44 protein-coding genes and 2 pseudogenes (1 of these 46 running past the window's edge) are annotated in these 57671 nt (G+C 38.5%); 27 read left to right on the top strand and 19 right to left on the bottom strand.

The window, feature by feature from the left end; all coding sequences use genetic code 11:
• The 5 genes from argH to ACFIQE_RS00210 all read left to right on the top strand — a co-directional run.
• Window positions 1-1233: the 3' portion of an argininosuccinate lyase gene (gene argH, locus ACFIQE_RS00230; RefSeq protein ID WP_375645309.1), read on the top strand. Its footprint begins 168 nt before the window's first position; 1233 of the gene's 1401 nt are visible here — the last part of the coding sequence; its start codon lies off the left edge, out of view; it ends in the stop codon at window positions 1231-1233.
• A 51-nt stretch (window positions 1234-1284) separates the two neighbouring features.
• Window positions 1285-1464 carry an LPS translocon maturation chaperone LptM gene (locus tag ACFIQE_RS00225; RefSeq protein WP_375645305.1) on the top strand — a complete coding sequence of 60 codons (180 nt, stop codon included), beginning with the start codon at window positions 1285-1287 and terminating at the stop codon, window positions 1462-1464.
• Window positions 1465-1472: 8 nt separating this feature from the next.
• Window positions 1473-2753, top strand: coding sequence for a diaminopimelate decarboxylase (lysA, locus tag ACFIQE_RS00220; RefSeq protein WP_375673658.1), 1281 nt, complete (start codon window positions 1473-1475; stop codon window positions 2751-2753).
• 126 nt (window positions 2754-2879) lie between these two features.
• The gene (locus tag ACFIQE_RS00215) at window positions 2880-5309 is read left to right on the top strand and encodes a TIGR02302 family protein (protein ID WP_375629068.1); all 2430 of its coding nucleotides are present in this window, start codon (window positions 2880-2882) and stop codon (window positions 5307-5309) included.
• A gap of 222 nt (window positions 5310-5531) precedes the next feature.
• A complete protein-coding gene (locus ACFIQE_RS00210) occupies window positions 5532-6302 on the top strand; it encodes a class I SAM-dependent methyltransferase (RefSeq protein ID WP_375620934.1) in 771 nt (256 codons plus the stop codon).
• Window positions 6303-7203: 901 nt separating this feature from the next.
• Here ACFIQE_RS00210 and ACFIQE_RS00205 read toward each other — a convergent pair.
• The 3 genes from ACFIQE_RS00205 to tsaD all read right to left on the bottom strand — a co-directional run bounded on the left by ACFIQE_RS00205 (window position 7204) and on the right by tsaD (window position 11018).
• On the bottom strand, window positions 7204-7884 hold the full coding sequence (locus ACFIQE_RS00205) for a response regulator transcription factor (RefSeq protein ID WP_375620935.1): 681 nt from the start codon (window positions 7882-7884) through the stop codon (window positions 7204-7206).
• 907 nt (window positions 7885-8791) lie between these two features.
• Entirely contained in the window at window positions 8792-9226 is a 435-nt protein-coding gene (locus ACFIQE_RS00200; RefSeq protein WP_375620936.1) for an EVE domain-containing protein, read from the bottom strand.
• 697 nt (window positions 9227-9923) lie between these two features.
• On the bottom strand, window positions 9924-11018 hold the full coding sequence (tsaD, locus tag ACFIQE_RS00195) for a tRNA (adenosine(37)-N6)-threonylcarbamoyltransferase complex transferase subunit TsaD (RefSeq protein WP_375620937.1): 1095 nt from the start codon (window positions 11016-11018) through the stop codon (window positions 9924-9926).
• Between the two features lie 308 nt (window positions 11019-11326).
• Between tsaD and ACFIQE_RS00190 the strand changes: the two genes are divergently transcribed.
• The 4 genes from ACFIQE_RS00190 to ACFIQE_RS00175 all read left to right on the top strand — a co-directional run bounded on the left by ACFIQE_RS00190 (window position 11327) and on the right by ACFIQE_RS00175 (window position 16759).
• On the top strand, window positions 11327-12511 hold the full coding sequence (locus tag ACFIQE_RS00190; RefSeq protein ID WP_375620938.1) for a hypothetical protein: 1185 nt from the start codon (window positions 11327-11329) through the stop codon (window positions 12509-12511).
• An 11-nt stretch (window positions 12512-12522) separates the two neighbouring features.
• Window positions 12523-14082, top strand: a complete 1560-nt coding sequence (locus tag ACFIQE_RS00185) for a heme biosynthesis protein HemY (protein WP_375629062.1) — start codon at window positions 12523-12525, stop codon at window positions 14080-14082.
• Between the two features lie 146 nt (window positions 14083-14228).
• Window positions 14229-14975 (top strand): glutamine amidotransferase, encoded by a 747-nt coding sequence (locus ACFIQE_RS00180; RefSeq protein WP_375606037.1) that lies wholly within the window; start codon window positions 14229-14231, stop codon window positions 14973-14975.
• A gap of 728 nt (window positions 14976-15703) precedes the next feature.
• Complete coding sequence (locus ACFIQE_RS00175; RefSeq protein ID WP_375620960.1) at window positions 15704-16759, top strand: DUF2125 domain-containing protein; 1056 nt, start codon at window positions 15704-15706, stop codon at window positions 16757-16759.
• A 1313-nt stretch (window positions 16760-18072) separates the two neighbouring features.
• Here the strand turns inward: ACFIQE_RS00175 and ACFIQE_RS00170 are convergent.
• A complete protein-coding gene (locus ACFIQE_RS00170) occupies window positions 18073-22782 on the bottom strand; it encodes an NAD-glutamate dehydrogenase (RefSeq protein ID WP_375707173.1) in 4710 nt (1569 codons plus the stop codon).
• A 266-nt stretch (window positions 22783-23048) separates the two neighbouring features.
• Here ACFIQE_RS00170 and ACFIQE_RS00165 point away from each other — a divergent pair, with 266 nt between their 5' ends.
• From ACFIQE_RS00165 to rpsP, 4 genes and pseudogenes are all read left to right on the top strand, one after another.
• Window positions 23049-23705, top strand: a complete 657-nt coding sequence (locus ACFIQE_RS00165; protein ID WP_375612226.1) for a carbonic anhydrase — start codon at window positions 23049-23051, stop codon at window positions 23703-23705.
• Window positions 23706-23935: 230 nt separating this feature from the next.
• A complete protein-coding gene (ffh, locus tag ACFIQE_RS00160) occupies window positions 23936-25504 on the top strand; it encodes a signal recognition particle protein (RefSeq protein WP_375640027.1) in 1569 nt (522 codons plus the stop codon).
• Window positions 25505-25528: 24 nt separating this feature from the next.
• Window positions 25529-25857: pseudogene (locus ACFIQE_RS00155) on the top strand (chorismate mutase).
• 16 nt (window positions 25858-25873) lie between these two features.
• Complete coding sequence (rpsP, locus tag ACFIQE_RS00150) at window positions 25874-26248, top strand: 30S ribosomal protein S16 (RefSeq protein ID WP_375612227.1); 375 nt, start codon at window positions 25874-25876, stop codon at window positions 26246-26248.
• A gap of 136 nt (window positions 26249-26384) precedes the next feature.
• Here rpsP and ACFIQE_RS00145 read toward each other — a convergent pair whose 3' ends face one another.
• A complete protein-coding gene (locus ACFIQE_RS00145) occupies window positions 26385-26600 on the bottom strand; it encodes a DUF1674 domain-containing protein (RefSeq protein ID WP_375606032.1) in 216 nt (71 codons plus the stop codon).
• An 83-nt stretch (window positions 26601-26683) separates the two neighbouring features.
• Between ACFIQE_RS00145 and htpX the strand changes: the two genes are divergently transcribed.
• From htpX to ACFIQE_RS00130, 3 genes are all read left to right on the top strand, one after another.
• Window positions 26684-27730, top strand: coding sequence for a zinc metalloprotease HtpX (gene htpX / locus ACFIQE_RS00140; protein WP_375639955.1), 1047 nt, complete (start codon window positions 26684-26686; stop codon window positions 27728-27730).
• Window positions 27731-27777: 47 nt separating this feature from the next.
• A complete protein-coding gene (locus ACFIQE_RS00135; RefSeq protein ID WP_375639960.1) occupies window positions 27778-29142 on the top strand; it encodes an RsmB/NOP family class I SAM-dependent RNA methyltransferase in 1365 nt (454 codons plus the stop codon).
• A 64-nt stretch (window positions 29143-29206) separates the two neighbouring features.
• Window positions 29207-30952: a heparinase II/III family protein gene (locus ACFIQE_RS00130; RefSeq protein ID WP_375707172.1), complete on the top strand. Its 1746-nt coding sequence runs from the start codon at window positions 29207-29209 to the stop codon at window positions 30950-30952.
• 919 nt (window positions 30953-31871) lie between these two features.
• Here ACFIQE_RS00130 and ACFIQE_RS00125 read toward each other — a convergent pair.
• The 3 genes from ACFIQE_RS00125 to ACFIQE_RS00115 form a co-directional block, all read right to left on the bottom strand.
• Window positions 31872-32024: a DUF1127 domain-containing protein gene (locus ACFIQE_RS00125; RefSeq protein WP_273790070.1), complete on the bottom strand. Its 153-nt coding sequence runs from the start codon at window positions 32022-32024 to the stop codon at window positions 31872-31874.
• 345 nt (window positions 32025-32369) lie between these two features.
• Window positions 32370-33989 (bottom strand): bifunctional phosphoribosylaminoimidazolecarboxamide formyltransferase/IMP cyclohydrolase, encoded by a 1620-nt coding sequence (gene purH, locus ACFIQE_RS00120; protein ID WP_375620946.1) that lies wholly within the window; start codon window positions 33987-33989, stop codon window positions 32370-32372.
• A 703-nt stretch (window positions 33990-34692) separates the two neighbouring features.
• Window positions 34693-35475 (bottom strand): SURF1 family protein, encoded by a 783-nt coding sequence (locus tag ACFIQE_RS00115; protein ID WP_375620947.1) that lies wholly within the window; start codon window positions 35473-35475, stop codon window positions 34693-34695.
• A gap of 296 nt (window positions 35476-35771) precedes the next feature.
• On the opposite strand from ACFIQE_RS00115, the gene rpmB reads away from it, so the two are divergent.
• From rpmB to ACFIQE_RS00100, 3 genes and pseudogenes are all read left to right on the top strand, one after another.
• On the top strand, window positions 35772-36089 hold the full coding sequence (rpmB, locus tag ACFIQE_RS00110; protein ID WP_375612235.1) for a 50S ribosomal protein L28: 318 nt from the start codon (window positions 35772-35774) through the stop codon (window positions 36087-36089).
• A gap of 120 nt (window positions 36090-36209) precedes the next feature.
• Entirely contained in the window at window positions 36210-36893 is a 684-nt protein-coding gene (locus ACFIQE_RS00105) for a VUT family protein (RefSeq protein ID WP_375707171.1), read from the top strand.
• A 1173-nt stretch (window positions 36894-38066) separates the two neighbouring features.
• Window positions 38067-38213: pseudogene (locus ACFIQE_RS00100) on the top strand (HaeIII family restriction endonuclease); the annotation flags it as partial.
• 48 nt (window positions 38214-38261) lie between these two features.
• Here ACFIQE_RS00100 and cobT read toward each other — a convergent pair.
• From cobT to ACFIQE_RS00085, 3 genes are all read right to left on the bottom strand, one after another.
• On the bottom strand, window positions 38262-40157 hold the full coding sequence (cobT, locus tag ACFIQE_RS00095; protein ID WP_375707170.1) for a cobaltochelatase subunit CobT: 1896 nt from the start codon (window positions 40155-40157) through the stop codon (window positions 38262-38264).
• A gap of 14 nt (window positions 40158-40171) precedes the next feature.
• Complete coding sequence (cobS, locus tag ACFIQE_RS00090; RefSeq protein WP_375612717.1) at window positions 40172-41152, bottom strand: cobaltochelatase subunit CobS; 981 nt, start codon at window positions 41150-41152, stop codon at window positions 40172-40174.
• A gap of 202 nt (window positions 41153-41354) precedes the next feature.
• Entirely contained in the window at window positions 41355-41975 is a 621-nt protein-coding gene (locus ACFIQE_RS00085) for a J domain-containing protein (RefSeq protein WP_375612239.1), read from the bottom strand.
• A gap of 123 nt (window positions 41976-42098) precedes the next feature.
• On the opposite strand from ACFIQE_RS00085, the gene ACFIQE_RS00080 reads away from it, so the two are divergent.
• Window positions 42099-42371, top strand: coding sequence for a BolA family protein (locus ACFIQE_RS00080; protein ID WP_375612716.1), 273 nt, complete (start codon window positions 42099-42101; stop codon window positions 42369-42371).
• Between the two features lie 18 nt (window positions 42372-42389).
• Here the strand turns inward: ACFIQE_RS00080 and ACFIQE_RS00075 are convergent, their stop codons facing one another.
• Window positions 42390-43358 carry a tyrosine recombinase XerC gene (locus ACFIQE_RS00075; RefSeq protein WP_375707169.1) on the bottom strand — a complete coding sequence of 323 codons (969 nt, stop codon included), beginning with the start codon at window positions 43356-43358 and terminating at the stop codon, window positions 42390-42392.
• Between the two features lie 3 nt (window positions 43359-43361).
• Window positions 43362-44183 carry a SapC family protein gene (locus ACFIQE_RS00070; RefSeq protein WP_375620953.1) on the bottom strand — a complete coding sequence of 274 codons (822 nt, stop codon included), beginning with the start codon at window positions 44181-44183 and terminating at the stop codon, window positions 43362-43364.
• A 131-nt stretch (window positions 44184-44314) separates the two neighbouring features.
• Between ACFIQE_RS00070 and rimM the strand changes: the two genes are divergently transcribed.
• The 7 genes from rimM to ACFIQE_RS00035 all read left to right on the top strand — a co-directional run bounded on the left by rimM (window position 44315) and on the right by ACFIQE_RS00035 (window position 50451).
• Window positions 44315-44872, top strand: a complete 558-nt coding sequence (gene rimM, locus ACFIQE_RS00065) for a ribosome maturation factor RimM (RefSeq protein ID WP_375706395.1) — start codon at window positions 44315-44317, stop codon at window positions 44870-44872.
• Window positions 44873-45156: 284 nt separating this feature from the next.
• On the top strand, window positions 45157-45855 hold the full coding sequence (gene trmD / locus ACFIQE_RS00060) for a tRNA (guanosine(37)-N1)-methyltransferase TrmD (RefSeq protein WP_375612244.1): 699 nt from the start codon (window positions 45157-45159) through the stop codon (window positions 45853-45855).
• A gap of 209 nt (window positions 45856-46064) precedes the next feature.
• Window positions 46065-46505 (top strand): 50S ribosomal protein L19, encoded by a 441-nt coding sequence (rplS, locus tag ACFIQE_RS00055; RefSeq protein ID WP_375612245.1) that lies wholly within the window; start codon window positions 46065-46067, stop codon window positions 46503-46505.
• Between the two features lie 494 nt (window positions 46506-46999).
• Window positions 47000-47401, top strand: a complete 402-nt coding sequence (sdhC, locus tag ACFIQE_RS00050) for a succinate dehydrogenase, cytochrome b556 subunit (RefSeq protein ID WP_375620954.1) — start codon at window positions 47000-47002, stop codon at window positions 47399-47401.
• A gap of 18 nt (window positions 47402-47419) precedes the next feature.
• Entirely contained in the window at window positions 47420-47806 is a 387-nt protein-coding gene (sdhD, locus tag ACFIQE_RS00045; RefSeq protein WP_375612246.1) for a succinate dehydrogenase, hydrophobic membrane anchor protein, read from the top strand.
• A gap of 6 nt (window positions 47807-47812) precedes the next feature.
• Window positions 47813-49657, top strand: a complete 1845-nt coding sequence (gene sdhA / locus ACFIQE_RS00040; protein WP_375620955.1) for a succinate dehydrogenase flavoprotein subunit — start codon at window positions 47813-47815, stop codon at window positions 49655-49657.
• Window positions 49658-49671: 14 nt separating this feature from the next.
• Window positions 49672-50451, top strand: coding sequence for a succinate dehydrogenase iron-sulfur subunit (locus ACFIQE_RS00035; RefSeq protein WP_005774220.1), 780 nt, complete (start codon window positions 49672-49674; stop codon window positions 50449-50451).
• Window positions 50452-52343: 1892 nt separating this feature from the next.
• On the opposite strand, the gene ACFIQE_RS00030 is transcribed toward ACFIQE_RS00035, so the two are convergent.
• The 6 genes from ACFIQE_RS00030 to ACFIQE_RS00005 all read right to left on the bottom strand — a co-directional run bounded on the left by ACFIQE_RS00030 (window position 52344) and on the right by ACFIQE_RS00005 (window position 57633).
• Window positions 52344-52619 carry a hypothetical protein gene (locus ACFIQE_RS00030; protein WP_375612248.1) on the bottom strand — a complete coding sequence of 92 codons (276 nt, stop codon included), beginning with the start codon at window positions 52617-52619 and terminating at the stop codon, window positions 52344-52346.
• A gap of 1159 nt (window positions 52620-53778) precedes the next feature.
• The gene (virB11, locus tag ACFIQE_RS00025; protein WP_375618302.1) at window positions 53779-54840 is read right to left on the bottom strand and encodes a P-type DNA transfer ATPase VirB11; all 1062 of its coding nucleotides are present in this window, start codon (window positions 54838-54840) and stop codon (window positions 53779-53781) included.
• A complete protein-coding gene (gene virB10, locus ACFIQE_RS00020) occupies window positions 54815-55972 on the bottom strand; it encodes a type IV secretion system protein VirB10 (RefSeq protein ID WP_375618344.1) in 1158 nt (385 codons plus the stop codon). Before virB10 ends, virB11 begins: the two co-directional genes overlap by 26 nt.
• Window positions 55972-56778: a P-type conjugative transfer protein VirB9 gene (gene virB9 / locus ACFIQE_RS00015; RefSeq protein WP_375606008.1), complete on the bottom strand. Its 807-nt coding sequence runs from the start codon at window positions 56776-56778 to the stop codon at window positions 55972-55974. Before virB9 ends, virB10 begins: the two co-directional genes overlap by 1 nt.
• A 13-nt stretch (window positions 56779-56791) precedes the next feature.
• On the bottom strand, window positions 56792-57493 hold the full coding sequence (locus tag ACFIQE_RS00010; protein ID WP_375606007.1) for a virB8 family protein: 702 nt from the start codon (window positions 57491-57493) through the stop codon (window positions 56792-56794).
• Window positions 57490-57633: a TrwH protein gene (locus ACFIQE_RS00005; RefSeq protein ID WP_273790050.1), complete on the bottom strand. Its 144-nt coding sequence runs from the start codon at window positions 57631-57633 to the stop codon at window positions 57490-57492. Before ACFIQE_RS00005 ends, ACFIQE_RS00010 begins: the two co-directional genes overlap by 4 nt.
• Window positions 57634-57671 lie beyond the last annotated feature (38 nt).

Raw genomic sequence — 57671 nt, 5'->3', positions numbered from 1 at the left:
ATTTCACAATCAGATTATGAAAAAATTGTTCATGGTTTGAAACTTATTCGCCAAGAAATTGAAGACGGTAAATTTGTTTTTTCACGAAAGCTTGAAGATATTCATATGAATATTGAAGCGCGGCTGAGCGAATTGATAGGTCCTGTAGCTGGGCGTTTGCATACGGCGCGTTCACGCAATGATCAAGTTGCTGTTGATTTTCGCTTGTGGGTACGTGAAGCAACGCAAAAGATAGCACAAGCTTTAAAAGGATTGATAGAGCAATTACTTATTCGCGCAGAACAACATGTTGATACCTTTATGCCAGGCTTTACGCATTTACAATTGGCTCAACCCGTAACATTGAGTCATTATATGATGGCTTATGTTGAAATGTTTGGTCGAGATTTATCGCGGATGCGTGATGCTCTTGAGCGAATGAATGAATCGCCTTTAGGGGCGGCTGCTTTAGCGGGGACAGGCTTTCCAATTGACCGTTTTATGACAGCAAAAGCGCTAGGCTTTCGCGAACCTACACGCAATTCAATTGATAGTGTTTCAGATCGTGACTTTGCATTGGAATTTTTAAGCGCTGGCGCTCTTTGTGCAACACATCTTTCACGTTTAGCAGAAGAAATAATTCTTTGGTCAAGTGAACAGTTTTGTTTTATTCATTTATCAGATGCTTTTTCAACGGGTTCATCTATTATGCCACAAAAGAGAAATCCTGATGCGGCAGAGTTAGTACGAGCGAAAGCAGGTCGATTGAATGGTGCACTTATGGGATTGTTAACGGTGATGAAAGGATTACCGCTTGCTTATTCAAAGGATATGCAAGAAGATAAGGAATATGTGTTTGATGGGGCTTTGAGTTTGGAATTATCACTAGCAGCAATGACAGGGATGATTGCTGATTTGAAAGTGAATAAAAAAGCCATGAAACAAGCAGCGGATTTAGGGTATGCAACAGCTACAGATTTTGCGGATTGGCTTGTACGCAATTTAGGGATTCCTTTTCGCAAAGCACATCACATCACAGGGTGTGCTGTGGCATTGGCAGAAAAAAAACAGTGTCGCCTTCATGATTTATCATTAGATGAACTTCAAGCAATTTGTCCTGATATCAATGCGACACTTTTTGATGTTTTGACCGTTGAAAAATCTGTTGAAAGTCGTAAAAGCTTTGGGGGAACAGCGCCTTCAGAGGTTCTTCGACAAATTGCGTATTGGAAAAAGCGTCTCGTGAGCGCTTGAGTGATTGTATTTTAAAGGTAAAAAAGAAATCGAGATGAGGAAAGAGGACAGATGAAAATTATAATAAAGGGGTTGATGATTGTCCTTTTTGGGGGCTTTGGTGTCGTTGGGTGTGGGCGTAAAGGGTCATTAGAGTTACCTCCTTCAACAGGAGTGAATTCTTCACAAGGAACTTTTGTTTCTCAAGGCAAAACAGATAAACCTTTTATTCTTGATCGGTTAATACAATAGGAATTTTTATGCGTTTTTTTTCTTATCATCAGGGTGTGCTTCACGCTGAAGGTCTTTCTCTTTTGGAACTTGCGCGGGAAGTTGGAACACCTTTTTATTGTTATTCAGCTAGCGCAATCGTTGCACATTTTAAAGATTATCAGAATGCATTTCATGATATGCCGAGTTTAATTGCTTATGCGGTTAAAGCGAATTCCAATCAAGCAGTTTTACAACTTTTAGCTAACAATGGAGCGGGAGCTGATGTGGTCTCAGAAGGGGAATTACGGCGTGCACTTGCTGTTGGTATTCCTGCGCAGAATATTGTTTATTCTGGTGTTGGTAAAACAGTGAGAGAAATAGATTTTGCTCTTGCACAAGATATTTATTGTTTTAACGTTGAATCAGAGCCAGAACTTGAACAATTATCGGCGCGGGCTGCTGCGCTTTCAAAAACAGCTCGTATTTCTTTACGCCTTAATCCTGATGTGGATGCTAAGACTCACAAGAAAATTACAACAGGTAAGTCTGAGAATAAATTTGGTATTCCACTGTCTTTGGCGGGTGATGCATATAAAAAAGCAGCTCAATTGCCCGGTCTTCATGTGTGTGGTGTTGATCTCCATATTGGCAGTCAAATTTGTGATTTAAAACCGTTTGAGGATGCATTTGTTATTGTTGCAGATTTTGTGCGTCAATTATGGAATAATGGTTATGCGATAACCCATATCGATATTGGGGGCGGGCTTGGTATTCCTTATGGTTATGAGAAGCATCCAGTACCTTCTCCTTTTGAGTATGCAGCACTGGTAAAGAAACATATTGCGCCTTTAGGGATCAATATTATCCTAGAACCTGGGCGTAGTATTGTTGGTGAAGCCGGTGTGTTGGTGACATCGGTTGTGTATTTAAAAAAGGCGGAAGGACGAAATTTTGTTATTGTTGATGCGGCGATGAATGATTTCATGCGTCCAACGCTTTATGATGCGTGGCAAAATGTAATGCCAGTGAAAAAAACACCAATAGATGCCCCTCTGATTAATGCTGATATTGTCGGTCCTATTTGTGAAACTGGTGATTATTTAGGTTTGGAACGTTCTTTACCAGTGTTGAAAGCGGGTGATGTTTTGATGTTAACAGGAGCAGGGGCTTATGGCGCAGTGATGGCAAGCACTTATAATAGTCGACTTTTGGTGCCGGAAGTTCTGGTTCAGGATACGCGTTATGCAGTCATTCGTCCACGCCTTGATTATGCACAATTGATAGGCTGTGATCATATTCCAGATTGGATTGAGCCCAAATTAGATTGAGCATTATTAAATATTTTGGGTCTTATTTTTACTAAACTTTGATGAAACAATTTATTTTCTAGAAATTGTTTTGTATGGGGTTTATGATCTTAATGCACCACGATAAAAGGGGATAAATGCTTGTTTATGAAAAATAAAAACATCAAAGGTTTTGCAATGAAGCTTTTGTGTGTGCGCATTTTGATGTGGGGGATCCTTTCATTTGAACGGATGTGGGTACGGTTGTTACCATTTTTCCTCGTTCTTAGTCTCTTTTGTTCGTTTAGCTGGTTGGGACTTTTTGGTATTTTGGGCTATTGGTCACATTTGCTCTTACTTGGGGTTATACTTATTTGTGCTGGGGCGAGTTTATTTTTTCTTATTCGTTTTCGGTTTCCCACAATGCGGGAAGTAAATTGCCGCCTTGAACGCGTCAATGATCTTAGACATCAGCCTTTGAATATTCAGACAGATCGTTTATGTTCTGAAAATGATGAAGATTTTAGTGCTGTTATTTGGCGTGAACATCAACGCCGAATGGCAAAGCAATTATACCATTTAAAAACTGGATTTATCTCTCTTAATAGTGCGGATTATGATCCTTTAGCTTTGAGGGCTTTGTGTGCTCTTCTTTTTGTGTGCGCTTTTAGTTTTTCTTTTGGTTCACAAGGGGGGCGTTTGGCTGATGCCTTTGATTTTCGTCCTATCGTTGATGAAAAACTCATGCGGATTGATGCTTGGGTAACACCACCTGCTTATACCGGTGTGGCACCGATTTATTTGACAAAAGATGAGAAAACACAACTAGAAATCCCTGAAGGGAGTAATGTTGTTGTGCGTGTTGTCAATGGGGCTGGCATTACAGTAAAAGCAAAGTCTGTAGAAGATGGGAGGGAAGTTTCGTTTTCAGAGAAAACGGAACAAACAGCTTTGAATGATCCAATTGTTCATTTTGAAACACATTTAAAGCATCCAATAAATTTATTTGTATCATCACGTCGTAAAAAACAGCAATGGCATTTGCAGATAATTAAGGACACGCTTCCAACAATTCATTGGTTGGAAAAACCAGGGAGGATTTTAACGGGATCATTGGAGTTACGATATGTGGTGGATGATGATTATGGTGTGACAAAGGCTTTTGTTGAAATAGAGCCTTTTCTTCCTCAGAATAAAAGTGCTTCTTCTCTTTATAATGCTCCGGAAATAGAGCTTCTTCTTCCGCGTGGTGGAAAGGGGAAAATGCGAATGGTGCAGGATATATCAGCGCATCCATGGGCGGGTTCGCAAGTCAAAATTACTTTGGTGGCAGAAGATGGTGCGGGGCAGAAAGGGCGTAGCAAAACTTTTGTTATGATATTACCACAGCGTGTTTTTTCGAATCCTGTTGCACGCGCAGTGGTTGAACTGCGTCGTTTATTAGCTCTTAATCCTTTAGCGCGAGAGCGGGTACTTGATATGCTTTCTGCTTTGCTTGTACGTCCAGAAAAGGGGTTGCAAAATGCATCGCATTTTATTGTTCTACAAAGTGCGTGGACAAGACTTTCTTTAGCACAAACAGACGAGGATTTGCGCGATGTGGTGGATTATTTATGGCAAATTGCTTTGGGTATTGAAGGCAATCAACTTGAATCCGTGCAAAAAAAGTTAAAACAAGCACAAGCTGCTTTACGTGATGCATTGCGTTACGGTGCTTCAGCGGCAGAAATTGAACGGCTTATGGCAGATTTACGTCAAGCTATGGATGAGTATATTCGTGCTTTGGCTGAAAAAGCACCGGATAGTCAAGTTTCTAAAAATTCTAAAAGCTCAAAAAGTCCTAATCTTTCTGAAGCTACATTACAAGAAAAGTTAAATTTAATTGAGGAAATGGCTAAAACAGGCTCTTCTTTAGCAGCTGAACAACTCTTGGCGGAAGTTGAACAGACGCTTGATCATTTGCATGTGCAAAAAGGTAATCAAAATGAGGGAGAAAAAAGCCAATCTGCACAAATGAAAGAAAAGATGGACCAGCTTGGAGATTTAATGCGTCGTCAGCAAGAAATTCTCAATGAAACACATCAGTTAGAGATGGAACAAAAACGCGGAGAAAATGTACCGGAAACACAAAAAAAATCTTTAAAAAAACGTCAAGCTGAATTGCAATCTGAATTATCAACATTAGAAAAAGAATTATCAGAACAAGGATTTGAAACAGGGGGCGCCTTGAAAAGGGCAGAAGAAAAAATGAATTCTGCGGAAAATGCTCTTGATAATGGAAATCATCAGGTATCTATACAAAATCAGTCTGATGCTTTGGAATCTTTGAGGCAAGGTGCACAAAATGTTTTGAAAAAAATGCGCGAAACACTTAAAGAAACGGGAAATGATCAAAATGCTGATTCTGGTCCTAAAGATCCGTTAGGACGTCCACTTTCTTCAAAAACAGATGAAGAACAAGAAGGCGAGGCACTACCACAAGAAAGTGATCAAATGCGTACGCGGCAGATTTTGGATGAAATTCGCAAACGTCTTGGTAAAGAGCATCTTTCAGAAGAAGAAAAAAACTATCTTGAAAGATTGCTTCATTTTAATTAACCAGTGTTGGCTTTTTTCTTAATTGATGTCAAAAACAGTATATGAAGAACCTCTATGGGGTTTATCTCCAAAAAAATGATTAAAGTGCTTGTAAGGCAATAATCATCCTATTGTACTGATTTTTTAATCATTTAAGTTTAAAATATGCAATATTGAAATGTTCGCTATTGCGGAAAAAAAGCAGAAGTCCATATAGGTTTGGTATATGAAAATCTGTAATGTTTGAAATTTGTTTCTACATGGTATGTTGAGTTGGATATCGTTACGCTGAAAGATTTTTATGCTTCTGCACTTGGACTGCGTGTGCAAAAAACGCTGTGTGACCAATTGAATTTATGGTGGCCTGATCTTACGGATAAACGGATTATGGGATTGGGTTATGCACTTCCTTATCTTTCTACATTGCGTGAACGTGCCCAACAATGTTTTGCTTTTATGCCAGCTTCTCAGGGTGTTTCGCCTTGGCCTTGTTCTGAGCAAGTTGCTACAGCGCTTGTTTTTGAAGAAGATTTGCCACTTCCTGATGCGTCAGTTGACTGTATTTTATTGGTACATGCATTAGAATATACAGAAAATTCATTTGAAACGTTGAATGAAATATGGCGTGTTTTAGCACCTAATGGCCACTTGATCGTTATTGTACCTAATCGCTCTGGTTTTTGGGCGCGCAATATTACTACGCCCTTTGGTTATGGCGAACCCTATAGTCGGCAACAAATTACTCGTTTGTTCGAAAAAACAAATTTTGTTTCTGGGCCAATACAAGAAATTGTACACTATATGCCCTCTACGGGTTATTTTTCGCGGTTGTTCTCATTTTTTTATGAGCCATTTGCTCGCTATCTTTTGCCTTATTTTGGTGGACTCTTAATGTGTCAGGCACAAAAACGTGTTTATCAGGGTTTGCTCGTACAGCGTCGTCAGTCGCGACGTATTTTTATTCCTACTTTATCACCACAGACAAGAAATATTTTAATTTATAAAGATAATTAATCATTTTGTCATTGTCATAAGAACCGCAAATATAGAGGCATTCTCTTATTTCAATTTTTTGCATTTACAATTAAAAAATATTCTTTTGTACATTAATATGTGGAATTGGTATGTGAATAAAAATCTCAAGTATCTATATACCGAACCATATTTCATGAATAGTGGAAACATTTTAAAAGAAAAAAATGCTGGTATCTTCGTAAACGTAAAAATAGCAGAGTCCAAGAGATCTTACATAATATGGTTTAGGGTGGTTAAAAACTGTACAAGGAAGGATTACAATGCTTCTTATAAACCATCTCAAGTATCAAGGGCTCCTCTGCAACATCGAGATCTAACATAAGTGTGTGATGGTGCTGGCTTGTTCTTTTATAAGCGTAAAGATGGTGGTGCTCAGTGGCTTTATCGTTAGGATAAACATTTAGCGTTATATCATGAATCATATAACCTCTTAAGAGGAGATAACGTCATAAAGAATAGAGGAAAACTATAAAGATAAAAAACATCTCTCAATTTAGGCTAGTGAATATGAGATAAAGCAGTGTGTGGAGCGGTTTTTTTGAAAAAAATAATCATAAATAGCACTCATCTAAAGATGATAGTTATGATCAAGAATGTTGCTAAAAGATATCACGATTATTTATATGCGAAACATATTAAAAACTTTAGAAAGAACAAAAGCATGTGAAACAGAAGTTACAAAGTATATCGTGAGGGTTGAAAGCATTTTTGTTTTTGGTTCTCATGTTAGAATATTTCGTTTTTTATTCATAATGTTATATATTTTGTCATAAGAGTAAGTTCTATGTAATAGCATTCGAATTATATGCGAAGGTTTTTTCATCTCGTTTCTGTTTTCATTTAGGATATTAAAATTATTTTTGAAACAGTAAATCTCGAATTAAAGATTTAAACGGTAACCATTTTGATCTGTCATGAGAATTTGTGCATTGGAGGGATCGTTTTCGATTTTTTGTCGCAAACGATAGATATGGGTTTCTAAAGTATGGGTGACAATATTTTCATTATATCCCCAAACTTGTTCTAACAATGTTTCACGGCTGACAATTTTATCATTGGCATGATAGAGACATTTAAGGATCGCTGCTTCTTTTTCTGTGAGACAGATTTTATTGTTGCATTGATCAAGAAGAAGTTTTTGTCTTAGTTTAAAAGTATAGGGACCAATATGAAAGGTTGCGTCTTCATTTTGTTCATATTGGCGCAACTGTGCTCGAATTCTCGCCAATAACACCGCAAAGCGAAAGGGTTTTGTTACATAATCATTGGCGCCTGTTTCAAGATCTAAAATATTATCACAGTCTGTATCATAATTTATTATCATGATAATGGGGGCACGAAATCCTTGGGTGCGTAATTGTTTAACGGCTTTGTAGCCATCAAGATCAGGAAGTTGAAATCCCAAAATAGTGAGATCAATATTTTCTTCTTGGATTATTCTCATTCCCGCTTCTGCTGTTTTTGCTTGGAAAATTTTAAACTCTTGATGCATTTGCAATTGTTCTACTAAAATGGGGCGTAGATCATCGTCTTCAACGATTAAAAGAGTATAGTGGTTCATGTTTTTCCTTATAGGCATGTTGATGCACTGATTGATATAGTTTCATGAAAAATGAGATTTCATGCAAGAAAAATTAAAAGAGGAAAATTAAAAAAGAGTGCTTCTAAAAAATAAACTTTTATAATTTCTAATGGTTGCTTGCTGAAAAGAAGGTATTCCGTCTGCAGGGTATTTTACGTATTGGTTGGAAGCGTTTTTTATGTTCTAGAAGGTGTTTTAGCTATTGAGTGTCATCATCTTTACGCTTATGGAGAAACAAGCTGCCACTATCATTCACTTTGCCAGCTCGTGGGTGTTGCGGACAGTCCTTGGCACTTGAGACGATTCATAGGAGGAATTTTTAGTCCTTTCTTTCACGTTTTTTATCTATATGGGACTTTCTCCGCTTAGAATGTGCAAGCAAATAGCTTTTGATTGATTCAATATAAAACAGGTTGGGAATGAGAGAATCCTGCGGTATGAGGCGCACTCGTCCAACATGCAAAACAATAAACACGCAATATGATGCGTTTTTTAAGTGTGAAGAGAATTGTGCAACACCTAGCACATATGCACTGTTTAGGAGAATTTCACGATCATTTTTATTGTTTTTTTATCCACGTTCAGTTTTGTTTTTTCGTTGCATTTGTGTGTGAAGGGGCTGAGTGTTATGTTCGTGGTGTTGCTTATTATAATTGTTGAGTAAGCCTTGCTTTTAACAATGCCGAAAAGATGCATCATAAAGAGGTTTTTTGTGTAATTTGGAAGGAGACTGTATTGAGAAAGAGTGCAGGATAAAAAATGACAAAGAAAAATATCATATTTATGCATTTAGCATGAGAATACCTCAACAGAAGGAGGTGTTGTGCTTATTCTTCTGCGTTATGAAGCATCTTTTTATATGAGTTAATGAATAAAAATTATTGTTTTAAGATAAAAGCATTTCCCTCTTAAGGTTGCCCATCAAACAGACTTCTTTCCATTCATCTTCTGTCACGGGTTGCACTGATAAGCGGCTGGCTTTGACCAGCGCCATATTTGCTAGTTTGGGATTGGCTTTAATTTGTTTTAATGAAACAGGTGTTGGCATGTCACAAAGTGCACGGATATCCACACATTCCCAGCGTGGATCAGAGCTTGTAGAATCAGGGTGTGCTTCAGCACATATTTCTACAATTCCTACAATTTCTAAACCTTTATTTGAATGATAAAAAAAACCTTTATCACCATATTTCATAGCGCGCATATTGTTACGGGCTTGATAATTGCGTACACCATCCCATTGTTCGCCATCAGCTCCTTTTTTCTTTTGCATCTCCCATGACCATTTATGGGGTTCAGATTTAAAAAGCCAATAAGCCATGTGTTCACCTTTTTCATAGATTGTTATGCATTCGTCGTGTCCAATTTTTTATAAGTATCTTTGTAATATCATCAAGGGTGATTTTTAAAATGGAGTAAAGAACGGGCATTATCTGTTTTTTCTTATTTCAAAATAACTTGTATATAGAAAAATGCGCTCCATTGATATTTCATGTTGTATAAAGGTATTTTGCTTATCTTGTAGCAGAAAAATATATCAGTGTATCGCGAAGTAATAGACTTAAAATTGCTCAGCCATGTGGAAGCTTAATCATCTTTTCAGCTGCTGTTTGAAATGTAGTTACTATAGGATCATTGGAGCATTGCGTTGGAGAGAATTTAGCAAGAAAATTGGTTCTAAAAAGCTTTAAAATTACAATGACAATGAAACGAATAAATGGTCAAAGATGATGAGGTCAACGAATGGCATTCATATCTATGCTTTGTGGGATAGAGTGCGTCTTATTATGCTGTAAAATACCGTCATTTGAAGTGTAATGATATAAGGCAGTTTTTTGAAACATGAAGTTTTTAAGAATGTGTGGTGAATATTTAGGTTTACGTGTCGATCTTTGGGTTAAGTGAATTGTGTGAGTGGGAAGCAGATGGAATCTGCTCGATAGAGAATTCGGACTATCTATAGACCGGATTGAGTAGAAATCTTCGTTCTTTAAGATGTGTGTAGGACGTCAATTTTATTATGCTTTTGTTCCACGGCGTCCCATCCCGATCAAGGGCGGGGCTTTTTCATCTAATGGCCAGCGTGAGCGGGGTGCAATGTCAAGAGAGCTTGTTTCTCCTCGTACGAGTTTTTGTGCACCGGCAAAAGCAATCATTGCAGCATTATCGGTACACAAGGAAAGAGGAGGGGCTATAAATTCAAAACCATGTTGATGGGCAAGTTCTTGCAACGTAGAGCGAATGGCTTGGTTTGCGGCAACACCGCCTGCGACAACCAAAGCAGGAGAACGCTTTTCTTGATTATCAGAGAGAGGATATTGGTGGGCAAAGTGTTGTAGGGCTAGGTGAATACGATCATGTATTGTATCGGTCACGGCGGCTTGAAAACTTGCGGCAATGTCAGCAATATCATTTTCTGTAAGGGGAGCTATGGCTGTTGCGGCTTGTCGAACAGCAGTTTTGAGTCCTGAAAAAGAAAAGTCTAACCGTTTTTCACCTTTTAAAGGTCGTGGAAGAGGGATGCGATTTTTATCACCAAATAAAGCTGCTTTTTCAAGTGCTGGTCCACCAGGATAAGGAAGACCTAAAAGTTTTGCTGTTTTATCAAAGGCTTCTCCTAATGCATCATCAATAGTGGTTCCTAAACGTTGATAGTTGCCTACTCCATGAACAATGATTGTTTGTGTATGACCTCCTGAAACTAAAAGTAATAAATAAGGAAAGCTGACGTTGTGCGTTAACACGGCTGTTAAAGCATGTCCCTCTAAGTGATTTACCGCAATAAATGGTTTGCCAGTGGCAAGAGAGAGTGCTTTTGCGCTCATAACGCCTACCAACAATCCTCCTATCAAACCAGGCCCACTGGTGGCTGCAATGCCATCAATATCTTTTAATTTTGTGTTTGCTTCTGTTAGTGCTTGCAGAATTAAATGATCAAGAACTTCAACATGGGCACGAGCAGCAATTTCAGGAACAACACCGCCGTAAGGTGCATGGTGATCAATTTGACTCCAAACAACATTGGAAAGAATTAGGCTGTTTGATTCGTTGTTATATTCAATGACAGCCGCTGCCGTTTCATCACAACTTGTTTCTATTCCCAGCAGACGCATTTTAAACAAAACCTTATATTGAAGCTTCTTTCCTGCGTGCGTACCATGAACAGAAAAAGATGCAAAGTATTTCTCTTAGAATTGTTTTTTCTATGAAAAATATGTGTTTTGGCATTTTCTTTGAATTTTATGATATCGTTGATTAAAAAATAAAGCTGTATTTTCGAGTATAAAATGCAAATGTTTTTTAAAAACTTGTCTATTAAAGGCGATACTTGTAAATATTATTGAGAAAAGCTGCGTTTTTAAAACTTTTTTCATTTTATTATTTTATCATTAAAAAAAAGTGTGCACGAAAAGTGACAGAGATGGTCGATTCTTCAAAACCAAAAGTTAAACCACATTATGCTGGTACGCGCCGTAAGAAACCAGTTATTGAACATGAAGCTGTTCCCCATGATTCAGAGGAAAAAATCCATAATTCTGTAGAATCTCAAGCGCGAGAAGAACAGAATATGCAAGGTCAGGATAAAAGTATCTCTAGTACAACTTGGCTTTTCTTATCCCTTTCTGGGATTTTGGGGGGATTCATTGCTTTGGGAATTTTTATGGGGCTTCAATGGGCTGGTTTTTTTCCTTCTCCTTTTGTGGAAAATTCTGCTAGAGGAGAAAAAGCTTTGCAGATTGCTGAAGCCGCAAAAAGTCAAGGTGAAGACACAAAGGAACAATTGAGGCGGGTCTTTCAAGAAATTGATACGTTAAAAACAGAGTTTTCTTCTTTTTCATCACAACAGTTTAAAACAACGAAAAATGATGAACTATCGAAAGAAGAAAGCAAAAAAGCTTTTGCGATTTTAGAGGAAAAAGTAAAAGCTCTTGAAGAAATTGTACAAACTTTTGTTAGAAAGTCGAAAGAGATAGAGACGGCTTTGTCTGTTGGGCAGAGCAATGCAAATGATCTTGCTGCGTTAAAACAACAGTTAGAAGCACTACAGGAAGAAACTGCTGTTAAAAATAGTGAGAAAAAAGAAATAGATACCGCGCTCTTTACTGCAATTAGTTCATTAAAAAATGCTGTAGAGCGTGGTGGATCTTATAATAATGAATTAAAGCTGTTGCGGCAATTATCGCCTTCGATTAATGGACTTGATGTGTTGCAAAAAACAGCTACTGTGGGTCTTCCAAGTTCAGCACAACTTTCAGTTGATTTTGCTCATGTTGCTGATGCAATTGTTGGTACGCAAAATCTTGTTGCGTCAGATGCTGGTTTTTTTGACCGAATTTTAGCGTGGATAAAAGGGCTCATTGTTTCGCGACCGATTGGAAATGTTGAAGGGACAACGCTGGGGGCTATTGCGGCACGCATGGAAGTTGCCATTCAAGCTGGTGATTACGAAAAGGCTTTGAGCGAATGGCAATCATTGCCCCAAAGTGCAAAAGATGTTTCAATGGATTTTGTTAAGCAGCTTGAAAGACATATTGCTATTCAACAGTTGTTGCAGCAATTGTTATTGTCTGTGCAACAAGGATCTTTTAAAGCAACAAAGATGTAAATAGGCCCAAGATGATACGTGTTTTTATTTATATTTTTGTTGTTTGTATCCTCGGTTTAGCTTTCACGTGGGTTGCTAATCACAATGGTATTTTTGTTCTCACATTTTTGCATTTCAGATTTTCTGCTTCATTTCTTACAGTGTTAAGTGTGCTTATTTTGTTTTTTGTAACGCTGGTGCTTTTATGGTGGTTATTGGCTTTCTTTTTTTCCATACCGAATGCTCTTTGCAATTATTTTTATAAACGCCATCAAAAGCGTGGTTACGAAGCTCTTTCAAAGGGGATTCTTGCAACTTTTGCTGGTGATAGTATGGTTGCGCAAAAAATGGAAGCACGGGTTGCTAAATATCTTGCAGGAAAACAAGAGCCATTGGTAAAACTCTTACAAGCGCAAACCTTGTCTTTACAAAATGACTCTGTTCGCGCCATCGGTCTTTATGAAGAGATGAGAAAGGAAGATCCGACAAAACTGGTTGGACTTTATGGTTTGTTTCGTGAAGCGATGAAGAGTAAAGCTTATGAAGCAGCGCAACAATATGCCGAAGAGGCACTGACTTTATCGCCAGCACTTTTATGGGCGCATCAGGCGGTGCTTGATCGATTAAGTACTGAGGGTAAATGGGATAAGGCACTTACTGTTTTTGAAAGAACGCAAAAAGCTCTCCCGCGTTCTGTTCGCGCGACTCCAGAGCGGCAGCATATACAGGTTTTACTACTAAGTGGGCAGGCACTTTCTTTGTTTGATACACATCCTGTACAAGCACGTGAAGCTATTTTGAAAGCCCATAAATTGGCGCCTGATTTTGTTCCAATAATAGTTATTGCTGCTGATATTCTTTATAAATTAAACGAAACGCGTAAAGCGGATAAAATGATTATAGCGGCTTGGCAAAAGGAGCCTCATCCTGACTTGGGAGCGCTTTATCTTGAAAGAGAAGAAGGAGCCATTGGGCGATTGAAAAGGGCTAAGACACTTGCTTCTTATAATAAAGATGCATTTGAGTCGGCTTTCCTTATTGCTAAAGCAGCTTTGGATGCTGGTGAAACAGCATTAGCAAGAGAGAAGGCACAAAAAGCATTACAATGTCATCCACGGGAAAGTGTTTATTTATTGTTGGCAGATATTGAAGAGGCACAGGGAAACAATCAAGGTGCTGTGCGTCAATGGCTTTCTTTAGCACTTCGTGCTGAACGTGATCCAGTGTGGATGTGTGATGGGGCCATTTTTTCTTCTTGGTCAGCGGTTTCTCCAATCAGTGGACATTTGGGCTGTTTTGAATGGAAGGCGCCTCCTTGTATGCCTTCTCTCACATTAGAGGCGGACAATATTGTGTCGAAAAGGCAAGACAAAGAGTATGTTATGGGAAAAAGTGATGATGTTGGAGATAAGAAGCTTGAAAAATTAACACCTATAGATGATTCTCTTTTGCATAATGTGCAGGTGGAGAAACAAGATATAAAAGAAAAAGATGTAAAAATGTTCAGTCAAACTCACTTAAATGTTGATGATCCAGGGGTTAAAACAGAAGAAGAAACATCTTTATCGAGGAAAAAATTTCGTTTATTTTAAATTGCACCAATGTGATAATACGAATGTTTTCTCAGAAGAAACAATTGACCTAGAAGAAAAAATATCGTTAGTCTTGTCCAATAAAATTATTCTCTTATGCTTTAAAAATAAAGTTTTGCTTGGTAGCAGAGGTGATTGGTTAAAAAATGTTTTTAAATCAGAGATGTCTTGATAAAAAACAAAAAAATAACAAACCAAGGATTGCTGTCGTTATTCATCGGCGCTCTACCTATACTGGTCGGTTGGGAAAATTTTTACAACAAAATGGTTTTGTTCTTGATATTTATCGTCCTATTTTTGGACAAAAACTCCCTGATACATTAGAGCATTATGCCGGCGTTGTTATTTTAGGGGGACCGATGAGTGTGAATGACAGCGAAGCCTATATTGGTGAGGAAATTGATTGGATTTCGTTATCACTAAAGGAAAATAAGCCTTTTTTGGGTATTTGTCTTGGAGCACAAATGTTAGCGCGAAATCTAGGGGGGCGCGTTGGTACAAGAAGTGATGGGACTGTTGAAGTCGGCTGGTATCCACTAGAAGCAACCCCACAAGGGAAGGAATTGATGAATTGGCCAGAGATGGTCTACCATTTCCATGATGAAGGTATTTATGATTTACCGAAAGAGGCAATGCTTTTGGCAACAGGGAATACATATCCTACACAAGCTTTTCGTTATGGAAACAATGCATGGGGCTTGCAGTTTCATGCTGAATTTACACGCGCTATGATGCGGCGTTTGGTCGTGCGTTCGGCACATAAATTGACTGAAAAAGGTGCTCAACCTGCTTGTGCACATTTGAAAGGTCGTTTAATCTATGATCGAGCTTTGAGCCAATGGTTTGAAAGCGCATTACACCAGATTTTTTGTACACCGCCCGTACTTGTGTGATTGTTGACAACGAATTGATTTATATAGCTAATTCACGGTTTTGTATATTGAATGAGAACCCCGAATATAGTAAGGTTTTTTCATTCCAAACCTGTGTATGTTGACTCAATAAAAACCTCTTGTTTGCATGTCACAAGTAGGGCTGGCGTGTGGGCAAAAACTGTATAAGAAAAGACTAAAAATGCTTCTTATGAACTGTCTTAAGTGCCAAGGGCTGTCGCAACATTTGGGGGCTAGCCAAATATAATGATGGTGCTGGCTTTGGGGTCTCCATAAGCGTAAAGATGGGGGGCTCAATGGCTTTATCGTTAAGAAACACTATTCATTATCATTTTTGTTGTGCTGTAAAACAGTATGGTTTAAACTAGAGGTAGAAAATCTATGTAAAACTTTACACATGAGGTGTTTTTTGTTAAAGGGTGTAATGGGTTTTTTTTAAGAAAATCTTGTTTATTGAGCTTATGAGATACTGTACTTTAGAACGTGTATAGGGACTTCTTGAAGTGATCAGTAGATAAAATCCGGTCGATTAAGAAGTTGGATTGTGTATAAACTGAACGTGGTTGGGAATCTTTATCCTTTTTAGGGTGGGGAGGAAGTTAAGAGATAAAGAAAGTTTGAATATTGTCTAAATCCTTTCAAATACCATCATCACAAAAAAGTTTTTCTTTGAGTTATTTAATTTGTGGGCTCTTTTGTCTTGCTCTGATATTTATTTATAGCGCACTCTGGTTTTTTTTTCGCGTAAAATAGAAGACTATGTTTCTAATATATTCACAAAAGTATCTTCCCATAATATGGCGGCGGTATGTGAGAATGTGCACAAGGATGGTTATCCTTTACGTGTCGGTGTTGTTTGTGACAAGTTTCAATTTTCTTGGCCTTTACATGGGGTTTCTGTATCGACGGGGCGTTTGACAGCTGGTGCACCAATTTACGCACCTCATTTGGTTGAGTTTAATGTTCATTCTCCTGCATTAATTGTTTTTTCCGGAAAAACTCCCATAGTATCGCATTGGCGCAATTTGGTGATTGAAACAGAGCCTTATTGGAAAACGGGTAAAACATTGAAGTTTATAGCTGAAGGGCTTGAGATTTCATCTTTTTCCTCTTCCCCTGAAGATCAAAAGCTTCAAGAAGCATTAAGAGCACCAACGACAGATAAAAAAACGACACAAGAAAATATTGAAGATCCGGCATCTTTGCAAAATACGCATGACGTGATTATTCAGCCGTTAGAGCCACAAGATATGCTTCAAAAAATAACGGCAGAATTTTTGCGTTTTGATCTAAAACATGAAAAGAATAATTTATCGGGACATATAACTTTTGACGGTTTTGATGCTTCTCCCTTTTTAAAATCTTCTTTTGTTGATATTCCTAAAATTGATGGCAATTTGAAATGGATTTTAAATGACATGTCTTTTCTGTCTGAAGATGAAGAAAAAAATTGGCAACAACGACTGTATGGAAAAAGTGGACTTTTAAAGCAAGGTGAATTGACTTTTCATACAGGTGGTGCAGTGCGTATTAGTGGACCTTTTTCTTTTGATGATGAAGGATATTTGACAGCAAAATTTGAACTTGTCCTTATTCAGTCTATGAAGCTTCTTGACACTCTGCAGCGCTTATTTCCTGGGCAAGCCAATAATCTTCAAGCGTTATTTTTTATTTTGGGTGCTTTGCCTAAAAATGCGGATGGCGCTCCCGTTCTTTCCTTGCTCATTAACAATGGGTGGGTAAAATTAGGCTTTTTAAAACTTGGTCGTCTTGCTCCACTTTAGGTATTGTACCGAAGCCTTTTTTCATCTTTACTACCAAATTTCGACTTTTTCTGATTTTCACACTTTTTTGCAATTTTAGAGTGTTAAAAATTTATTTTAACAAAATGCGTATTTAATGGTAAAAAAATAGCTATAAAAATAAAAAATTACCACCTACTCCTAACCCGTCCAACCTCTTTTCACTTAGTACAAAATCTTATGTCAAACTACATATAGCAACAGTGTTTGTATGGAAAAGTGGTATTTTAAAGTATGCTGAATTGCCTTTTTATACAGGTGGTGTGGTTCTTTTTAGGAACCTTTGTCTTTATATATGGAATGAGCATATTGCATATATCTGTTTGGGTGTAACCTCTTAAAACAAGTAAATAGCCTAGTTGTAGGAAGATATGAAGTTGTAAAGGGGAAAATCAACATCCATCTTTACTGTCATTTTTTATTCGATTTTACGCATTTCAAAAGCAATTACAGTTATATCTTTTAAATAAACGGATTAAGCTTATCCTTTTATTTCTGATATTTTTTAATGAAGCTATATGTCTTCCACGTAAAACAGAATATATTTGTATTGCATATTTACGCATTTGTTAAAAAAATATTTCTCAGTGCTTCCTATTTCACGATGTCGCCTGTGAATGGTATAAGGATAAAGCCATTAAGCACCATCATCTTTTCGGTTACGGAGTAACAAGCTAGGGGAAAACATCATCATATTATATTTGCTTATATTTGCTAATTCTCAATCTTACTGCAGCTTTTGACACTTGAGGCGGTTTATGAGGGGCATTTTTAGTCCTTTCTTTACTGTTTTTATCTATTCGGCTTTCCCATTTGCAATATGCAAGGGGAAATGGGGTTAATTAATTGAATATAAATAGATTTTAAATGAGACAAATTTAGAATATCGGATTATCATAAAAATGATAAAATTATGATTGTAAATCAATATATTATATTTTTATGATGAAGGATATTTAACAGTAAAATTTGAATTTATTTTTTATTTTGAGTGCTCTGTCTAAAAATGCGGGATAGGGTTTCCGTTCTTCCCTTGTTGATTAGTCATGGATGGATAGAACGGAGCAAAAGCTTAGCTGTTTTGTACTGCTTTTAAGTCTGAAAGTTTATATTTTTAGGGTGAGAAATCAATCCTGTTGTTTTTTTGAAATTGTTGCAAACAATTCTATTGTGATAAATAGCGAGATTTTTATTTTTGGTGTTATGTCTAAAATGCAAACTTCTGTTCTGTCTTAGTTGGTTTGTTATGGTGGTGGGATAGAACGGGAGATTGAGAGGGTCGTTTTGTATTTTCTTTAGGTTTGAAAGCCAATATTTTGAAGTTGAGAAATCAATCCTGCTGCAAAAGTAAAACGAGAAATATTGAGATCATTTTCAATAAGGGCGCTAATGCGGTTTGTAATGTTGTGAATATGATCTTCTTCTGTTTTTTTCCAAGTGTCAAAAGGATCTTTTTTCTTTCCATAATTTTTGAGGATTTTCATAACGATTTGCCGAAAGCTTTCAGAAACATTTTCTTTGGCTTGGCTTAAAGCCATACTATCATAATAATCTACTACAGGAATTATACGACTTGCTTCGTTAATGCGGTTTATACGAATGATTTGCGCAAGTGAAAAGTAGATCTCTGCGGTTTTAATAAGATCACTGTTGCTTTGTTTTGCAATCAAAGAAATATCACAGATTGTTGAAGCAGCTTCCAAGAGAGCTAATTGTTTCGCTAATGCTTTTGGTGCTCCCTCTTCGCTGTAGTGTAATGCTTTTTCTTCAATCTTTTGCTTAATATCGTTGCCGTGAGAATGCATAAGCTCTTTTTCAATAACGCTACGGGCTTGTTTTATTGTTTTTACAATTTCTTCTAATGGACGTGAGAGATCTATGTTGTGCAAACCCCAATTGGTTGTTTCAAAGAGCATTGGTGTCATTGTTGCGTAGAATTTATTTTGGACAAGACCGAGTATTTTATTATCAAGCTTATCAATTTGCTCAGACAATTGAGGAATTTCGAAACCATCGCGGATGGCAATGAAAACGCGAATAATATTTTCAGTCTTTTGTTCTGTTGCATCATGTAGTCTATTAACAAAAGTGGGGCCTCCACGATTTACAATATCGTTGGCAATCAGCGTTGCGATAATATTACGACGCAATTGATGGTTAATAACTTCCTTCTTAAAATTTTCTTGAATTTGGGTTGGAAAATAGTTCAGCAAGGCTGTATTGAAATAGTGATCATCAACAATGGGGCTATTAGCAATTTCTTCTTTTAAGGTCAATTTAGCATAGGCAAAAATAACGGCGAGTTCTGGACGGAGAAGACCTTTGCCTTGGGTTGTTCTTTGTCGTAAAATTTGCTCATCAGGGAGTATTTCAACTCTGCGATCTAGAAGCTTTTTTTGTTCCAAGTCGTGCATAAAGCGTATTTGATAGGGCAAATCAGCAGTGCTCTGGTTTTCCGCCAAAGAAAGCGCAAGAGGTTGTAGATAATTGTTGCGCAAGACGAGTTGCTCGACTTGAGGCGTCATTTTTTTCAAGAGCTTATTGCGTTCTTCGCGAGTTAACGTTTTGGCACGTAGTGCTGATGCAAGAACAATTTTGAGATTGACCTCAATATCAGAACAATTCACACCAGCAGAATTGTCAATGGCATCCGTATTGCATCGACCACCATTTAAGACATATTCAATCCGTCCACGTTGTGTAACACCAAGATTAGCTCCTTCACCAATAATTTTTGCACGCACTTGTTCTCCGGTAATGCGTATTGCATCATTTGCGCGATCACCTACTTGGGCATCATTTTCTGTTGCAGCACGGATATAAGTACCAATGCCACCGAACCATAAAAGATCAACAGGGGCTTTGAGAAGAGCAGAGATAATTTCAAAGGGTGTTCCTGTTTGTTTTTCGAAACCAATGGCTTGTGCTGCTTCAGGTGAGAGGGTAATGGTTTTTTCTTTTCGTGAGAAGATACCACCGCCCTTTGATAATTTGGTTTTATCATAATCCTGCCAGCTTGAGCGAGGTAGTCTGAAGAGACGCGTACGCTCTGCATAGCTTTCGTCTATGTTCGGATCTGGATCAATAAAGATATCGCGGTGATCAAAAGCGGCAATCAATTTTGTTTGTTTGGAAAGCAGCATTCCATTGCCAAAGACATCACCAGACATATCGCCAACACCGACACAGGTGAAGGGCGTTGTTTGAATATCGTGATTAAATGACTCTCTAAAATGTCTTTTGACGGCTTCCCATGCACCTTTAGCTGTAATACCAATGTCTTTGTGGTCGTAACCTGCTGAACCTCCAGAGGCAAAAGCATCATCAAGCCAAAAGTGGTTTGCTTGGCTGATGGCGTTGGCTGTATCAGAAAAAGTTGCTGTTCCTTTGTCCGCTGCAACAACAAAATAGGGATCAGGGTCATCATGACAGATGACATTGTGGGGAGAACTTATTTTGCCGTTAATCAGATTGTCTGTAATGGAGAGCAAAGCTGTTATAAAGTCTGTATAAGCTTGTCGTGCTGCTTCTATGATGACAGCACGGTCATTTGTTTGGGGAAGCCGATGGGGATAGAATCCACCTTTTGCACCTGCAGGAACGATAACCGCATTTTTAACTTGTTGGGCTTTGACTAAGCTAAGCACTTCGGTGCGGTAATCTAATGCACGGTCAGACCAACGAATGCCGCCACGAGCGATAGGTCCAAAACGCAAATGGACCCCTTCAACTTCTGGTCCATAAACAAAAATTTCTCGGTAAGGGCGCGGTTCAGGCAAACCTTCAATCTGGCGTGGATTTAATTTGGTGGCTAAAATACGCCGTGGACTTCCATCAGGAAGAGTCGTAAAGGCATTCGTTCGTAAACTCGCCTCGATAAGGTTACAATAACGGCGTAAAATGAGATCATCATCTAAACCAGAGACTTTCCGTAATTTTTCTTCAATGCGCTTTTGAATAACTTGTTGGTTTTTTTTCCGTTCTTTTTCTGTATGGCTTTGATGAAATTTTAAATGAAATAAAGCATAAAGATCTTGGGTAATGTCAGGATAAGCATTTAAAGTTTGGGCAACGCGATCTTGCGAATAAGGAATTCCAGCTTGTTGGAGATAGCGCCCATAATGGCGCAAAATAACAATTTCATGCCAATCAAGCTCAGCTGTTTGGGTGAGAGCATTAAAGCCGTCATTATCAGCATTTTGTGCCCAAATGGCTTCAAAGGTTTCGGCGTGTTTTTGACCGTCTTTTTCAAAATCGATACAGTGTTGGAAAGTACTTTCTAGCTGCATATCATGAAGATACACAGAGCGTCCATTGCCATCTGGTAATTCAAGGGTTTGTTCAGCAATAACGCGAAACCCCATATTTTCAAGGAGTGGTACACGTTTGGAAAGGGCAAGTGCTTCATGGCGGTGAAAAAGCCGAAGAGAAATGCACTGTTTTTCTTTGTTTTGTGCGTGATAAAAGATCACGAAAAGGGGCTTTTCATCATGAAGACTTAGAATATGTCCGGCATCGTTAATAGCGTCTTCAGCTGAAAATAAATCACGATAGCTGTTGGGGAATTCACTGGCTAGACGTGTTTGTTGCTCTGTTATTTTCTTGTTAAGAGCGATGGCTTGAACCCTGTCTTCCCAACTTCGTGCAATCGAACGTACATGTTGTTCAAGTGTGGAGCGCTCGTGAAGGGGAACAGTTTCGTTTCCTTTGCGATGGATGATATAATAGACACGTATAAGGGTGCTTTCCAAAAATAGCGGATAAGATTCAAAAAAGTCACCTTTATAAAGCTCTACAAAATGTTCGCCAACTTTTTCACGCAGGCTGCTGCTATATTGGTCACGCGGTACGTAGACAAGGATAGAAACAAAGCGTCCAAAAGAATCAGTGTGGGCAAGAACCCGTAAACGTGGGCGCTCATCTAATTGTAGAATAAGCTTAGTGTTTTCTGTCAATGTATCAACATCAGAGCGAAACATTTCATCTCTTGGATAGGTTTCTAAAGCACTGATGAGTGCTTTTCCTGAATAATCGGCGTGATTGTGTCCAAGACGTTGAATAATAGTTCGGGCTTTTTCTTTTAAGAAAGGAATTTTCAAAATAGAACGTGTATAAGCTGAGGAGGTAAAAAGCCCTACAATGCGTAATTCTCCACAGAGTTGGTTTTCTTTATCAAAGATTTTAAGACCAATATAATCGAGCCAAACAAAACGGTGAATTTTGGAGCGGCTGTTCGCTTTTGTCACGATAAACAGATTATCGCTTTCCATGAAGGATAAAACTTCTTGAGGAGGTTCTTTCATACTTTTATCGTCAACAATATGAATAGAAGCATCCGTGAGTATACCAAGTTCAATATTACTTGCCGTAAAGGATTTTAGGGGTTTTTGGTCTTTAATGAAGTTGTAAGTGCGCATACCAAGGAAAATGAAATTATCGTCCATTAGCCAGTGAAGAAACTCAATGGCCTTTTCGCCTTCTTGTTTGTAGTGCGGGGGAAGACTTATTTGGTAGGCATGAATATGCTTTTCAACTTCTTCAAGCATAGGTTTCCAGTCTTGTACAGCAGCATTAACCTGTTCAAGAACTAAGGTGAGTTCATTTTCAAGTTTTTGTATTTGCTGTTTGTTTAATGACTCGATGTGAATTTGCATCAGACTGATGCGTTTTCCAGAAGCACAATCAATAATGGGGTGTGCAATCAAATAGATATGGTTTTTGTGTTGATTAAAAACATTTAAAATAGAATCCAGAAGGAAGGGTTTGTTATCATTGACAAGCGTGATAACGGTTATAGGTCTGTTACTGCGGGTTAAATTTTGCTCAAAGCAGATGGTATTTTTTCCCGTCTGATGGAGATTAAAAGCTTTTACCGCGATGGCTGTGGCTTTTTGAAGTTCTTCATTTTCATAATAAGCAATATCTTCTTTATCGGTTTGGGCAAAAAGGATTTGTTCTATTTTATCTTGGGTGTTTTTTGTCTCTGTTTTTTTTTGTTGCAACACATTCACTCTCCCTTTTTGCTCTTAAGGGGTCTTTATTAAAAGCAGACCATTATATTTTTTATATACTGTAACACCTTCTTTCTAAAGAAAATAGCTCTTTATTTGGAAAGAATGAGTTTGTTTTTGCTATTTTTTAGTAATATTTTGTACTTTAAAGAAATATTTTGCTTCAAGGAAAGGGCACTTTTAGTATTTTTGTATGTTAATAGTTTGTTTTTTTAAATATATAAAATGAAAGTAAAAAAAGAAGCAAAAGTAAAGAGAGAATGGCGCATTTACCAGAAAGACTTTTAAGTGGTTACCAAAACTTTATAAACAATCATTTTTTATATAAAATAGCAGATTATCAGCAATTGGCGATTGAGGGGCAGAAACCTGAAGTTTTGGTCATTGCTTGTTGTGATTCGCGTGCAGTACCAGAAATGATTTTTGATGCTAAGCCAGGGGAAATTTTCACCCTGCGCAACGTGGCGAATGTGGTTCCTCCTTTTTCTCCTGATGACCAATATCACGCAACATCAGCAGCTCTTGAATATGCTGTGCAATTGCTTGAGGTGAGACATATTGTCGTTTTTGGTCATGCCCATTGTGGAGGCATTCGTACTGCTCTTAATGAGACATATAAATCTTTATTATCAAATGATTTTATCGGTCAATGGATAAGTCTCTTAGCACCAGCAGCAGAAATCGTTTTGAATAATAAGTCGCTGTCTTGGCCAGAAAAACAGACGGCATTAGAGCAGCTTTCTATTCGCCATTCGTTGAGAAATTTAGAGACGTTTCCGTGGATAAAGCTTCGCAAAGATCAAGGTTTTTTGACATTGCATGGTGTTTGGTTTGATATCTCTAGCGGAAAATTATGGAGCATGGAACAGGAAACAGGTTGTTTTATGCGTGTTGAAGTTGAAAGTTTTGAAGTATAGTATTTGTTGTTTTTATTTCTTCGTATAAAAAGATATTTTATGATAAAACTTGACAAAGCTGGGGTTTTATTGTTTGAAGGAGCAAGCTTTCAGTGACAAAATTAACTTGGAGCCACCGACTGAGACCCCAGTTTAAGGGTATAAAGAGATCTCAGAGGTCAACATCCGACGGCGCGATGCGTTCTCGGATGCTATTTTGGTTTGTTTGTTATGCAACGATGAGGTAAATGATGTTTGAATCCTTGCAAGAGCGACTTGGTTCTATCCTGTCTCATTTGACGGGACGTGGCGCTTTATCGGATCAGGATGTTGTAGAGGCGCTGCGTGAAATTCGTCGCGCTTTATTGGAAGCTGATGTTGCTCTTGATGTTGTGCGCTCTTTTACCGATAGAGTTCGGGAAAAAGCTGTTGGGGCCGAAATCGTTAAATCAATTAAACCAGGCCAAATGGTGGTTAAAATTGTTCATGATGAATTGGTTCATATTCTTGGAAGTGAAAGCGTTCTGAGTGATTTAAATGCACCAGCTCCAGTTGTTATCATGATGACTGGTTTGCAAGGTTCGGGAAAAACAACCACAACAGCAAAGCTTGCAAAACGTTTTACTGATAAGCACAATAAAAAAGTTCTCATGGCGTCATTAGATACACGCCGTCCCGCTGCACAGGAGCAATTGCGCCAATTGGGAGAACAGGCAAAACTTGCAAGCTTGCCTATTATTGCGGGTCAGCTGCCCGTTGATATTGCATCACGTGCCGTACAGGCTGCTAAATTGGGTGGTTATGACGTGCTTCTTCTTGACACAGCAGGACGTAATCATATTGATGAAGCTTTGATGCTCGAATTGGCTGAAATTAAAGCATGTTCCCTTCCTCATGAGATTATGTTGGTGGCTGATAGTTTGACGGGGCAAGATGCCGTTCATCTTGCTCGTTCTTTTGATGAGCGTGTAGGGATTACGGGGATTATTTTAACACGGATGGATAGTGATGGGCGTGGTGGCGCTGCTCTTTCTATGCGTGCTGTTACAGGTAAACCAATTAAAGCAATTGGAACTGGTGAAAAAATAGATGCTTTAGAAGAATTTCATCCCAGTCGTATTGCTGATCGTATTCTCGGAATGGGGGATATTGTTTCTTTGGTTGAAAAAGCTGCTGAAACAATGGATCACGAGAAAGCTGCTGCTTTTGCAAAAAAAATGCAAGCTGGAAAATTTGATCTGAATGATCTTGCAGAACAGTTGCAGAAAATGAAAAAACTGGGTGGAATGGGCGGTATTATGGGCATGTTGCCAGGAATGGGGAAGGTCAAAGAGCAGATTGCGGCTGCGGGGTTTGATGATCGTTTGTTTGATCGTCAATTGGCCATTATTTCATCTATGACACCCAAAGAGCGGGCGAATCCAGAGCTTTTAAAACATAGCCGCAAACAACGAATTGCTAAGGGGTCTGGTACGACAGCGGCTGATATTAATAAACTTTTGAAGATGTATCGCCAAATGGCTGATATGATGAAAGCCATGGGTGGTAAAGGAAAAAGTGGTTTTATGGGAAAAATGTTGGGAGGCCTTGGTTCCAAAATGGGTTTTGGTGGTATGGGAAACTTGGGAGGGGATTCTCCAGCTATACCGGATTTGTCGGGATTGGATCCAAAGCAATTCTCAATGCTTCAAAAGCAAATTGAAAATGGTAATGGAGGGAAGCTCTTGCCCGGACTTCCTAAGCGTGGACCTACATTTCCTGGTATTTCCAATGGCATTGTCGATGGGGGAAATTTTCCTCAGCATCCTAAGAAAAAATAAGATGTAAAGAGGGAAAGGAATATAATGCAGGAAACAGTATTAAACGAATTAGCACATTTACGAGCATCCATTGATAATTTTGATGCAACCTTGATTCATATCTTAGCAGAGCGGTTTCGTTGTACGAAAGCTGTTGGGCGCTTAAAAGCCCGTTATGATTTGCCTAAAGTAGATCCTCTGCGTGAGCAATATCAGGTAGCGCGTTTGCGGCAATTGGCTATAGATAGTCATCTTGATCCTGATTTTGCTGAAAGATTTTTAAAATTTATTATTAAAGAAGTTGTGAGTCATCATGAAGTTATTGCTGAAGAGCAAAAAACAAAAAAGTCAATTTAAACGAAAGCCAGAGCTGACAATAGGAGATAAAATATGGCATTGAAAATTCGTTTGTCCCGTGGAGGTTCAAAAAAACGTCCTTACTATCATATCGTCGTTGCAGATGTTCGTAGTCCGCGCGATGGGCGGTTTCTTGAACGTGTTGGTGCATGGGATCCAATGTTGCCTAAAGATGGACCGAGGGTGAAACTTAATGAAGAACGTATCCAATATTGGCTTGGGCAAGGGGCTCAACCAACAGATCGCGTTTTACGGTTTTTAGATGCAGCTGGCTTGAAAAAGCGTCCAACTCGTAATAATCCACATAAAGGTGAACCGGGTAAAAAAGCACAAGAACGTATAGCAGCAGCAAAGCAAGCGGCAGAAGAAGCAGCGGCAGCGGCTGAAGCAGAATCTGCTACAGCATAAGAAGCATGATTGTTTAATCAACGTGTTTTTAAAAGCTTTAGAAAAATAAATATTATCCGTTTTTGTCTATCAAAAACGGATTTTCTTTAAAAAGCTGCTTGTTTAAATCCGCGCTGTTTTTTTTTAATCAATGGTTTTAAAAATCAATGGCGCGGCCTTTAATTTCCCAGTCTCCATAGCGGGAAGGGTCTTTGCCGCCGCGTCCGCCGTTTTCTAAAGGTTGTTCTTTTTTTGTTGCGCGTTTTCGTCTTTCTTCAGCTTCTTTAAGGGCGCGTTGTGCTGCGGGAGAAAGAGATTGCTGTTTAATGACAGTTGCATTTTTTTTGCTTGTTTTCTCATCTTTTTTATTCATTTTACACCTATTCCATTGAAGAAGTAGAAAGAAAACACCATCATATAGTATTGATTGACTTTTATCATGGAGTTTTTTGAGTAATGAATATAATGCGTACAGCTATGCTTTTGGCTTTTTTAACTGCTCTCTTTATGGGAGTTGGTTATCTTGTTGGAGGGGGTAGTGGCATGGTCATTGCTCTTTTAATGGCAAGTGGTTTAAACTTTTTTTCTTATTGGAATTCAGATAAAATCGTTTTACGCATGTACGGGGCGCGTGAAGTTGATCAGCATTCAGCACCAGTTTATTATAAGATTGTAAGCGATTTAGCTAAAAAAGCTTCTCTTCCTCAACCAAAAATTTATGTTATTGAGAATGCACAGCCAAATGCTTTTGCAACGGGACGTAATCCGCAAAATGCAGCTGTTGCTGCAAGTACTGGGTTGTTAGAGCGGTTAAGCGCTGAGGAAATTGCCGGCGTTATGGCGCATGAGCTCGCACATATTGAGCATCGCGATACGTTAACAATGACTCTAACCGCAACGATTGCAGGGGCAATTTCAATGCTTGGTAATTTTGCTTTCTTTATGGGAGGACAGCGTAATTCTTCAGAAGATTCTCATGGCGCTGGGGCAATTGGAGGATTTATTGCATTGCTCGTGGCGCCTTTTGCAGCGATGCTGGTGCAAATGGCGATTAGCCGTACACGGGAATATGCTGCGGATCGTAGAGGGGCTGAAATATGTGGTAATCCTTTATGGTTGGCTTCGGCATTGCGTAAGATTGCTGATGGGGGACGTGGGGTATATAATGAAGAAGCAGAGCATAATCCAGCAACCGCGCATCTGTTTATTATTAATCCTTTGAGCGGTGAGGGAGCGGATAGTCTTTTTTCGACACATCCAGCAACTGCAAATCGTATCGCTGCTCTTTATCGGCAAGCAGAAGAGATGAAAGGGGCTCTTGCCAAAAGTGTGGGATGGAATAAAGAAGACGCTATACATGAAAAAAGCAGCGGGATGAACTATGGAGATTTTCATAGTGGTCAGGCTCATGCATTAGGTGAGCAAGAAAACAGTTCTTTTCAGCGTGTTACAAAACGTCCTTCTTGGCTTCGTTATGAAAATTCAAAAAGATCTCGTTCATAGAATTATTGAGAGAGCTCTTGAGAAAACTGTGATATAAAGGTGGTGTTTTGAAACACAAAAAAGCGGGGCATGTGTCTGAAAAAAATGTTCCAGGATTAGCTGTTCGACAGGTGTGTGTGCGTCTTTTGGGGGCGGTAGTTGATAAGTACACGCCTCTGTCTGGTTTGACGGATAATGAACACGGACATCCACAATATTTGAAGCTTTCACAACGAGATCGTTTGTTATGTCGGGCTATTTTAACAGCTTCATTGCGTCATCGAGGGCAGATTATGGCGGCTCTCTCACGCTTTTTGGCGCGTCCTTTGCCTTCACAAGCACTTTCACTTCAGCATCTTTTGCATATCAGTGTTGCACAAATTCTTTATCTTGATATTCCCGATCATGCGGCTATTGATTTAGCTGTGCGTGTGGCGAAACTTGATCCTCGAATGCGCCGTTTTTCAGGGGTGGTGAATGCTCTTTTGCGCAATGTTGCACGTGAGGCAGAGCCTTTACGCCAACAAGTTCCTACCATTGAAGGTGTGCCAGCGTGGTTTGGACAGCTTTTAATATCAGCTTATGGAACAGAAAAGGTACATCAGATTATCGCAATTCAAAGTGTGGAACCTCCTTTCGATTTGACAGTGAAATCTGATAGTGGTGGATGGGCTGAAAGGCTTGGCGGTGTGGTATTGCCCAATGGTTCTGTTCGATTGAAGCGTCTGGAGTGTTCTGTTTCTGATTTACCAGGCTATCGTGAAGGGTCTTGGTGGGTCCAAGATTTTGCAGCAGCTTTGCCTGCTTGTTTACTTGGGAGTATTGAGGGTAAACGCGTTGCTGATCTTTGTGCGAGCCCTGGAGGAAAAACAGCACAATTGGCTTTGCAAGGGGCTGAGGTGACTGCAATTGAGCTTTCTGCTAACCGCATAAAGCGTTTAAAAGAAAATATGGAACGGCTTCATTTTTCAGTTCATATTTGGCAGGGCGATGTGAAAAATTTCCATTCAACACAGCTTTTTGATGCGGTTCTTCTTGATGCTCCTTGTTCTTCTACAGGAACAATCCGTCGTCATCCAGATATTTTATGGACGAAATCGAGGGAAGATATCGTCAAGTTAGTGGCGTTGCAATATGATTTGCTTGTCGCAGCAATTTCTTTGGTGAAGGTGGGGGGGCGGATTGTTTTTTCCAATTGTTCATTGGCAAGAGAAGAAGGTGAAGATCTTATTGAGAAAATTTTATCGACACGCAATGACATTGTTTTAGACCCTATTTATCCAGAGGAAATGGGAGCACTGGAACATTTGCTTTGTGGGGGGATGTTACGGACAACGCCTGCGGATTTTTGTCATAAAAATTTTGATGCTGAGAAAACCGTATTTTTAGGAATGGATGGTTTTTTTGCTGCGCGCTTACGAAAAATTGCTTAATTAACGCTTCATTTACAAAAATGGTCGAAATTGTATTTGATTCAGCATAAATGGAGATGAAATTTTGGCGGTTGCGGTAAAAGCTCCTCAGGTAAAAGTGGCAGCCTGTATCGATACGATACAGAATGTTATGCGGCGTTTATGGGTTGGACCATTGTTTCGTTGGCGATTTTCAGGGTTTCGTCCTCATAAAATTTTAGCGCATCCCATGGATTTGCATGTAGCTGATCCGATGATGGCGCATGAATTTTATCATGGTCGTTTTGCTTTTGCTGGTCACATTGTTCATTCTGGTGCTGTTTCGCCGTTTTCATTGGTTCCACCAACGCTAGAATGGGAAGCGGCTCTACATGATTTTCATTGGTTGCGCCATATGGAGGCAGCAGGAAGTGATTTAGCTTCTGCACATGCACGCTCTCTTTTAGAAGACTGGTTTGATCATGCTGGCAAGAAGGTAAAAGGGCTTGCTTGGAGTGATCCTGTTGTGGCGCGGCGCTTGATTTCATGGATTTGTCATTCGAAAATGTTGTTAGAAGGGGCAAGTGAACGGTTTGAAAAACGCTTTTTACGTGCACTTGGTTTGCAATTTCGTTATTTGCGCGTAACAATTTGTAGTATGGAGCACAATGATCAACGTTTACAAGCAGCAGTGGCTTTGACATTCGCATCTCTTGCTTTGCCTGTTTCTGCGGCAGTGAAAAAAAAGGTACAAACCACACTTATAGAGGAGCTTTCCCGTCAAATCTTAGTTGATGGTGGGCATATTTCCCGTAGTCCTGTTATTTTGCTGAATTTGTTATCGGATTTATTGTCGTTACGGCATCTTTTTATGCGTAGCAATGAAACAGCACCCCGTATTTTGATTGATTCTGTTGAGCGTATGTTGCCAGCTTTACGATTCTTTATCCATGAGGATCAAACGTTGGCCCATTTTAATGGGGTTGGTCCCCTTGTATCGGAACGATTATCATCACTTTTGGAGCTTGATGAAACAGGAGGACATCCTTTTAGTTATGCCCGTTATTCAGGATTTCAGCGCTTAAAAGCCAATCAAACAACAGTGCTTGCAGATACAGGAAAGTTTCCACCCCGCTCTGTAGCACAGCAGGCTTGTTCGGGGTGTTTGTCTTTTGAAATGTCTTCACAAGGGCACCGTTTTATTATCAATGCCGGTGTTAATCCTGATGGGCGGGAAGAGTATCGACATTTAGGGCGTGTTACTGCAGCACATTCAACAGCTACGCTTAATGATTGTTCAGTGGGTGCTTTTTATCATAAAAACAAAAATGGCGCGCCTTTTTTGTTTGATGGACCAACAGACGTTCAAGTGTGCCGTATAGAGGATTCAGAGAAGACGGGTTTTATTGCGAGTCATAATGGTTATATGCGACCCTTTAATCTTATTCATGAGCGTGGTCTTATTTTGGCGACAAATGGAGATACGATTGAAGGTTTTGATCGCTTTTTTATGCCAAATAAAGGGGGAAAGAGACACAAGAGTGTGCAAAATGAACAAAATCATGTTGCTGTTCGGTTTCATCTTCATCCACAAGTTGAAGTTAACTATGATGGCAAACGTGTGTGTTTAGCCGTAAAGAACGAGAACGTGAAGAGTGAACAAATATGGTATTTTATATCGCCTGACGCAGATATTTGTCTTGAAGATTCGATTGATTTTGCAGAATTAACAGGTCCACAACGGACACAACAGATTGTTTTATATTTTCGTCCTGCATTTCAGGAAAAAGTTCGTTGGCGTTTTATCCGTAAAGCGTTTGATAAAAAATTAGAACATTGTTCCAACCCATAGTATATTGCGTTTTATTTTGCGTGTCGCAAAACATTATTGTTTATTGTGGTAATATTCTCAAAATTTGAAGATCATATCAATTTTATACACGAAGCATTTTTTGGGAGTATGGGTTGGATGTTTTTAGGCAAGGTTTGCTCATAGAATCTCATGAGGTGATGCTAAAGGAATTGGCTTCAGAAAAAAAGGTTTTTGAAAGACCATTGTTGACAGATGAGTACTAGTTAAGGATTTTGATCCTTTAAAGATATAGAGAGAAAATTAAGTCGTTCTTATCTTCGATAAATTTTTAAGTGTGCTGTTGGGATCAATATTTCTCTCTGAGAGAGTTGCATTAATAGGATTACGTTCTTCACGAAAAACAGAGCGCTATTGTATTGTATATTCACGAACTTATTTTAAAGAAAAATTCCTTAACGCTTCCAAGCTATTTTGCGACGATGCCCGTGATGGGTATAACGGTAAATCCATTAAGCCCCCCATCTTTATGCTTATGAAGGAGCAGTTCGGCACTATCACACTATTGATCAGTGCCAATGTTTGTAACAGTTCTTGGCACTAGAGATGGTTCATAAGAGGCATTTTTAGCTTTTTCTTAATAGCTTTTATCCATACAGCTCCCCCGCTTGTAACGTGCAGGCGAATGGTTTTGGTTGATTCAACATACATAGATTTGAAATGGAAGAATCTTACGGTGTTCGGGGTTCTAATTTAATATGAATAACGCTAAATTATCATTATAAATCAAATGTTGTACATTACAGAAGCACTGAAAATTTGAGAAACAATACATTACAATGGTCGAGAAAAACAACTCTTCTGCTCTTTGTTATTATACTAAAAATGAAGTTATAATAACAAACCACAAAATGCATGCTTTTTCATAGCAAAGCATTCTCTCAAATATTTCAAACAACTTTCATAAAGATTTACGCGAATAACGTCGTGCAATTGAATCAATATCACCTCGACAAATTCCAAGATCGCTGAGTTCATATGTTGAAAGACGACTTAACGCATTAACGGTTCGACGATAACGGCGCCAATTACTATAAAAACGTAGAATATTCATATCCCCTACTCAAACTTTTCATTACACTCTTTAGTTTAAGAATAGAGTATATTACTAAAAAGAGTTGTGTTATAATATCATAGCAGGTATGCATCTAATACAAGATAATGTCCCTTTAACATTTTTCTCATGCGAAAGGGTAACCATTAAAAACATCAACAAGAACATCTTATCCCTAACCAATGGCTAAATTATGTGCATTTTCTGCGGTGATAAACTTTTTCACGTGTAGCTTCTTTGGATTGAATAACTGCTTCCATTTCAACATTTATCAATAGTCATACGATAATTATGAAAAATTCCTTGAAACATTTGTCTCATACGAAAAGAAAAGCAGCAAAATTATTAATGGCGGAAGTGACGTGTTCCTGTAAAAACCATCGCTAACCCCTGTGCATCAGCAGCGGCGATAACTTCTTCATCACGCATGGAGCCTCCTGGTTGAATAACTGCTGTTGCCCCTGCTTCAGCTGCTGCTAATAAACCATCTGCAAAAGGAAAAAATGCATCTGATGCAACAACAGATCCTTTTGTGAGAGTTTCTGTTAAGCCTGCTCTTTGCGCACTTTCTGCTGCTTTACTTGCAGCAATTTTGGCTGAATCGATGCGGCTCATTTGTCCAGCTCCAATTCCAACTGTTGCACTATTTTTCGCGTACACAATAGCATTTGATTTAACGTGCTTTGCTACACGAAAAGCAAATTGAAGATCACGCATTTCATCTTGAGTTGGGGCCCGCTTTGTCACTACTTGCAATTTAAGATCATCGACTACCACGTTATCACGTGATTGCACTAAAATGCCTCCTGCAAGTGTTTTCGCAAGAAGTCCTCCACAGCGTGGATCAGGAACTCCACCTGTAATGAGCAAACGAAGATTTTTTTTCTTGGCAATAATTTCACGTGCCGCCATTGTGGCATCAGGAGCAATAATCACTTCTGTAAAAATTTTAACAATCTCTTCAGCACATTCCTCATCAAGGGTTTGATTTAAAGCAACAATTCCACCAAATGCCGATACATTATCACACATAAGAGCTTTCAAATAAGCTTCTTTCAAATTTTCTCCTTCCGCAACACCACAAGGATTGGCATGTTTAATAAGAGCGACAGCAGCGGTTTTTTGCGGATCAAATTCTGCCACAAGTTCAAAGGCTGCATCTGTATCATTCAGATTGTTATAAGAAAGCGCTTTGCCTTGTAAAAGTTTTGCTGTTGCAATACCAAAACGTTTTTCATTATTGCGATAAAATGCTGCCTGTTGATGTGGATTTTCTCCATAGCGCATAACACTTTCAAGATGACCAGAAAAACTCTGCCACGATGGAGTTTCAATTTCTAAATCCCTTGCAAACCACGATGCTATTGCCGTATCATAAGCAGCGGTGTGTGCATAAGCGCGCATTGCTAGCTGATGACGCATAGATAAGCTTAAACATCCATTATGCTGCTTTAATTCAGCTAGAATCGAATCATAATCTTTTATCGCTGTTACAACACCGGTATAAGCATAATTTTTTGCCGCGGCGCGAATCATCGCCGGTCCACCGATATCAATATTTTCAAGAATCGTTTGTCCATCAGCTCCAGAAAGGATCGTCTCTTCAAAAGGGTAAAGATTCACCACCAAAAGATCAATTCCATAAATGCTGTTCTTTTCCATAGCTTCCCTATGGCTAGGATCTTCTCTTACCCCCAACAAAGCACCATGAATCAAAGGATGGAGTGTTTTTACACGCCCATCCATTATCTCAGGAAATCCAGTAACTTCAGCAACATCTTTTACGGGTAAACCAGTCGCTATGAGGGTTTTTGCTGTTCCTCCTGTTGAAATTAATTCAACATTGTAAGTAGCGTTAAGAGCTTGTGCAAAAGCAACCACACCCGTTTTATCAGACACAGAAAAGAGAACACGACGAACCCGATGAAGATCAGGTATGGGAAAATTTTTGGCAACAACACCCATAACAGCAGCCTTAAAAATGAAAGAGTTAAAATTCTAGTAAAACAAGCTTATACATTTATAGCATAAGCCTTTAGCAAAATACACTGAAAGGATAAACTGTCTTTTTAGAATATAGGATGATTCACCTTTTTCTATTATCCTGTAAAAACCTCTCATTTGAGGTGTGGTGATAGGTATAAAAGTCTCATTGAGACATTAAATGTTTTTTGTTGCTTATAACTCAATATCTCATCTTCATAGCAGTTTTGAAACAAAAAATGCATCCGTATGTTCTCTGCTATATTAGCCTTTATACTAGATGAAGGCGAAAGTATTGCGTATATGAATTGGAGTAATCTCTGAAATGGGAACCAATCTAATGAAGCAAGGATATAAAATTATAAAGGCAAAAATGAGTGCTCATCTTTCCTATTATTTTTAAATTTGACTTTATGTTTTTCAAAAGCGTTTATGACAATTCTTTTTAAGAGTGAAGATAATGCATTTCTTCACATTTTAGGGCATTACATCTTTTTTAATGAATCAACCCTATTTTATGATGTTTTTTTAAGAGTGTCGCGTAAATCTTTTGTGGATGGTATAAAGTTCATTGTATGCCTATGATCTTTAATTTAACAAAGGCGCAAGTTGGTAGATTTTATTCTCTTTATCAGTTTTCAAGATTCTAAAAATTTTTGTTACTTGAGATGGAAGAGGTATTTTTTTAGTTTTTTTGCCGTAGCAGAAAAAGAAAACCTCCTAACACACCAGCAGCTAAAATAAACCACGTGATTGCATAAACGAGATGATTATTTCGAAAATGGATAATCGTAAGACCAACGACGGGAAGTTTTGCTTGTGGAGATGTTTTTCTGGCATCAATGAAATAAGGGGCAACAGTGGACAAACCAAGTTTTTGTGCCATGGCGGGGAGATCGCGCGTATACCATAAATTTTTGTCAGGATTATTTTTACGCGGGAAAAATCCATTTTTTTCACTCATGCGTAATAAACCTATAATCGTTGTTTGTTCTGTGTCTGTGGTAGAATTTTGCTGAGATAAGGCATTTGTATGCGATTGCTCTGTGTTTTGAAAATTGTTACGTTCATCCATGGGGATAAAGCCACGGTTGATAAAGATCAGTGTATTATCAGCAGTTTGTAAGGGAGTCAAAACCCAATAGCCTGTAGTATTTTGAGCGGCAGCAGTGACTAAAATATTTTTATCTGTTAAAAATTTTCCTGTGATAATAACAGGTTGATATTCATATTTTTCAAAAGTAACATCTGACCATTGATTTTTTGGAGGGGCTTTTATGGGGGGCAAATGAATGCGCTGATTGGTACTGGTGATAAGATTTGTTTTCCAGTTTAACCGTTGTACTTGCCATATACCTAATGCACTGAAGAGAAGAAAAAAACAAATACATAAAGTTCCAAATAAAAAAGAAGAAAAACGGCAAGAATTTCCCTGAAGCTTTGTCATGGGGGGGTCTTTTTTGCTCATGATTTGTGCTTCCTTTCGGGACAATAGGCTTTTATTCTAACATGGTATATATTAAAAGAAACATTTTGTACGCTTTTTGGCAGAATTTGCACGCCTTATTGAGGAAAAAGATGAAAAATGAGCCAACAAGAGATGAAAAAGGTTTTATAAAAGACTTGACCTTTTGTTGTCGACCCCCTATTAGAAAGAAACTTCCCAATGATGCCCGTTCAAGGTTGCATTGCGCGTGTTTTGCGTTCATTGTGTCCTTTGGGTATGGGGATTTGAAAGTTTCTTAGAGTTTAAGGGTGAAGTTTATGTCTCGTGCATGTGAATTGACAGGGAAGACGGTTCTGTATGGTAATAATGTTAGCCATGCGAATAATAAGACTCGGCGTCGTTTTTTACCAAATCTTTGCAATGTGACATTGATTTCAGAGGTGTTACAGCAAAGTTATCGCTTGCGTATTTCAGCAAATGCATTGCGTTCTGTTGAGCACCGCGGTGGTCTTGATGGTTTTTTGATTAAAGCAGACGATAAAGAGTTGTCGCAACGTGCGCGTTTGCTAAAACGCCAAATCATTAAGAAAAAAGCTGAGCAAGAAGGTGAGCAAAAGGCTGAACAGGCAGCATAATTGTTAGCGCCATCCTTTTTGGTTTATTAACGCTTTGATTTCGGTTTTCTGTTCTAGAAGTTAAGTTTTTTGCAGGTTGATCGTTTCATTTTATTGGTTCCATATCCCAGGTTAAAAAAAATGTCTTCAAGCGGTCTTTTATTAGAACGGCAAAAGAAAAGGTATGTTGTTTTTTCTATTTTTGCAATGTGCCTTGCTGTCACGGCTTCTAATATTTTAGTTCAATATCCTGTCTATTGGTTTGATTTGAATGCGCTGTTGACTTATGGGGCTTTTACCTATCCATTTGCTTTTCTAATCAATGATTTGACCAATCGTTTTTATGGTCCATTTGCTGCGCGGCGTGTGGTTTATGCTGGTTTTTTTACGGGTGTCTTTGTTTCTTGGATATTGGCGACACCACGGCTTGCACTTGCTTCTAGTTTTGCATTTTTATTTGGGCAACTCCTTGATATTGTGGTTTTTACTCCTTTGCGACGTAAAACATGGTGGAAAGCACCTTTAGCAGCAGCGTTGGTTGGTTCAGCTTTGGATACAGTGCTGTTTTTTGCTCTTGCTTTTTCTAGCTCGTTTGCTGTTTTTGATAAGATAACAGGGTATGCAGATAGTTCACTGGTGGAGAGTACTGTTTTGGGAGGGATAGGCATGCCAGTTTGGCTATCGCTTGCTTTTGGTGATTTTTCGGTAAAAATTATTATGAGTCTGTTGATGTTGATTCCTTATGGGACAATTCTTAACATCGTAAAGCTTCCTCTTTATCAATGTCATTCAAAAGATGATTCCTCTTTTGTTTGTCACAAATAAGGATTTTTGTCTTTTTGTTTTCCTGAAGCCAAGAAAATTGTACGCTATGCTTGGTGTGACACGTTAGTTATAATGGATACTTTATCATTTACCAACTTAAGTAAGAACTCCAACACAAAACGCTTTTTTATTTCAAAATTCTCTTGTGAGGAAAAGATAAAGTCATTTGTTTGAGAAGGGGCTAAATATGCTTTTTACAAATGATTCAATGTGACAGAAATTGCAACTGATGTTTATTAATAGATTGATTTAAAATGATGACTTATATTTTTCATTTGAGTGAAAGAGCCCAATATCATAAAATTTTACGCGTTTTAAATACTCTTATATTGAGTTAATAAAAATCATTTGCTTGCCTATGTTATAAGAGGAATTGGCGTGCGGAAAACGTCATTTGAGAAAGAAATACTTCTTATGAAGAGCTTTAATGCAATAAAAGTGCAATATTAGGCGCTGAAAGTATATTGATTTATCTTAAAAACATTGGAAACTTGAAAGTAGGATTCTGCTTTTGGCTTGTAGCTTGTAAAGTAAAGGATGATTCTGGATTTTGCATTATGCCATATATGGGCGCTGTCGTGAAATAAGCTTGGAAGCAAGGAAGAATGTTTCTTTAAAGTAGGAGTGCGGATAAGATATATAATGGTGTGTTCTTTTTCGTGAATGAAGTAATATTTTTTTCGTGTTTTTCTTATATTTTATGAGAGTAAAGATTTCTTCTTTTATCCATGAGATGGGAGCTTATGTTGTTAGATCACCCGTGGTGAGTACTGTTTTGGGAAGGTTAGGGGACAGGTTGGCTTTCTCTTGCTTTAGCGATTTTTGCCGAAAAATTGCTATGAATCCATTTATGCCGATTCTTTTATAAAGAAATTCTTAGTGTTTAAAATATCCTCTTTTTTTGCGTATAATAAATACAACTTTTATCTTTTTGTATTACTGAAGGTGGAAGTTTAGGCATTATATTTTCTGTGAGAGCAGCATTTTAGAGCTATGTCTAGTGGAGATATTTTTCTATATACGTGTATTTCAATATAATGAAATAACACAAGATCGAGACAAAAATGAGTGATTATTCAGTCTTTGAATTTGAATGGTACTCTGAGATATGGTCGTAAATGGAAAGTTCTAAGCAAAACTTTATCAGTCGCAATATAACCAGAAAGTAAAAACAAACTCATTACAATTTTTGAAGATGGTTGGAGCATTTCTTTTAGAGCTCATAATGCATCCAGTAAAGTAGAAGCTTCTTTAAAATTCGATATTCAATTTGTGGGATTATCTTCTCAGGTTGTTAGCCATCAAATTCCGATGGTTTAATGATAGAAATAATTTTTTAAATGTAATCGTTGCTGATTCAAAGCAGGTTTATTTCTTATGAATATGAGTTCTTTTATCACTAAAAAGTATTTCTAATTGTTTTGTTATGGCGTCGGCAAGTTCTTCAGCATTCATAATTGTTACAGCACGTTGGTAATAACGTGTGACGTCATGACCAATTCCAATGGCAATGAGTTCAATAGGGGAGTGTGTTTGGATTTCTTGAATCACTGCGCGTAAGTGTTTTTCTAAATAATTGCTGGAGTTGACCGATAGTGTCGAATCGTCAACAGGAGCGCCATCAGAAATGACCATGAGGATACGACGTTGTTCACGCCGTGATAAAAGGCGTTGATGAGCCCAAATTAAAGCTTCTCCGTCGATATTTTCTTTTAATAATCCTTCTTGCATCATTAAACCTAAATTGCGTCGTGCGCGACGCCATGGGGTATCAGCACTTTTATAGATGATATGGCATAAATCATTGAGGCGTCCAGGATTATGGAGTTTGTTTTGGGTAAGCCATTGTTCGCGCGATTTTCCCCCTTTCCAAGTTTTGGTGGTAAAACCTAAAATTTCAACTTTGACACCACAACGCTCAAGAGTTTGTGCCAAAATATCAGCACAACTTGCAGCAACGCTAATGGGGCGTCCGCGCATTGAGCCAGAATTATCAATGAGGAGTGAAACAACTGTGTCCCGAAATTGGGTGTTGCTTTCCATTTTAAAAGAAAGGGGTTGCATGGGGTCAATAATTAGACGTGGAAGCCGTGTTGTATCAAGATATCCTTCTTCAAGGTCAAAGTTCCAATTGCGATTTTGTTGCGCCATCAAGCGGCGCTGGAGACGGTTTGCTAAACGTCCAACGATGTTTTGGAGATGATTGATTTGCTTATCAAGATAACGGCGTAAGTGATCTAACTCGTTTTCAGAACAAAAATCTGTTGCTTCCAAAATTTCATCAAATTGACGGGTGAAGATTTTATAATTGCCAAGTCTTTCCATTTGTTCCGAATCAGAAAAAAGGTGTTTGGGTTTGCTCGGCTTTTCTTGCCAAGGTCCATTTTTTTGTTCGCCGTCAGCTTGATCATTGTTGTTTGATTGTGTCGCTTGTGTTTTTCCATCATCTTGCACATCACTTTCTTGTTCAGTGCTGGTTTGTTCTTCACTTTGAGCGTGTTTTTTGTTTTTACTCTCTTCTTCTGCTTGGTCTTGAGGTTCACACGCATTTTTTAATTTTTTATTGTTTTCACTGTTAGAAGCTTCAGCTTGTTGCACTGTCATTTTGAGTGTAACAAGCATTTGGCGAACAATCTGTGCAAAAGCCTTTTGGTTGTAAATATGTTGTGGGAGTTCATTGAGTTGTGATGCTGCTTTTTGTTCGAGTTCTTTACGCCACAATTCTAAGACAGAACCCGCTTCTCTTGGAGCTGCGCGCTTTGTTATTTTTTCACGCAATAAAAGTGCAATCGCTTCTTGGATGGGGGCTTCACTTTGGTTGCTAATTTTATGATAATGGGCTCTTTTGTATTTATCGGCGAGCATGACATCAAGATTTTTTGCAAGTCCCTCCATGGCTAAAGTACCAATTGCTTCAACACGTGTTTGTTCGAGGACTTCAAAGATAGCACGCGCTTCTGATTCTAGTGGAGCAAATTGCATGTGAATGCGGTTGTCATGCCATGCTTTGCGCAGAGCCATGGAATCACCTAATCCGCGGGTAATGGTGATGTCTTTATTCGTTGCGTATTGAGGTAATTCTGGTAAACGCGCGCAACTTTCGCTTAAAGATGGTCGGTTATGACTAAAGGAAACTTCAAGGTTGTTTGTGCCTGCAATTGCACGCATACAGGTGGAAAGTGCTTTTTTAAAAGCTTCAGTATTAAGAGTGTTGTTTGAAGAGTCTTTTGCCGGATTTTTGTTGTCGCCAATATCGGTAGCCATGAGTGATAGATTCCTTAAGGCGAAACACCATGAATGAGTGATTCGGGAAGCTCTTGTCCAAAGGCGCGTTGATAAAATTCTGCAACAGTGGCACGTTCGAGTTCATCACATTTATTGAGAAAGGTTAATCGGAAGGCAAAGCCGACATCTTGAAAAATTGTTGTATTTTCTGCCCAAGTAATGACGGTACGTGGACTCATGACAGTTGAAAGATCTCCATTGATAAAAGATTGGCGTACCATATCAGCAACATGAACCATTTGTGAAATTGTCTTTTTTCCCTCAGCCGTTTGAAAAGATTTGACCTTTGAACAAATGATATTAACCTCTTTATCATGGGGTAAATAATTGAGTATCGTAACAATAGACCAGCGGTCCATTTGAGCTTGATTGATCTGTTGGGTACCATGATAGAGACCGGTTGTATCACCAAGACCAATGGTGTTTGCCGTTGCAAAAAGACGAAATGCTGGGTGTGGAGAGATGACACGGCTTTGATCAAGTAAGCTTAATTTTCCAGAGGTTTCAAGAACGCGTTGGATGACAAACATAACATCGGGACGCCCCGCATCATATTCGTCGAAAACAAGAGCAATATTATTTTGATAAGCCCATGGCAAAATGCCCTCTTTAAATTCAGTGATTTGTAAGCCATCTTTTAAAACGATAGCATCTTTTCCTACAAGATCGATACGACTTACATGACTATCGAGATTAATGCGAAGACAAGGCCAGTTAAGACGTGCAGCAACTTGTTCAATATGCGTTGATTTCCCTGTACCGTGATAGCCAGAAACCATTACACGGCGGTTAAAGGTAAAACCTGCGAGAATCGCTAAAGTTGTTTGCTGATCAAAAAGATAATCAGGATCGATATCAGGAACATGGGGACTTTTTGTGCTAAAAGCAGGGACTTTCAGATCTGTTTCAATATGAAATAGATCGCGAGCACAAAGTGTAATATCGGGCAAATTTTCAACGGTAAGATTTGTCATTATGTTTCTGGAAGGGAGAGGACGCTATTTATTCATTAGAAACGATACAAGAGTTAAAGTATTTATGCAATGCTCTATAATGAGAGCCTTAGATATTGAAGAAAGATTTTTTTACGTATTCTATAATGTTTTGCAAAAAAAGTAACATTTTGCGCAAATAATGATGGTCTAAATGAAAATAGACTCATATAAGCGCATGTTTTCAGCACAAACCAGACTTTTTTAGCAAATTGTAAGCATGTAAAACATCACGAAAGCGCTCTTCTGAAGCACGATTACCACCATTGGAATCAGGATGGTGCTTTTTTACCAACTCTTTATATTTCATTTTGATGTCTTCTGCTGAAGCGTTTGCCTGTAGTCCCAGTGTATCAAAAGCTTTTGCTTCTAAGGGCTTTAATTTTCGTGAGAACTTATTGTTTGAATGCTGCCCAGTAAAAAGCGTGAAGGGATCGCGCATGCGATTTTGATAGGCAGCTGTTCCAGAGCGAATCTTTGCATAATTCGCGGCTGTTTTTTTCGATGTACCATTGCTCAGATCTGTAGGCCATGTCGGACGATGTCCTGTGAGAGCATCCTTTTGAAATTTTGCGATATCTTTATTGCTAAGACCAGAGAAGTAATTAAAATTTTTATTGTAGGCGCGTACGTGTTCAATACAAAAATATAAATATTGTCCTTCGTGATTTCGACCTGCTGGTGCTTTATGGGACCCTGTTTTTTCACAACCTTCCCACTGACACTGTTGTGCTTCTGGCTCAGCTTTTTGTTTTTTATTTGAGCTTATGCGAATTGAATCGAATAATTTAGATGTTATTGTCATATTATTGGTTTATGCAAAATTGATTAATTTTACAAGAATTGACTTTTGAAAAATTTGTTTTCACACTTATTCTATTATGAAAAAGGTTATTTTTGCACGTTCATTTTGTTTGAGGAATGAAAAATGTTTATAGAAACAATAATTCAGAGAAAGCTTCAGGATGCTTTTCATCCGCAAAAGCTTGAAGTGATTAACGAAAGTCATCTTCATGAGGGGCATCCTCATAATGAACATGCTTTTGATGGTAAAGGAGAAACACATTTTCGAGTGAAAATTTTATCTTCTTCTTTTTCTAATATGACACGCGTAGAAATACATCGAGCGATTTATAAAGTTTTACAAGAAGAGTTAGCTACTTGTGTTCATGCTTTGGCACTTGAGGTTGAAACACTCTAATTTTTTGATGAGACGTTTTTAGGAACGGGGATGGGCCTTTTGATAGATTTTTAACAAATGGTCTGTATCGACGTGGGTATAGATTTGTGTGGTGGAAAGACTAGCGTGCCCAAGAAGTTCTTGAATCGTGCGCAAATCTCCCCCCCGTGATAAAAGATGGGTGGCAAAAGAATGGCGCAGTGTATGAGGCGTTGCAGTTTCTGGTAAACCAAGGCTTGTTCGTAAGTTGCGTACAGTTTTCTGAATAATGGCGGGCTGTAGGGGACCGCCTCGCGCCCCACGAAATATGGGTTGGTTATCCAATAAAGGATATGGGCAACATTTGAGATAATTTTGTACAGCTTCGTAAACAATTTTGATGAGAGGAACAAGGCGTGTTTTGCCGCCTTTTCCTGTTATAAATAAACTTGTTTTTTCAGGATCAGAAAATTGTTCTGGTGTGAGGCTTAAGGCTTCTGATATTCGCATTCCACAGCCATAAAGAAGCATGAGGACAGCAGCATTACGAGCGCTAATCCAAGGTTCATTTTCCAGTTGATTTTCTTGTTTGACTATGTGAAGTGCTGATTTTATCGCTAAAGGTTTTGGGAGCAATTTGGGGTGTTTGGGGCTTCGGATAAGTTGAGCTGCGGGAACATTGACGATTCCTTCACGTGATAAGTATTTGAAAAAAGAACGGATGCCTGCTACTCCGCGGCTTAAAGAGCGAGCACTTACATTGTTTGTACGCCGATAAGCAAGATAAGCACGCAAGTCACTGATGCGTAAATGAGCAAGATCTGTAAGGGTTGGTGTATGGCTTAAGTGTTGACAGAGAAAAGACAAAAATTGCCGCGTATCACGTTCATAGGCTTGCACTGTTTGTGCTGACATACGACGTGTTTGGGTAAGACACTCTAACCAATTTTTCCTTGCGTTTAAAATTGCATGGTCTGCTGGAATGAGAAGAATGTTTTCATCTTTTCTCTTGTCGTTTTTGATGGGCATTATCTAGTTGAGAGTTTCTTTCTTTTTAGATTTTTCATCGTTAGAATGACCATTCTTGTTTTGGGGTTGCTCTTCACGATTGATAAGTTGCTTTTCACCTTTGAGAGAGAGTATTTTCACAAGATTGTGTGTTGACATCAAATGCGCAAAAATTAATCCTAAAAAGCCATTTTTATGAAGTTTGGCAAGTTGGCTTGCTGATAATTTATTCAATTTTTCTTCATCAACAACCCAAAAATGTTCCAATTGCGCTGAGAGACCTTTATCGTTTTTCACATTGATGGATTTTTGGCTTAGAAGATCCATTTCTACAAGAGCATCAATAAACTCAGAGGTTTTCTCCATAGCGATTTTAAAACTTTCAAGAAAGCGAATACGTTCTTCCATAAAAGGAGAAATAGAGCCATCGGAATTAAAAAGTTCTGTTCCTGCAACTTCATTAAACATACCGGACTGTTGATCAAAGCAGACAGAAAGTTCTTTTTCATTGCTAATTTGTGCCAAAACAAAAGGATAGCGACGGACAAAAGCTGGAACATAAGTATTGTTTTTCCAACTTTTATCAGAAGCGATATAGTCATTTTCGTCATTAGAAAGACCGACAAGAGCTGCGGATGTGTAGTGCCGTTTTTTTTGTTCATCTTCAGCGCACATAAATAAAATAGGATAGTCTAGTGCTGCTTGAAAATATTCAGTACTTGCTAAAGGAACCCAATGAGTATCCTTGGCAAAAGACATATCACTTGGAGGAGCAAATTTTAGATTTTTATGGGAAATTTTGTTGATTGGTGTGATATCTTTGTAAAATAGCATAATATTTGCCATAAGACTTTCTCCTTTATTAATTTGTTTTTGTTACCAAGAAAGGTCTTTTAGAAGATTGTCTCATATGGCAACAAGATTGAATAGAAAACTATAAGATTGAAGGGTTCATTTTTGAGAGATAATATTTTTGCATGAAGTATAATAAAGAAAAGCTTAAAAATAAAGTCTATCTTGCCATTATTGGTATGCCTCATGGTATAAAAGGAGATGTTTTTGTTAAAATTCTAAGTGCTGAGCCACAGCGTTTCAAGTGTTACAGCACTCTTTATGATGATATGGGGCGTTCTTATGAAATTGTAACTCTTCGCATACAAAAAAATAAGGCGATTGTACGTTTTAAAGGGGTAGAAAATCGTAATGCGGCTGAGTCTTTAAAAGGTATTCGCCTTTATGTGACGCGTGATCAATTAATTGATGATTTGATGGAGGATGAGTTTTATCAAGTCGATTTAATAGGCTTGTGTGTCCAAGATTGTGGGGGGAAAATCTTAGGTGAAGTGTGTGGTTTTTTTAATTTCGGGGCTGGTGATTTGCTTGAAATACGTTTGAATACAGGTAAAAGAGTTCTTATTCCCTTTAGTAAGGCGGCGGTACCAGAAATTTGTATGGATTCTGGTTTTCTTGTTGTTGATCCCATGGCCGCTGGTTTAATTGATGGGGGAGACAATAATAAAAAGGAAATAGCTTGAATCTAAAAATAAAGATGAAGGTAAAAAACAACAGATGAATTTCGTCAATAAAAAGTGGAATGTGTGAAAATATTAAAAATGCTCTTTTGAGCAGATATTGTAAGCACTTTATCTCGAAATAGTCCTGAATTTTTAGAGTCTTTTTTAGTGCAAATATTTAGAAGGATCGTATTGAATATGGCGCAGATCAAGAAGACTCAGATTAACGCTATAGCGTTAAAAGTCTTGTTTGTGCTATTTTTGCTATTAAGAGTCTGTTTAAGAAAATAAGGATAAGAAATAAAATGAAATTTCAGGCGCGCGTTTTAACCCTTTATCCTGAAATGTTTCCTGGTTTTTTAGGGTATTCTTTAGCAGGGCAAGCTTTAGAGCGTGGAATTTGGTCACTGGAGACGGTACAGATTAGGGATTTTGCTTTAGACAAACACCATAGCGTTGATGATAAACCTGCTGGTGGGGGAGCTGGTATGGTAATGCGGGCGGATGTATTGGCGGCTGCTCTTGATTGCTGTCCACAGGATTCGCCAAGATTGTTGATGAGTCCACGTGGACGCCCTTTTGACCAAGCTTACGCGCATAGCTTGGCTCGTGATACGGGTGTAACGTTAGTTTGTGGACGTTTTGAAGGGGTTGATGAGCGAGTCATAGAAGCACGAGAATTAGAAGAAGTTTCTATTGGTGATTATATTCTTTCAGGGGGTGAAACAGCTGCATTGGTTATCTTAGATGCTATTATACGTCTTCTGCCTGGAGTGATGGGGAATGCAGCTTCTGCAAGGTGTGAAAGTTTTGAAAATGACTTGCTGGAACATCCGCAATATACCCGCCCTTCTCTTTTCGAAGGGCGGGGTATTCCGCCTGTATTGCTCTCAGGTCATCACAAAGCGATCGCAGATTGGCGTCAAAGCCAAGCCGAATTGTTAACACGTCAACGTCGCCCTGATCTTTATGCACGTTATAATAAAAATCATCAGAAAACTTGATTCATATGATAAGGTGGTGTATTGCATGGCTCTCTTTTTAGAGATTTTTTTATAAAAGGTTTTCTGTAGTTCCAAAATTAAAATGAAGGAATGGTGTATTCGCTCCTGTGTAAGACATAGCCTAAAGAGCTCCTTATTCTTAATAAAGGCTTTTTTGGTAAGAGTTGAGCGCTCTGACTGTTCGATAAAGAACATGAAGGATAAAAGAAATGAATATTATCGCACAGCTTGAAGCTGAACAATGTGCAAAAATTGAAGAAAAGCGCCAATTTCCAGCATTTCAGCCAGGAGATACAGTCCGTGTTATGGTGCGTGTGACAGAAGGTACACGGACGCGTGTTCAGGCTTATGAAGGTGTCTGTATTGCGCGTTCAGGCGGTGGGTTGAATGAGACCTTTACAGTACGCAAGATTTCTTATGGTGAAGGGGTGGAGAGGGTATTTCCTGTTTATTCTCCTTTGATTGAAGGTGTTGAGCTGGTGCGCCGTGGTAAAGTGCGCCGTGCAAAACTCTATTATCTACGTGGCTTGAGAGGTAAAGCTGCACGTATCGCTGAAAAGAGAGATTATCGGAAAAAAGCTGAAAAGGTTGTTGAGAAAGTAGAAGCAGCATCTGTCAGCACAGATGTTGAAAAGCAAGTTTCTGAGTAAAGATTATATCGGCTAAACTTTATGCAAAAGCGGCTTTTATGCCGCTTATTTGTGTCTTTCTTGATTCGTTTTGCCTTTTAAAAGGCTTGGAGTGGACATAAAAATGTTCAATCTATCAATTTTTCCTCTTTTTATTCTTAATTATGGGTGCAGTTTAAGAGACTATTGCATATATCGTGAATACTCAAAAGGATAAGTTTAATCTGAAAAAATGTCTGTTTATATTTGGAAACGATTTTAGACCTTTGACGTGAAGATAAAAGTGTATTAGATTAAGGCGAGTTTTGCGGATCATATCCAGGGAGTAATCGGTTTTTTTATGCGTGACCTTTAATCCGTTATTTGAGACAACCGACCTGTAATATCGGTATCTTGAGATGCCAAACAAGTAAAAACGAGAGAGTATGTTTAGTCGTTTTGCGCGACTTTCTCGTTCATTGCGGTTGCAAAAACCAGGTCAGGATATTTTATGATAAACCAGGTCAGGATATTTTATGATAGAGACAACTAGGATAAAAGAGCGCCCTCGTTCCCCTCATATAAGTATTTATCGTTGGACAATTACTATGGCCATGTCCATTGCACACCGAATTACGGGTATGGCGCTTTATGTTGGAACGGTTTTTCTTGCTGTTTGGTTAATTGCTATTGCGTGTGGCGAGGAGACATTTAAAACAGTTTACGAAATTTATAGTTCTTGGTTTGGATTGTGTATTTTGTTTCTTTATACTTTGGCAGGGGTTCATCACATGGTTGGTGGTGTTCGCCACATTGTTTGGGATCTGAAGCCTTGCCTTTTGGCAAAAGAAAAGGCAACAGTCACTGCTTGGGCGACAGTGTTTATTTCTCTTATTGTTACTTTTGCGATTTGGATTATTGGATATACCGTTGTTTAGCTGGGGGTGAAAAGAGACATGAAAAAAGATTTTCGAACGGAACTTGGAAAAGTACGGGGGCGTGGCAGTGCTCATGAAGGAACAGAGCATTTTTGGCTAGAACGTTTGACGGGGTTTATCAATCTACCACTTTTGATATTTTTTATTGTTCTTATTCTTTCGCTTGTGGGCAAGGATTATAGTATTGTGCGTGCAAGACTTGCACATCCTATTGTTGCTATTTTGATGGGATTGATGACTTTTTCGGTCCTTTATCATATGAAACTTGGTATGCAGGTGGTGATTGAAGATTATATTCCACGTGAAGGTTTTCGGATATTCTTTTTGACGTTAAATATTTTATTTTGTTTTCTCATAGGTGGTATCATTATTTTTTCTCTTTTGAAAATTGCATTAGGGGGTTAAACAAGTATGGCGGGTACAGGATCATCTCTGGGTGCTAAAGCAGGTAACGCCCCTTATCGCACTGTGGATCATAAATTTGATGTTGTTGTTGTTGGGGCAGGTGGTGCAGGATTACGTGCGACACTGGGTATGGCAGAACAAGGATTAAAGACAGCTTGTATTACGAAGGTTTTTCCAACACGCTCACATACGGTTGCAGCACAAGGGGGAATTGCTGCATCGCTTTCAAATATGGGACCTGACAATTGGCAGTGGCATTTATATGATACCGTGAAAGGTTCTGATTGGTTGGGCGATACCGATGCAATGGAATATTTGGTGCGTAATGCTCCTGCTGCTGTGTATGAATTAGAACATTATGGCGTTCCTTTTTCGCGAACGCAAGAAGGCAAAATTTATCAGCGTCCTTTTGGTGGACATACGACACAATTTGGTGAAGGTCCACCTGTTCAGCGTACTTGCGCAGCAGCTGACCGTACAGGCCATGCCATTTTGCATACGCTTTATGGACAAAGCTTAAAGCATAATGCGCAATTTTTTATTGAATATTTTGCACTCGATCTCATCATGACGGATGGGGTTTGTACGGGGGTTGTGGCATGGAATCTCGATGATGGTACAATACATCGTTTTTCTGCCAAAATGGTTGTTCTTGCAACCGGTGGTTATGGACGCGCTTATTTTTCTGCAACATCGGCGCATACCTGTACGGGTGATGGTGGTGGAATGATCGCACGTGCTGGATTGCCACTTCAGGATATGGAGTTTGTGCAATTCCATCCGACAGGGATTTACGGTTCTGGCTGCTTAATTACAGAAGGAGCTCGTGGTGAAGGAGGCTATTTAATCAATTCTGAAGGTGAACGCTTTATGGAGCGCTATGCACCTTCCTTTAAGGATTTGGCTTCACGTGATTTGGTTTCACGTTGTATCACACTTGAAATTCGTGAAGGACGTGGCGTTGGACCTAAGAAGGACCATATTCATTTGGTTCTCAATCATATTGATCCTGCAATCTTGCATGAGCGGTTACCAGGGATTTCAGAATCAGCACGGATATTTGCAGGGGTGGATGTAACAAAAGAGCCTATCCCCATCTTGCCAACGGTTCATTATAATATGGGTGGGATTCCTACCAATTACTACGGGGAAGTTCTCAATCCAACGGCTGATTCGCCTGATCGTATTCAACCAGGGCTGATGGCGGTAGGAGAAGCAGGATGTGCTTCTGTTCATGGTGCTAACCGCTTGGGGTCAAATTCATTAATTGATCTTGTGGTGTTTGGTCGTGCTGCTGCCATTCGCGCGGGTGAAGTTATTGATCGGAATGCAGAAATTCCACCCATCAATGAAGAAGCTGTTGACGAAATTATAGCGCGTTTTGATCGTTTACGTTTTGCACAAGGGGCAATACCAACAGCTGTATTGCGTGAAAAAATGCAACGCACGATGCAAGAAGACGCAGCAGTCTTCCGTACAGAAGATTCTTTGAAACAGGGATGTCAACGGATGAATAAAATCTGGGGGGAATTGTCGGATCTCAAAGTCACAGATCGTTCTCTGATATGGAATTCTGATTTGGTTGAAACATTAGAGCTTGAAAATCTTATGGCGAATGCAATCATGACTGTTCATTCTGCCGAAGCACGTTCAGAAAGCCGTGGCGCTCACGCTCGTGAAGATTATCCAGAGCGTGATGATAAAAACTGGCGTAAACATACGATTTCACATTTGTCAAAAGAGGGTAAGGTGACATTATCATATCGACCTGTCCATGTGGACCCGTTAACATCTGAAGCTGATGGTGGGATCGATTTAAAGCGCATTGCACCTAAAAAACGGGTTTATTAAGGGGAGAATAAAATATGGTACAAATTAAGCTTCCCAAAAATTCTCAAGTAAAACCGGGAAAGGTTTGGCCTAAACCTGAAGGTGCTACAAAGCTGACGGAATTTCACGTGTATCGTTGGTCGCCTGATGATGAGGAAAATCCTCATTTAGATACTTATTATGTGGATCGTTCTGCTTGTGGTCCTATGATTCTTGATGGGCTTTTGTTTATTAAAAACCATATTGATCCAACTTTGACACTTCGTCGATCATGCCGTGAAGGCATCTGTGGTTCATGTGCGATGAATATTGATGGAACCAATACATTAGCTTGTACCAAAGGGATGGATGATGTAAAACATCCCATTAAGGTCTATCCGTTGCCTTCCATGCCGGTTGTTAAAGATTTGGTTCCTGATTTAAAGCGTTTTTATGCACAACACCGAGTCATTGAGCCTTGGTTGCAAACAGTTTCTCCTGAACCTGCAAAAGAATGGTTACAAAGTCACTCCGATCGCCAAAAAATCGATGGCCTTTATGAATGTATTTTGTGTGCGTGTTGTCAGACTTCATGTCCAAGTTATTGGTGGAACGGTGATCGTTATTTGGGGCCCGCTGTTTTGCTTCAAGCTTATCGCTGGATTGCGGATTCACGTGATGAGATGTGTGGTGAACGTCTTGATAATTTAGAAGATCCTTTCCGCCTTTATCGTTGCCATACGATTATGAATTGTGCGCAAACTTGTCCAAAGGGATTAAATCCAGCGAAAGCAATTGCTGAAATTAAAAAACTCATGGTTGAACGCCGCCTCTGAAAATTTACTGATTGATCAAAATAAAGCGCAAGGTGGAAAATTGTATCTCCTTTTAGCAATTAAATCTCTAAAAGAAGATCGGCTGCTTATGGGGGCGCAGTAGCTATAATCATTCTAAAAGTGAAGTAATCCCTAAAAATTTAAGCAATCCTTGTAGAAGCAATCCTTGCAATGGCTGAGCAGAAAACTCATAGTTGAATATTATCTTTGAAAATTGACCGATTAACGAACAGTAAAAAGAAAAATAGAAAATTGTGCGTGTTTTTGTGCCTCTTTGAGGCTTAATATCTAAAAATTTATTGGCTTCTATGAGGCGGTTAGTATAGTTATTATTGCCTTTAAAAGGCATTAGTCTTTCGAGTAAACTATACTTTAAATAGCGTTCTATGTAAAAACAATAAAATCAATATGCCATGTGTTTTTATTTTTATTAAATTCGCATCATAATTTATAATTTGATGCAGATTCAAGTAATCATTTTTTATAAAAAATGATTACTCTTTATAAATAGAGCACAAAAAATAAATGCTGATACAAATATTATAACGCATGTAAATTATCTAAATGAAATACAAAGGAGTGATCATTATGACAATTCGTCATTTTACGACACATTTATTGTAATATCGAAAACATTGCTAATATTCAAGGATTAGGAATTTTTGATAATATCATTATATATATATATAAAGGTCATATTTTTTGTTTTAAAGATTGGATTGTTAATCGCATTAAAAAGCAAAATTTATAGTTCTTAAAAAATGGAGAACGTAAAATCCCTCTCTATTGTAGAGATAGATATATAGTTAAGGGGGTAGTAATTTAAAAATATTGTAACATCATAGATTTAAATTCACTAAAGAGCAAATAAGACGTTTTTAAAAAATATCAAATTTATAGTTTTTTCTAAAAATTTAGAAAACACTAGTGAGAATTCTAAGAACACGTGTTGCGAATGTGGAATAGGGATGTTTATAGGTTCGTTTGAGTTGAATGAATTCAATCATCAAAGAAAACATGTTGTATTTTTATGAGTTTCGTGGGTTTTTATTTTATATGTTTTTATCTATAAAAAATAGAGATTTCTAGGTTTAGGTCTTATTTATAATGTTAGGGGATTTCATTTTTTCTTGTATATATGCTGAAGAAAGTTATTTAAGCGGTAAAAGTGTTTTTTATTTTATTTTTTAGCATAAAGATATTTCTTAACATGAAAGAGAGGTGTCCAAGTATTAACGGTATAATCAGCCATTGTTTTGGTATTTATTCTGTTGTGCTGTAAAACACTATCTTATTTAGGATGTGGTAATTAGAGTGGTTAGAAGGTGAAATCTGCTAGGTGAGGGGGCGGATTGTTTGCAGATCAGTGGCGTGTTAAGAGGCTTCGTCCTTTGAGGTGTGATAGGTGGAGTCTGTTAGCCAATTACGTAAACTAGAGCGAAATCTACGTGGACAGGTTTTTAACCTAACCTCTCTTATATATTGTGATAGGAAATTCACCTTAATAAGGACTACGACCGGTTACAGAAAACAGAAATCATTGCGAAAAAACAAGCGTGCTTGTTTTAAAATTTTTAATATTTGTGATCATAGTGACATGCGAAATCTCCTGTAGTATCACGCAGACCGTTCGTATTCTCGAGCCAAGAGTTGTCCATATATCCTCTTCAATCTGATCTTCACGAATTGATGCAAGAGATGGGTACGAACACCTGTAAGAATAAGCAGACGCAAAGCCAGTTGTATCATTATTGTTGCTTTGCAGAGTGTTTGATAAAAATCTGGAACATTTCTCCAATTCATTGCCGGTTTATTAATGACTTTATGGCGTTGTTTTTCTAAAAGAGCTTTTGCTGTTGCAGCTTTTACTTATCAAATGGGAGTTAAGAGTATTATGTATCTCTGTTGGCGTAATCTTTGAAAGTTGCTATACAGCCGCCTAATTTGAGGAGAATATGAAGCTGTAAAGGTGCAAACCAGTTTCCATTTTTAGCATCATTTTTTAATTCTGCTTTACGACTTTCAAAAGCATCTAGAGTAATGTCTTTTAAATAATAGAGATTACGCATTGCTTCACGCTTTTGTTTCTCTCGTTCTTTAATAAGATCAAAACCCTTATGTAAAACAGAACGCCCCGAGCCAAATACACTTTGCTTGTCAATTTGCAAGCTTGTTTTTAAGAAACCTTTCTTTAAGGTGCCTAAGCTTATTTCACTACAGAGCTCGTGGATGGTATAATGGTAAAGCCCCGATGAATAATATAAAATTTATAGAGCATCTCCATTTTTACACTTCATAAAAGAGCAAGTTGGGCGCCATTAGACACTTTGCAAACTCCCAATGTTGTGACAATTTTTGGCATTTTGGATGGTTTATAAAAGGCATTTTTAGTGCTTTTTTGTACAGTTTCATTCTATACGGCTTTATTTACTTATAATGTGCAAGAGACATGGTTTTGGTTAATAAACAGCTTTGAAATGAGAGAATCCTACGGTACTAAGATCTCTTATCCAACACGCAAAATAATGAACACTCTTTATAAGACAATGTGATGCATCTTAAGAAGAGTGATTGTAGATCTGTTCTTTTAGGAATTTTTGCTTTTTGTGGTGCAGAGAAGAGAGCAGGAATATTCAGAGTAGAGCTTACCTTATGGAATCTATGGATATCGTCTTTAGGAGAGGGACATAAGCCACGTGATATGGTTAGCAAAGCTTGCTTAAGAGAAATTTGGTTGTTTACGAACAATTGGAGGTTAAGAATCTTTCTTCGTCCGAAGAAGACGTCTATATACCACTATACTTTTTATTACCAAATAGAATGTAGTTTATGGATGCTAAATCAAAATGATAATTTATTTCGTATGAGGTTTTCCGTATTTGGAGATTGTTTGGTTAAAAAACATATTTATTAATCACTTGAAAATAGCGCTTAGAATTTTTAAACGATAAGTTTTGGTCTTGATGACGATAATTATTTGTGATGATCGAAAGTACCTATTTTACGAAGCTTTCATTGATAGGCGAATCAAAATTTATTCTTTTCTTTTGTTTAAATATTTATTTTGCAGCTATTTTTTCTTTTTTGCATCAAAGATACTTTTTCAAAAGGTAAATGGAAAGAATGATCAAAGGCAAGAGAATAAAGAGAGCCTTATGTATAATTTGGTTTTCTCGTAGAGTTGTTGTCTATTAACTTTTTTCTTCATGAAGAGTGTAGAAAATCCATCGGAGAAGCAAAGAGAATAGGAAAAGTTAAATAAATAGCCGTAACAATTAGTTACGACTATTTTTGTTTGCTTCATATTACCGAGAGAGGAAGCTCCCCTTAAGCGATTTTTGATTTAGCAAAAATCGGGTCGTAAAAGACTTCAGAGAGTTTTCTATCTTTAAAGAACAACACTACGTCAACTGTTGTATAGAGAACGATTTTTATCATTTCTAACTCGAGTTGCCGGCCAATTTCTGATCTTTTAATCAAGGTGGCACATCGCTCAAATGTCTGCAAAGCGCTGTTAGCATGCGTTGTTGTAATCGATCCGGGATGACCAGTGTTGAGCGAATTGAGATATTCCCATGCTTCATTGCCTCGCAATTCAGCGAGAAAAATTCTGTCAGGCGACTGACGCATACACGCATCTAGGCATTCTTCAGCTGAAACACGACCTACATTGTTACCATAAATCATATGTACATGATTGGGATGATTGGGTAGAAAAAGCTCATGAACATCTTCAATTGTGATAATACGCTCCTCTACAGGGACCTTTTCAATTAAAGAGCGAGCAAATGTTGTTTTACCAGATCCTGTTTTGCCTGCAATAATAATGTTGCGTTTGTGAAGGACGCATTCTTCCAAAAATTCAAGAATTTTTCCCTCACGTTTACTTTGTAAGAGTTGAACTTCAAATGGTTCCAACCGTGTGAAGTCCTGCCTCGATAACAAGTTATTGGCTTCTTTTGCTGAAGGCTTATTAAAACTTACATCAGAAAAATCGTCAAATGCCCCTTCTTCTTTGAGTTCTTCTAACGTTTTAACTATGAGAGAATGTTTACGAATTACAAAGGAAAGAGCACCATCAACAACAGCTGGTGTTTGTATAATTGTACCACGTTGTCCACCAGGCAAGAGCACATAATTAATACTTCTGGGAGCCATACCGTTATAAACGATAATAGCTGTAATAAGCGTTTGCAAAAAAGTGGTTGTTAACTCTGGTACGCTATGTACTTGCCAACCCTTAAAGCTTTTCGTCCATACTTCACAGGGGCGGCAAATCGATAATTCAGTGATCGTGGGATCTTCTAAAAAACAATCAAGCGGTTGCAGAAGCTGAAAAACTGCTTGATCTTTTTGTATCGGGTTAACGTGTGACGAGACTGTAGACATCGCTGAAATCCAGATCACGAGCAACAAAAATATTTACTCGTTCGCCTTGGTTTTTGTAAAGTGTTGGTGTGATATTGATGGAATTTTGAAGAACATCGATTGCTATAGATTCAGCATTCTGAGCTCCTTTATTTTGTGAGTTATCTTTATTTTCTTTGCTGCTTTTACCAACTTTTCCTCTTACCCATTCTCCTAAATCACCGATAATGCTTACCATAATTGCACTACCAAATCGTTCCCAAAAATGTCTGTCAACCCAGCCACCAATACCCGCTTCACCCAGAGGACCTGTGCCTGGTGAGTCAAGATTGACAACAACACCAGAAGGCGTTTCAATGCGTAACCATTGCACAAACACGCGCGTTTGTCCTTGTTGTATGCCACTTTGGTAAAAACCAACGACTTTAGAACCACGGTCAAGCAAAACAACACGTCCACTCGTGGAATAAATATCGCGTGTTAAATGACACGTCGTCATTCCGGGTTGTGATGTAATGATTTTTGTTTCTAACGTACAATCTATTTGCGTTCCTTGTGTAATCAAAAAGTCACGGTTACGAAGTTGCATCGCATGTGATTGACCTAAACGCACAGGCTGAAGGTTATCAAATAATACGCCATTACCTCTATCATTATTCGATGCTTTATTATTTGTATCTGTAGATCCTTCGCTACCACCGTTGTTAAGGCTAGAACTGAGCATACGTTTGCGTGCTAATTCTTCAGAATCTTGGAGCATATGTGGAGGAATGGCTGTTTGAAGAAGCTTACTCAAGGCCGGTGGAATATCCAAGTTTGAATCTTCTATTTGTGTTGATTTTTCTGCTTCTTCTACAATCTTTGGCTCTTCTATAATCCGAGGGACATAGTTTGGTATAATTTGCTGTACTATTTGTTGTGGTTTTTCTTCCTCAACCTCCACGGTATTACGCATTTTAAAAGCTTTCCAAGTCAAGGCAATTGGTATCGCTACTATGACAATAAGTCCTACCATTAACAATGCACGGGTACCTGGAATTGTCGGACGACGTTCAGAACCTAGTTCGGATCCTCCATAGGCACCTTCAATGTGTTTTTGCTCGACGTTGTCCAGTTTTGTACCTTTTCCCTCTCCTTCCTTATTGTCAAACATCATTTTCCTCCTTTATTGATACGATAAACCACCGAAGATACTGTCCCTGTTGTGTTTGGTACGCCATTGGGGTCATAGGCTTCATTAAAAACAGCTAGAGCGCGTTTACCAAGCCGTATGAGCCATTTAGGATTGACCTTATGAACGGCGATAATATCATTAGAACTGCCGATAACGGTGCGTGGTATTAAGCTTTCATTGCCTTCAGCATCTACGACATAAATCGATGGCATATCCATGTTAGCGGGAAATTTGAAGTAAGTAATACGCCCATTGTCCCAAGCATTTATCGGAGCAATATCTTGGTGACCGCTCATGGTATAACTGAGATTATAACCGTTGACGCTTTGGTGAAAACCACGTTCAATCGCAAGGCGTCGATTGTTTTCTTCTGACTTTTCATCGTTTGAATCGGGATAATGGAAAGCCAATTCATATGTTGATCCCGCACGGTCATTCCGAAATTGTAGTCGGAATTTATAACTCCGTTTGTCGGTTACAACGATGAGATTGGTATTGGCAAGTTCTGCTTTTGGTTTAATAAAAATATGCCGCCCTTTATGAGCAAAGGCATAGGCTTCAGAATCGCCAAAGGCATGAGTTATGTACTGCTCACCTTCTTCAAGAATAATATGTGTTGCCACACCAAGAACTGTTTCAATTTGAACCACATCGGCTTCGTTATATGTTATATAGCGAATGCGGTGATCATATTGTGAATTTGATGGACTTTTGAGCGCCTGCACAGGTACCGTATAAAGAGAAGAAAACGAAGACAATAGAACAACGAACGCAAGTTTTTTCATAACAATCAATTCCTTAATCATTCAACAGTATTTCTGGGTCAGAACGGTAACTTGTTACTTGAAAACCAAGGGGGTTAAGCAATCGATCAGATGATTTCATGGGTGCACCAACATAGGTGTAACCAATTGTTGCAATTTGGTGCTGTTTTGGTCCAGTAGCAGCACCGTTGCTGTCAAGTTGCTGAGTCGTAAAACGTACAGTTGCTTGACCTAGTCCATTAGGCTGGATTGATCGTACTTTAACTGTAATACGTGCTTTGTTGGAAAGCACTTTGTCCCGTGCATTTTCTCCATCATAGATTTTATAATATTCTTGTTGAACAGATGCCGCACTTAAAAGTGCTGTTGTGTCATAGTTCAGTTGAATAGTATCGTAGTCGTAAGTTTCGCGGTTAAGCACATATTGATTTAGCCAATATCTATCTACAACTTCACCATAGCTTTCTTCGTGTTCACGCATGATTGAGATAACATCAACTGCACCCGTCGTATTATCAACGCGCAATACTAAGGGAGTTGGAGCTGGTTGAGAAAATCCAACAACTCCACATATCATACCGAATAAGCCAAAAAGACCCACAGTACTCGCAACACGCCATGCCGTTCTGCGCGACCTTATAAATTCATTGATAAGATCACGTTCTAAGCCACGGCTTTCTTCATAATAACTTCTAAGTTGTTCGGCTTTCACTGGTTTTGCTTGTTTTGTTTTCATCTGTCTCCTCGCTTGATTTCGGCAGGGATTGTTTTATTAATAGGCACGCGGTTCCTGTCATTGGGCTGTTTTAGCTTTGGTGCTAATGCACAAGCCGATAAAAGGTTTGCAATCAAAATTATAAGAATGATCGACTTCATTTTAATATGACTCTTTTTTAATGTTATACACATTCTGA

The organism is Bartonella sp. AA1HLJMS, assembly GCF_042197445.1.
Classification (GTDB): Bacteria; Pseudomonadota; Alphaproteobacteria; order Rhizobiales; family Rhizobiaceae; genus Bartonella.
The sequence above is the reverse complement of the archived record's forward strand: the minus strand, read 5'-3'. Positions and strand labels throughout refer to the sequence as shown.

Excerpts from the sequence above, each read along its gene's own strand:
- ACFIQE_RS00115 (WP_375620947.1), bottom strand. The coding sequence starts at position 35,475 with ATGAGCAAAAAAGACCCCCCCATGACAAAGCTTCAGGGAAATTCTTGC.
- ACFIQE_RS00035 (WP_005774220.1), top strand. The coding sequence starts at position 49,672 with ATGGTACAAATTAAGCTTCCCAAAAATTCTCAAGTAAAACCGGGAAAG.
- ACFIQE_RS00145 (WP_375606032.1), bottom strand. The coding sequence starts at position 26,600 with ATGAATAAAAAAGATGAGAAAACAAGCAAAAAAAATGCAACTGTCATT.
- ACFIQE_RS00225 (WP_375645305.1), top strand. The coding sequence starts at position 1,285 with ATGAAAATTATAATAAAGGGGTTGATGATTGTCCTTTTTGGGGGCTTT.
- purH (WP_375620946.1), bottom strand. The coding sequence starts at position 33,989 with ATGGGTGTTGTTGCCAAAAATTTTCCCATACCTGATCTTCATCGGGTT.
- ACFIQE_RS00005 (WP_273790050.1), bottom strand. The coding sequence starts at position 57,633 with ATGAAGTCGATCATTCTTATAATTTTGATTGCAAACCTTTTATCGGCT.
- rpsP (WP_375612227.1), top strand. The coding sequence starts at position 25,874 with ATGGCATTGAAAATTCGTTTGTCCCGTGGAGGTTCAAAAAAACGTCCT.
- ACFIQE_RS00190 (WP_375620938.1), top strand. The coding sequence starts at position 11,327 with ATGGTCGATTCTTCAAAACCAAAAGTTAAACCACATTATGCTGGTACG.
- virB11 (WP_375618302.1), bottom strand. The coding sequence starts at position 54,840 with ATGTCTACAGTCTCGTCACACGTTAACCCGATACAAAAAGATCAAGCA.
- sdhA (WP_375620955.1), top strand. The coding sequence starts at position 47,813 with ATGGCGGGTACAGGATCATCTCTGGGTGCTAAAGCAGGTAACGCCCCT.
- ACFIQE_RS00080 (WP_375612716.1), top strand. The coding sequence starts at position 42,099 with ATGTTTATAGAAACAATAATTCAGAGAAAGCTTCAGGATGCTTTTCAT.
- ACFIQE_RS00165 (WP_375612226.1), top strand. The coding sequence starts at position 23,049 with ATGGCGCATTTACCAGAAAGACTTTTAAGTGGTTACCAAAACTTTATA.
- lysA (WP_375673658.1), top strand. The coding sequence starts at position 1,473 with ATGCGTTTTTTTTCTTATCATCAGGGTGTGCTTCACGCTGAAGGTCTT.
- cobT (WP_375707170.1), bottom strand. The coding sequence starts at position 40,157 with ATGGCTACCGATATTGGCGACAACAAAAATCCGGCAAAAGACTCTTCA.
- tsaD (WP_375620937.1), bottom strand. The coding sequence starts at position 11,018 with ATGCGTCTGCTGGGAATAGAAACAAGTTGTGATGAAACGGCAGCGGCT.
- htpX (WP_375639955.1), top strand. The coding sequence starts at position 26,684 with ATGAATATAATGCGTACAGCTATGCTTTTGGCTTTTTTAACTGCTCTC.
- rimM (WP_375706395.1), top strand. The coding sequence starts at position 44,315 with ATGAAGTATAATAAAGAAAAGCTTAAAAATAAAGTCTATCTTGCCATT.
- virB9 (WP_375606008.1), bottom strand. The coding sequence starts at position 56,778 with ATGAAAAAACTTGCGTTCGTTGTTCTATTGTCTTCGTTTTCTTCTCTT.
- ACFIQE_RS00205 (WP_375620935.1), bottom strand. The coding sequence starts at position 7,884 with ATGAACCACTATACTCTTTTAATCGTTGAAGACGATGATCTACGCCCC.
- rpmB (WP_375612235.1), top strand. The coding sequence starts at position 35,772 with ATGTCTCGTGCATGTGAATTGACAGGGAAGACGGTTCTGTATGGTAAT.
- ACFIQE_RS00085 (WP_375612239.1), bottom strand. The coding sequence starts at position 41,975 with ATGACAATAACATCTAAATTATTCGATTCAATTCGCATAAGCTCAAAT.
- ACFIQE_RS00105 (WP_375707171.1), top strand. The coding sequence starts at position 36,210 with ATGTCTTCAAGCGGTCTTTTATTAGAACGGCAAAAGAAAAGGTATGTT.
- ACFIQE_RS00215 (WP_375629068.1), top strand. The coding sequence starts at position 2,880 with ATGAAAAATAAAAACATCAAAGGTTTTGCAATGAAGCTTTTGTGTGTG.
- sdhD (WP_375612246.1), top strand. The coding sequence starts at position 47,420 with ATGAAAAAAGATTTTCGAACGGAACTTGGAAAAGTACGGGGGCGTGGC.
- ACFIQE_RS00200 (WP_375620936.1), bottom strand. The coding sequence starts at position 9,226 with ATGGCTTATTGGCTTTTTAAATCTGAACCCCATAAATGGTCATGGGAG.
- ACFIQE_RS00180 (WP_375606037.1), top strand. The coding sequence starts at position 14,229 with ATGTTTTTAAATCAGAGATGTCTTGATAAAAAACAAAAAAATAACAAA.
- ffh (WP_375640027.1), top strand. The coding sequence starts at position 23,936 with ATGTTTGAATCCTTGCAAGAGCGACTTGGTTCTATCCTGTCTCATTTG.
- ACFIQE_RS00125 (WP_273790070.1), bottom strand. The coding sequence starts at position 32,024 with ATGAATATTCTACGTTTTTATAGTAATTGGCGCCGTTATCGTCGAACC.
- rplS (WP_375612245.1), top strand. The coding sequence starts at position 46,065 with ATGAATATTATCGCACAGCTTGAAGCTGAACAATGTGCAAAAATTGAA.
- trmD (WP_375612244.1), top strand. The coding sequence starts at position 45,157 with ATGAAATTTCAGGCGCGCGTTTTAACCCTTTATCCTGAAATGTTTCCT.
- ACFIQE_RS00075 (WP_375707169.1), bottom strand. The coding sequence starts at position 43,358 with ATGCCCATCAAAAACGACAAGAGAAAAGATGAAAACATTCTTCTCATT.
- ACFIQE_RS00185 (WP_375629062.1), top strand. The coding sequence starts at position 12,523 with ATGATACGTGTTTTTATTTATATTTTTGTTGTTTGTATCCTCGGTTTA.
- sdhC (WP_375620954.1), top strand. The coding sequence starts at position 47,000 with ATGATAGAGACAACTAGGATAAAAGAGCGCCCTCGTTCCCCTCATATA.
- ACFIQE_RS00070 (WP_375620953.1), bottom strand. The coding sequence starts at position 44,183 with ATGGCAAATATTATGCTATTTTACAAAGATATCACACCAATCAACAAA.
- cobS (WP_375612717.1), bottom strand. The coding sequence starts at position 41,152 with ATGACAAATCTTACCGTTGAAAATTTGCCCGATATTACACTTTGTGCT.
- ACFIQE_RS00010 (WP_375606007.1), bottom strand. The coding sequence starts at position 57,493 with ATGAAAACAAAACAAGCAAAACCAGTGAAAGCCGAACAACTTAGAAGT.
- virB10 (WP_375618344.1), bottom strand. The coding sequence starts at position 55,972 with ATGTTTGACAATAAGGAAGGAGAGGGAAAAGGTACAAAACTGGACAAC.